The organism is Streptomyces sp. NPDC002536 (assembly GCF_053594995.1).
The window spans coordinates 1-50854 of sequence record NZ_JBSFWU010000055.1 but is presented as its reverse complement, the minus strand read 5'-3'; the positions used below and the strand labels follow the sequence as shown (position 1 = coordinate 50854).

Here is a 50854-nt window from a genome sequence, read left to right as displayed (position 1 = left end):
GCCCACGCGGCGGAGCCGCATGATGTAACAGCCCCGCGCCCCTGACGGGGCGCCCGGCGCGGGGCGCTCAGTCGATGATGCCCGCAGCCCGCGCCTCGACGAGCCAGTCGGGAAACTCGACCATGAGCTCCTTGTAGAGCTCGTCATGCGTCAGCGCCATCGGCTCACGCCCCGCATGGAAGAACCCCGCATTGTCGACGACACGTCGCCCCGGCACCGGCAGGTCGTCCAGCCGGCGCAGGAACTCGAAGCCCTTGCCCTCCGGGTCGCCGAAGCCGACGAACTGCCAGAAGATCGGCAGGTGCGCGGCCTCGCACAGCGCCTTCTCGGCGGCCGGCTTGCTGTACGGAGCGCCGTCGGTCTGGAAGATGACGAAGGCGGGATCGGTGGCGCCGGACGCCCGGTAGTGGTCGATCACGGCCTTCATGGCCCAGTGGTAGTTGGTGCGGCCCATGTGGCCGTAGGACGCGTGGAGTTCGTTGATCCGGCCCTCGTGGTTCCCGAGGTCGATCTCGGCCGTGCCGTCGACGTCGGTGGAGAAGAAGACGACGGGCACGACGCCGTCGTCGTCGAGGTTGGCCGCGAGTCCGAGTGCCTGCTCGGCGAGGTGCTGGACGCTGCCGTCCTTGTAGTACGGGCGCATCGAGCCGGAGCGGTCGAGGACGAGATAGACGGCCGCCCGCTGTCCCGCGAGGCCCTGCTTGCGCAGCGAGACCCCGGCCGACTTGTAGAGGCTGACCAGCGCGGGGGCCTGCTGCTGCACCTTCTCCAGGCTGACGGCCGCCCCGCCCATGGCCGGTGCGGGCTCCGGGTCCGGGCCGGGGGCCGGCTCGGGGACGGGGTTCGGCGGGGGCGTGGGGACGGGCTCCGGCTGCGGTACGGGCTTGGGCTCCGGCATCGGGGTCGGTGCGGGCTCGGGCTCGGGGACCGGCTCGGGGCGCGGCGGGCCGGGGGTGGGGACCGGGCCGAGCGGTCCGGGGTCCGGAATCGTCGGGTCGGCGGCGCGCTCGGCGGTGGTCTGTGCGGGGACGGTCACGGAACCGGCCGCGGCGCTGTCGGGCCCCGCACTCTGCTGGGGCACGGCCGGTTCGTCTTGGCCCGCCGGTTTGCCCAGGCCGAATGCGTTCCGCAGCAGACTCCGAATGCCCATGGGGAGATGTCCTCTTGGTGTGAAGTGTCTGGTGTGATGGGAAAAGTTCCCCGGTGGTGCGACGCAGTAAGGCTAGCCGTCAACACCCGTCCCGTAGGGCCACACCTGCCCCGCGCGCGTCGCTGTCACACAGACAGCAACAAGCGCCTCACGTGTCATCAGGAATCCAATTGCCGTGGAAACCCAGCGGCACTCGCACCGGAAGGTGCACCCGGGCCACCGGACCCGCCGCGACGTCCTGGGCCGCCAGCACCACCAGATCCGTGGCCGCACGGGCCGGGTCGTAGGCGAAGGACAGCACCCAGCCGTCGTCCTCGGCCGCATCCGCGGCGGCGGGGACGAACACGCCCTCGCCGATGTCACCGCCCGGCGGCATCCGGAACTCCTCGCTCGTTCCGCGCAGGAAGTCATATTTGACGAGTCCGGCGCCAAAGCCGCCCCGGTAGCCGTCCGTTCCCCGGCAGTCCTCCCGCTCGTGCACCGCGTAGGCGTAGCGGTACGGACCGGTCAGCCGCCGCGGGTCGGCCCGCGGGAACTCCACCGCCCGGTCGTCCAGCTGCTGTCGCCGCACGGTTCCGGCGGCCAGGTCGGCCGTCCAGCTCTCCAACTGCCCGCGGTGCTTGTCCGGAGCGCGCCGGCCGCCGTCGAAGAGCCGGTCGTAGCGCACGAGATGGACGGTCACGCACCGCCCGCCGTCGTGCTCGTAGGCGTTCACCGGGTGCAGCACGAAACACGGCTCGATCTCCAGCCAGCGGACGTCCGCGGCCCTGCCCTCCCGCGGCAGTACCCCGAGCCGCGCCGGGCGCCCCGGCTCCCAGGCGTACGGGAAGCCGTTGCGGCTGCGCTCCGGGGCGAGGACCACGGGGAGGTCGTAGAGCAGCACGTGGTGCTCGGTGAGCGAGAAGTCGTGCATCATCGGCCGCCCCGCGACGGGAACGTCGACACGGCGCCGCACACAGCCGTCCGTCCCCACGACCAGGTACTGCACGTACGGCCAGGCCCAGCAGTACGCGACCGCGTGCAGCTCCCCGGTCCGCGGGTCGACGACCGTGTGCGCCGCGAACCCGCCGGGCAGGGTGCCGTGGAAGTCGAACGGGCCGACCGTGAAGAGCTCGGAGTCGATCTCGTAGGGCAGCGCACCGCCCTCGACGAGCGCCAGGCAGTGGCCCGCGAAGAACTGCACGTGGCTGTTGGGCGCGAAGTCCGTCCCCAGATGGCGCGGCCCGTGCAGCAGCTTCTCGCCGAGCCGCCCGGCGACGGCGTCGGAGCGGATCCAGCGGTTGCGGTACCACTCGGCCCGGCCGTTGCGCAGCCGCACTCCGTGGATCATGCCCTCGCCGCTGAACCAGTGGTACGCGGCGGGCTCGTCGACCTGCAGCGGATTGGGCCCGTTGCGCAGGTAGCGCCCGCGCAGCGATTCGGGGAGGCGGCCGGTGACCGGCAGGTCGAAGGCGGTGATCTCGTCGTGCACGGGGGCGAAGAGGCCGCCGAGGCAGGGGTTGGCCGCTCGGTCCGCACCGGTCATGACCCACCGCCTCCCCCGGCCCGCCCCCGCGGCGCCCTCCCGACCACCATCCAGCGGAAGGGGACGTTCTGCCAGCGGCGGCCGCGCTTTCCGGGCTTTTCCGGCAGCGTCCCGCGGTCTTTCGGGGCGGGGAACACCCGGGGAAGCCCAGGACACGGGCAGGACAAGAGCAGGGCAATAAATGCGGGCCGGGCAACCCTCCCGTCCCGTTCCCGACTCTTTATCGGTGACTATTGCCGGACGAACACGAGTACCCACCACAGGGGCAGGGAGTTGAGTCGCACATGGGCCTGACCAGCAGGTCGCTCTTCTACACGGTGACGTTCGGCGCCGTGTTGTGCGTAGCCCTCATGGTGTGGGTGTGGCCGAGGCTGGCCGGGCGCGGAGTGCTGCCCGTCCTGGGACGGCTGGGCTCCATCCTGACCACCCAGTTGGCGATCATGGCGGCCCTGCTGCTCGCGGTGAACTCCTGGGGCCAGTTCTACGGCACCTGGGGCCAGCTCCTCGGCCGCGTCGACAAGGCGCCGGTGAACGTCAACGAGATGACCCAGGGCGCCCCGTACGCGACGGTCGGCGCCTCGAAGGACGGGCTCGTGCAGCCGGCCGGTCCGCAGGGCATCGACAAGGTGGGCGGAATTCCGCGCGGCCCGGCCGAGAAGGAGGGCAAGGTCCAGTCGGTCCGGATCATCGGGCAGAAGTCGCGCGCGATCAATCCCGCTTTCGTCTATCTGCCGCCGCAGTACTTCCAGAAGCAGTACGAGCGCCACCGCTTCCCCGTCATGGTGGTCATCAGCGGATATCCCGGCGGGATCATGAATCTCGCCCAGCACCTCCAGGTGCCGCAGACCGCGGGCACGCTGCTCGCGCAGAACAAGATGCAGCCGACGATCATCGTCATGGTCCGCCCGACCATCGCCCCGCCGCGCGACACCGAGTGCGTCGACGTGCCGGACGGCCCGCAGGCGGAGACCTTCTTCACCAAGGACCTGCCCGACGCGCTGAAGAGCACCTACCGCGTGGGCAACGACCCCAGCGCCTGGGGCGTCCTCGGCTACTCCTCGGGCGGCACCTGCGCCCTGGAGCTCGCGATGCGCCAGCCGGACGTCTACCCCGCGGCCGCCGCGCTCTCCGGCGACTACAAGGTCGGCAGCGACCCCACGACCGGCAAGCTCTTCGGCAGCGGCCCCGACGCCAAGCAGCGCCAGCGCGAACACGACCTGATCTGGCGCCTGGAGAACATGCCGGTGCCGCGGGTGTCGGTGCTCGTCACCAGCAGCAAGAAGGGCGAGAAGAACTTCGGGGAGACCGAGAAGTTCCTGAAGGCGGTCAAGCAGCCGATGACGGCCTCGTCGATCATCCTTCCCGAGGGCAGCCACAACTTCCAGACCTGGCGCCGGGAGATCGGCCCGGCCCTGGAGTGGATGAGCCAGCAGCTCACCTTCCCCCAGGACACCGCCGACAAGCCCAAGCAGTGATCACCGCGGCGGCCCGCCCGTCAGCTGCTCGCCCAGCCATCCGAAGGCCGCCGGGTACAGCGTGATCCACGTCCCGTAGTTGTGGCCGCCGGTCGGCAGCAGCATCGTCTTCAGCCGCACCGGCGACCCGGCCGCCGCCCGCTGGAAGTCCTCGATGTAGCTCGGCGGGCTCTCCCGGTCCTGCCGCGACGTCGCGAGGAACAGCCCCACATCGGCCCTGGTGTGCGCCACCAGCCAGGTGGGGCTGTTGCGCTCCCGCAGCGCCGGGTCGGTCACCGCCCCCCGGTCCCCGTTGAGCGGATCCGGATCCAGCCCGGCGCCGGCCCCGAAGACCTTCGGGTACTGCAGCGGCAGCTTCGCCGCGCACAGGCCCCCCGTCGAAATCCCCAGCAGGCCCCACGACTTCGGCTCGGGCGCCGTCCGGAAGTGGCTGTGCAGCAGCTCCGGCACGTCGGCGGCGAGCCATGTGGCCACCTTGCGCCCGTCCACGTCGGAGCAGTCGGTGTCCACGCCCCCGGGGTTGATGATCGGCGCGGCCAGGATGAACGGCCGCGTCTCCCCGTTCTGCAGCAGCCGCTCGTAGGCGCCCGGCATCCTGCCCTGCTCCATCCACGACTGCGGCGAACCCGGCACCCCGTGCAGCAGCACGACGACCGGGAACGCCGTGCGGCGGTACCGCGGGTCGTCGTACTGCGGCGGGGTCCACACCATGACCTGGCCGGAGAGCCCGGACCGGGAGCCGTGGAAGTACGTCTCCCGCATCCCGTTGTCCCCGCGGATGAACCGGGCCCGCTGCGCGGGCGGGCCCGGCATGGAGACCGGGCCCTTGTCCCCGGAGCGGCCCAGCAGGTCGTCCCAGGAGGCGTAGAGGCCGTAACTGGTGTTGATCCACACGGCGACCACACAGATCGCGGTCGCCTGGCACAGCCCGATCAGCACCACCCGCCCCAGCCAGCGCACCGGCCCGGGGCCGGGGATCCTCGCCCAGAGCAGCAGCGTGGCCAGCACCGTCAGCACGGTCACCGCGAGGAGCAGCGCGAGGAACGCGGTTCCGGTCAGACTCATCCCGCAGACGCTCCCTCGGCTCGGCGGCGGTCGGTTGCGGTGACTGCGCCCGACCATAATCGAGGGACTGTCCGGTTGCCCGGGGTATCGGCCAGCCGTACCCGGACGGGGCCGACGGCCCCGGTCGACAGGGCCTGGTCAGCCCGCGGAACCGCCGTCCGTGGAGTCCAGGATCTCCATGGCGACCTTGAGCAGCGCGGCCCGCCTCGCCTCCGGGTCGCCCGGCATCTCGTCCAGCGTGAAGGTGCCGAAGTGCACGGTCAACAGGGCGCTGGAGAACCGCACGAGGGTCTCCAGGGGCGCGTCGTCGCCGTCCTCCGCGGCGTGCACCAGCTGGGAGACGGCGCCGACCCGCTCCCGCAGCCGAGCGCCGATGTCGAGGTCGCGCAGCGTCGCCTGGTTCTCCTGCAGGATCCGGTACAGCGGTGCGGCGTCGCGCACCGCGACGCTGTAACGGCTCAGCAGCTCGCGCTTGTTCTCCAGCGTGGGCGGCCGCTCGCGGCCCCAGGCGATGAGTTCGTCGACGGGCTCGCCCAGCCGGTCGGAGAGCGCGGTGAGGATGTCCTCCTTGGTCTTGAAGTGGTAGTACAGCGCGGCCTTGGTGACCCCGAGCTCCTCGGCGATCTCCCGGAGCGAGGTCTTCTCGTAGCCGCGCGTCACAAAGAGGCCGAGGGCGGTCTGCTGAATGCGCTCGCGGGTGTCGCTCCTGCGCGCCCGGGGGGTTGTGCCCATGGCCTTCTCTCCTGCTCTCCGTCGCGTCGTCCCGTCGTCCGCTCCCCCCGGCCGGTGAGCCTACTTGACGACCGGTTAGCACCAGGACCGGTTACGTTATGAACGAAACTGGCCGGTCGGCAAGGAGGTTCAGCGGTCCATCGGGTGAGCCCCGCACCCACGCGGGTGCGGAGGACGATGATGACGCAGGAAGCGGCCACCGTGGAGCGGGCTCTGGCGCGATATCGCTGCGGAGAGGGCGGTCCGCGTCATCCGGACGCGCGACGCCGCCGGAATCCCCGCTGTCACCCTTCCGGAGGTACCCCCGCCGCCGGTCCGGCCGCGCCGGCCAGGACGTCCTCGTGGGCCGAGGTGAGCAGCTCGGTCGCGCCGGCCAGCAGGGCCAGCCGCTTCTCCTCCGGGTCGCCGTCCAGCTGTCTGATGGCGAAGGTGCCGAAGTGCAGCGTGAGCAGGGACGTCGCGAAGCGGACCCGGGCGTTCAGCGAGGAGTTCTCCTCCTGGAGGAGGTCCGACAGGGCGGCGACCCGGTCCTTGAAGTCCTGGCCGACGCTGAGTGCGTCGAGCGTCGCCTGGTTCGCTATGAGGATGTCGAACAGCGGCGCCGCATCATGGAAGATGACGCTGCACCGGGCCAGCAGCTCCTGTTTGACGGCCAGTTCGCGCGGTTGCCGTTTTCCCCAGGCGATGAGTTCGTCCATCTTCCTCCCGAGATCCAGGAAGAGGCTGACGAGGATGTCCTCCTTGGTCTTGAAGTGGTAGTAGAGGGCCGCCTTGGTGACACCGAGCTCGTCCGAGATCTCCCGGAGCGCGGTCTTCTCGTATCCCTGCTCGAGGAATAACTTCAGTGCGACGTCCTGGATGCGCTGCCGGGTGTTGCTACGGCGGGGTGTTGTCGTGCTCCCCATCGGCTGTTCCCTTCGCTCGGGAGGGCCGGGGACCGGCCGCTCTTGCCGCTCAGCAGGCAGGCAGCCTAGCCTACTTGACGCCCGGCAAGTCGGTTTCTAGTCTTTCGGGGAACGCTGGCCCGGCGGCAGGTAAGGAAGTTGAACTGCCGTCAGAAGCAGCCAGTGAACTGACCGGAATGCCTGGTTCCGTTTTTCTGGACACAGCACCGCACGACATCTGAGAACAACACTCCGGACCGAGGGGACGGTGCGCGTCACATGGCACGACACCTTGCTGCCGCAGCCGCACACGACATGTACGTGATGGGCCACTACGCGATGGACCCCGGCGTGGTGGCCCCGCAGGTACCGGACGACTCCCTTCCGGACGAGTCCTTCCGGGAGGACGCCCTCCCTGCCGTCTTCGAGGGGCTGAGCGTCCCCATCCGCACGGCCGCCTCGCTGCTGGGCCTCTCCCCCTGGACGGTGGCCCACCTGATAGAACGCGGCGAACTCGTCAGCGAGCGCGGCGGCCAGTACCGCTATGTCACCCTGACCAGCATTTTTTCTTATCGACGACGCACCCGATAAAAGCCGTCGAACGCCTTCGGTCGACAACTCCCCTATTTCCTGGGCCCGCTGGCTCGAATGAGTGAAAGCCCGGAACTTCTCAAATGGGCCGGAGTTAGGCAGAGCGCTTTCTCAATGGGGGCGCTACTCGATCGAAAGGCATAGACGTGCTCAAGAAGGTTCTCGCGACGGCCGCTCTGACGGCGACCGCGGTCGGTACCATGGCCGGCCCCGCCATGGCCGTCGGCAACGACACCGACGTCGCCAACGCGAACGGTGCCAAGACCGGCTACGGCAACACCTCGACGGGCGGCAAGGAAAGCCCGCAGATGAGCCTGATCCAGGGCACGCTGAACAAGCTGTGCATCGGTATCGGCAAGGCCGAGGTCCAGTCCCTCATCGGACTCCTCAACGTCGGTGTCCAGGACGTTCCGATCCTCACGTCGCAGCAGCAGCAGCAGTGCACCGACAACTCCACGATCAACGACGGCGACGACGCGCTGTCGCACCTGGTCGACGAGATCCCGGTTCTCTCGGGCAACGGCTCGGCGAACGGGCACTGACCTTCCGGTCACGGAACAATCCCCCTGTGGCGGGTGTGCGGGACCTGCCACGGGGGGATTTCCGTGTGCCCCGGTCCGGCCGGGCCGGGGAATTCCGTCGAATTGATGCTCATCGGGCCGCGGCGTGGGCCGAACGACTGATGCCGGATAACCTCCGCCGATGCCGTGAGTTAGGCAGAGAGCCACTGGAATTCGTCGACCGGAGCGAAGGAAATATCGTGATCAAGAAGGTTGTGGCCACGGCCGCTCTGGCGGCCTCCGCGGTCGGTGGAGGAGCGGCTCCCGCACTGGCGATCGGCAACGACAGCGATGTCGCCAACGCCAACGGTGCGTACCAGTCCTACGGGAACACCTACACGGGCGGTTACATGAGCCCGCAGATGGGTCTGATCAACGGCTCGTTCAACAAGCCCTGCATCGCCATCGGCAAGCTGGGCGCCCAGTCGCTCGTCGGCCTGGTGGGCATCGGTCTCCAGGACATTCCGATCCTGTCCTCGCAGCAGCAGCAGATGTGCACCGAGAACTCGACGATCAACGATGGCGACGACGCCCTGTCGCACATCCTGGACGACATTCCGATTCTGTCCGGCAACGGTTCGGCCAACGAGGAGGAGCACGAGTTCGGGCACGACTTCGGAATCGGCCGGCACCACCACCACGAAGGACGGCACGGCCACTAGCCGGCCGACACGCTGCCGCAGTGCAGCGCGGAAGCCGCCCCCGGCGACCCCGGGGGCGGCTTCGTCATGTCCCGTGCGGGCTCTCGTGGTAGACGGTGAGCACCGCGCCGCCCACCTCGATGCGCCGGTGGTCGCGGACCTCGCCCTTGCGCAGGGCGTCGAGGCACTTGCGGAACATCCCCATCTCCTCGCCGGTCAGCACCGCGGCCGCCAGGTCGAGCAGTTCGGCGACGCTGCGATCGGTGAGCACATCGGGCAGTTCGCCGGAGAGCAGCACCACGGATTCCCCTGAGCGGCCCCGGACGACGGCATTGGACGTCGAACCGCCACTGACAACGAGCACACGTTCCCCCATCCACCAGAGGGTTCGTGCCACTCACTCGCCTCGGGCAGGTGGAGACGATATCCGTGCGACCGCATGATCCTCGGGCGCTCCGGAATATTCACCGGATTCAGTCGTACCGGGAACCGGAACGGACGCCCCGGGCGTCCGGAACGTCAAGTGCCGCGCGGATATGCGCTGTTGCCCGAATTCTCTCGTACGGCTATTCGTCCTTGGGTTCGCGTTCGAGGAGGGATTCGACGAGTGCGGCCACGTGCCGGCGGTCGTCGGAGGAGAGCCGCTGGACACTGGCGATCAGCAGGTCCACCTCGGGGTCGGGCCGGGACGCGGGGGCCTGCTCCTCCGGGGCGGTGTACAGGTGGATGCCGCAGGCCTCGGCGGCCGCGCGGCGCAGGGTCTCCAGGGGGAGTTCGAGTCCGCGGGAGAGGCCTTCGAGGGTGGCCGGCTGCGGCATGCGCGCCAGGCGCTCGGCCGTGGCCAGGTGGTGCACCGTCGAGCGGGGGATCCCGCCCCGCCGTGCGACCTCCCCGTAGGACCAGCCCTGCCGGTCGAGTCGCTGTCGGATGATCTGCTGCAGTGCGTTGGCCACTGACGGTCGCTTCCTGCTCTCGGCTGGCTCTGGCCCGCTCGGGTGGAACCGATTCTACGGGCGGGGGCCGGCCGCGCCATGGGGGAGGTCTGCCGAACCGCTTGCGCGGAGCCGTGCCGCGCCACTAGTGTCCAATCTCGTTGGACAGCTCGTCCGATCACATCGGACGCAGGCTGGGGGGTCCTGCCTGCGTCCGGGTCGTAACGCCGTGCACCACCATCCCGGAGGGGGACAACCATGCTGGATGTCAACGAGCTCGAGGCCGAGTCCGCCGAACTGCTTCCCGGCCGCGAGGCCCTGGGCAAGCTGAAGTTCGACTTCTTCCGCCAGGACAACTTCACCACCCACATGGCCAACGTCGACGCGCACAACCAGTCGGACGCGGTCAACATCTGCTCGCCGGACGCGGTCGCGCAGTCCGAGGCGATGCAGGGCATCTCCGTCTCGCAGTAGCAACACCCCCAGCCGTACCGGCAGTTCGTTCCGCCACACCAGTTGTAGCACTTCGCACCGACAGAGAGAGGCAAGACCATGAGCATGAACCCGCAGGAGCTCGAGGCCGAGTCCGCCGAACTGCTTCCCGGCCGCGAGGCCCTGGGCAAGCTGAAGTTCAGCTTCCACCGCACCACGCACGTCACCAAGCACATCGCGAACGTCCACGCGCACAACGAGTCGCTCGCGCTCAACAGCGACTCCCCGTTCGCCACGGCCCAGTCCGAGGCGGCGCAGTCGATCTCCATCCACCAGTAGTCCCACCCGCACGACCCACGCATGCGGACCGCGTCCGGGGGAGGGCGCGGTCCGCGAGGGGGGACGCGGTTTCGCCGAGGGGGAGAACACAGATGACGGTGGTCGGAGACCACGACGCCGGCCGCAGCCGCCATCGCACGGGCGACATCGCGACCTTGGGGTTCGGTACCGGATGGCCGGACGTCCTGACAGGGGACGAATCCGGGGCCCCGGTGCCGGGGCCCGGCGGCTTTCCGTACTCCCGGTTGTGGGAGGACGGGGCGGGGGAGACCGCCACCGCGCCGCTGCCCGTACCGCAGCGGCCGCCGCAGACGCAGCCGGCCGGTCCGCTGCCCGGAACACGGGCCGTCGTCCCGCGGCTCAGCGCGGGGCTGCGTCTGCACGGCGAGTACCAGGGATCGGGCTTCACCGAGCCCAAGTACATCGCCCGCCGCGGCGACGGCCAGGTCGTGCAGCTGACCAGGCTGCTGCACCTGACCGCGTCCGCCGTCGACGGCGAGCGGGACACCCATGCCATCGCCCGCCTGGTCAGCGCGGAGTTCGGGCGGGAGGTCAGCGCCGAGAACATCGCCTACCTGGTGGAGAACAAGCTCGACCCGATGGGCATCACCGTGCCCGAGGGGCAGGAGGACGACCGGGCCGGCGGCCCGCGCTCGGACCTGCTGCTCAGTCTCAAGGGCCACACGGTCCTCTTCACCGAACGCCGGGTCGCCGGGATCTCCCGCGCACTGGCCTGGCTGCACCGGCCGCCCGTGGTGGTGCTGGTGCTGCTCGCCGCCGTCGCCATGGACACCTGGCTGTTCGGCTTCTACGGCGCCATGACACCCGTGCTGCACGTCCTGGACCAACCGCTGCTGCTGCTCGCCGTGTTCGGGCTGATCGTGGCGTCGCTCGTCTTCCACGAGTTCGGTCACGCGTCGGCATGCAGATACGGAGGCGCGGACCCCGGCTGCATCGGCTGCGGGCTCTTCCTGATCTGGCCGTCGATGTACACCGACGTCACCGACGTCTACCGGATCGGCCGCGCCGGGCGGATCCGTACCGACCTCGGCGGCGTCTACTTCAACGTCGTCTTCATGCTGGGCCTGACCGGCCTGTACTTCCTCACCGGACAGCCCTTCCTGCTGAGCGCCGTCTACCTCGGCCACTTCGAGGTGCTGGAGCAACTGATGCCCGCCGTCCGGCTGGACGGCTACTTCATCCTCGGCGACCTCGCCGGAGTGCCCGACCTCTACGGCAAGATCAAACCGATCCTGCTGAGCATGGTGCCGGGCCGTCCGGTCGATCCGGCCGTGGCCGACCTCAAGCGCAGCACCCGCGTGATCGTGACCGCCTGGGTCGTCACGATGGTGCCGCTGCTGCTGGGCGACCTCTGCTACGCGCTGTGGAACCTGCCCCGCCTCATCGACACCGGTATCCGGTCGCTCACACAGCAACTCACCGGAACCTTCGAGGCGTTCGCCGACGGGCAGGTGGCCAGCGGACTGGCCGGCGTGCTCGGCAGTCTCATGCTGATCTGCCCGCTCGCCGGCATGACGTACCTGTCCGTCCGGCTCACCGGGCGGCTGGCGCGCAACGCCCTGCGCGCCACGGCCGACCGGATGTGGCTGCGGTTCGTCCTCGCGGCGGCCGTCGCCGGGGTGGCCACGACGCTGGGCTTCGCGTGGTTCAGCGGCGTCACGCCCAAGCCGCTGCCGCCCGCGCCGCCCATTGCACCGATCCTCCAGCCCCACGTGCCCACCGCCCCGCCGGCGGCGGACCGGCCCACCCTGCCCGGCCGCACCCCCGCCGAGGGCCACACCGGCCCCGGCGCGTCCGGCGGCCAGGGCGGTACGGAACCGGTGGTCGTGCCGCTGCCGTGGCGCACGCCGCAGCCGAGCAACCCGGCCGTCGTGCTGCCGCCCCCGAGCCCGGGGACGACGCCCGCGCCGCCCGGACCGAAGCCGGCCCCGACCGGCGTGGCACCGCGGCCGCCCGCCCCCTCGCCCGCCGCCCCGTCGAAGCCGGCGCCCGCGGTCGGCCCGAGCGTGGTCCCGTCGGCCGTGCCGCCGCACCCCAGCGCTCCCGCCTCCGCCCCGGCCGGCGCGACTCCGTCGCCCGGGGGCCCGAAGCCCCCGGCGAGCCCGCCGGCGGTGTCGCCGCCCGCGTCACCCCGGCCCGCTCACTGAGCACCCGTCACCCAGCTCACTGCAACAGGTCATCGAAAAGGAACACGCCCATGTACCGGTCCACACCGCTGTCCCGTTCCGTCCTCCGCCTCGGCCTGATGGCGGCGGGCGTCGCGGCCGCCGCCACCGCCGTGCCCGCCCAGGCGGCCGAGATCACCATGGACAACGTCCGCACCACGGCGAACCACCATCACCACGTGCAGTTCCGCGACAGCTTCACGGTCCACCAGCTCGGCACGGTCGGCACCGCCGCCGTCCGCAACCAGGCCACCGCGACCGGCGCCGGCTGCACCGCCGACGACGCCTGCCGTTCGGTGGCGCTGTCCTTCCAGATCGTCACCCTCGCGGGACAGCACGTCCACCTCAACGCCGTCAACGACGGCACGGCGGTCAACGACCACTGCACCGGCTGCCAGACCCTGGCGGGCGCCTACCAGTTCGTCGTCTCCACCCCCTCGCCGCTCCACCTGAGCGCCGCCACCCGCGGCCGCCTGGCCGACGTCCACCGCAGGCTCGACGCCCTGGGCCGCTCGCAGCTGCCGGCCACCGAGCTGAAGCAGCAGACCGATGCCCTGGCCGCCGAGGTCACCTCGATCCTCAAGGACGCCGTCGCAGCGGCGAACCACCCGGCCGCCCGGGCCGTCACCGTGCACCGGCACCTCGAGGGCTGGCCCGGCCACTGAGCGGTTGCGGGCCCGGCCGGGGACCGTGCGCCATAATCCCGGCCATGGAAGCGGACCGCCGAGTGCAGCTCCCTCCCGAGCTGCACCGGCGGTTGCTCGCCGATGCGGTCGCCGTGGGGGCGTCCTTCCCGCTGGTGCTCACCGGCGGCTATGCGCTGCGGGCGCACGGCCTGGTGGAGCGGCCGGTCCGCGGCCCGGCCCTGGCCACGGGGTCCCCGGCGCCGATGCGGGAGATCGCCGCCGTGCTGCGGGGCGGGCTGCTGGAACGCGGCTGGCGGGTGCGGGACCTGGAGGCCGAACCGCTGTCGGCACGGTTCACGGCGGGCGACCCGGTGACGGACGCGGAGTGCCAGCTGCACGTCCTCAAGGAGACGATGTGGCGCCCGCCGGTCCCCACCGCCTGGGGCCTGGCCCTCGCCGTCGAGGACGTCGTCGGCACCAAGGTGCGCGCCCTCGCCGAGCGGGGCTTCGCGCGGGACCTCGTCGACGTGCACGCCGCCTCGGCCCGCTGGTCCCGGCCCGAGCTGGAGGAGTTCGGCCGACGGCACGCGCGGGACGCCCTCGACCTCGCCGACCTGCGGGACCGGCTCGACCGGGCCGACTGGTACGGCGACGCCGAGTTCGCCGCGTACGGACTGGACGCCGAGGAGAGCGCGGCACTGCGGCGCTGGGCGCAGGAGTGGTCCGACGACATCGGCGAACGCCTCGTCGAGGAGGCGCCCTACGAGGACGACGACACCTCGGAGGCCCCGGAAGGGTGACAATCCCGGCTTCCTCGGCAAATGCGTGGAAGATGGGCGGAACTGTGGTCACAGGCGTGGCAAGGACGGCCACACCAGGTTCCGGGAGCGCGGCGCATGTCCAATACGCAACAGACCCCTGCCCAGGCATCCAAGGGGGAGCGGCTCGCGGACTGGGTCGACGGCCGGGTCGGGCTGTACTCACTCGCCAAGGCCAATCTGCGGAAGATCTTTCCCGACCACTGGTCCTTCATGCTGGGCGAGGTCGCGCTCTACTCGTTCATCGTCATCATCGTGACCGGCGTCTATCTGACGCTGTTCTTCAAGCCCAGCATGAACGAGGTCGTCTACCACGGCCGGTACGTCCCGCTGAACGGCATCAGGATGTCCAGCGCGTACGAGTCGACGCTCGACATCAGCTTCGACGTCCGCGGCGGACTGCTGCTCCGTCAGCTGCACCACTGGGCCGCGCTGGTGTTCATCATGGCGATGCTCGTCCACATGATGCGCGTCTTCTTCACCGGCGCGTTCCGCAAGCCCCGCGAACTCAACTGGCTGTTCGGCGCAAGCCTGTTGATCCTCGGCATGTTCGACGGCTTCATGGGCTATTCGCTGCCCGACGACCTGCTCTCCGGCACGGGCGTCCGGTTCATGGAGGGCGCGATCCTGTCCCTGCCGATCATCGGCACCTATCTGGTGTTCTTCATCTTCGGCGGCGAATACCCGGGCCACATCTGGATCCCGCGGATGTTCACCGTCCACGTGCTGCTGATCCCCGGCATCATGGCGGCCGCCCTGGCGGCCCACCTGATCCTGGTCTTCTACCACAAGCACACGCAGGGAATTCACGCCGGACGGAAGAACGACAACGTCGTGGGCATGCCGCTGATGCCGGTCTACATGGCCAAGGCGGGCGGCTTCTTCTTCCTGGTCAGCGGCATCATCTCGGTCTTCGCGGGCTTCGCGCAGATCAACCCGATCTGGGCGTACGGCCCGTACCGGCCGGACATGGTGACCACCGACGCCCAGCCCGACTGGTACATGGGCTTCTCCGAGGGCCTGATCCGCATCATGCCCGGCTGGGAGATCAATTTCCTGGGCCACACACTCGTGCTCGGTGTCCTCATCCCGTTGCTCGTCTTCCCCACGATCTTCCTGGCGATCTGGTGCTATCCCTTCTTCGAGGCCTGGGTCACCGGGGACAAGCGCGAGCACCACATCGCCGAACGCCCCCGCAACAACCCGGTGCGCACCGGATTCGGCGCCGCCTGGATCTCCCTGTACGTCCTGCTGCTGGTGGGCGGCGGCAACGACATCTTCGCGGTGCACTTCCACCTGTCGATCAACGTGATCACCTGGGTGGTCCGCATCGGCTTCTTCGTGCTCCCCGCCCTGGTCTTCGCGATCACCCGGAGATGGTGTCTCGGCCTGCAGCGCCGCGACCGCGAAAAGGTGCTGCACGGACGGGAGTCGGGCGTCATCACGCGGTACCCGCACGGCGAATACGTCGAGATCCACGAGCCGTTGTCGCAGGAGGGGCTCTACACGCTCACCGCCCACGAGCAGTACGCGCCCTGGCAACTGCCGCCCGCGGTCGACGAGAACGGCAACCCGCGCAAGCTCTCCTGGGCCCAGCGCCTGCGCGCCCGCCTGTCCGATGCGTACTTCGGCGAGATGGGCCAGATCCCCAAGCCGACCGCGCAGGAGTACCAGGAGATCGCCGCGGCCCACGAGCACCACGCCGTCGCCAAGGTCGGCGAGGGCAGCCACTGACCCGGCCGCCCGTTTCCTTCCGGTGAGACGTCCGGTCCGCCGCGGCTCCTATCCGTACGGCCTGCTGGTCCCCGTGGTGCGCGTCGCCACGGGGACGGCGGCCGAGGAGGTCCGCGCCTTCCTCGACCTGTGCGGGATCCGTTCCACCACGGCCCCCTGCCCCCGCCGCCGGCGCTCGCCGTGGCGGCTGCAGGTGCTGGTGTTCGCGAAGGACGCGGGCCGGGCCCGGCAGTTGGTCAACGAGTGGACGCTGCCGGCCGGGCCGGGGTGAGCCGTCCGCATCCGTGGTAGCCGTCAACGCCCCTGTACTGCAGTCGCAGTAGCCCAAGTGTCTGCGGACGCGCGACGACACGCTCCGAGCGGAACGGCACGGTGGACGCCAAGGACGTCGCACCGTTTGGAAGGACCGCTTCGTGAGCGACATACAGCCCGTCACCGCACTGCAGCCTGTGACGCGGACGTGCCCGTTCGACCCGCCGCCGGAGTACCGGACGTTCCGGGAAGAGGCCCCGGTCGCACAGGTGACCTTTCCGGACGGGGCGACCGGCTGGCTGGTCACGCGGTACGCGGACATCCGCACGGTGCTCGCCGATCCGCGGTTCAGCTCCCGGCGGCGCGTACTGCGGGCGGGTGTCACCCCGGCCGAGGACGGTTCGGTGCCGCCGCACGCGCCGGGATGGTTCATCTTCATGGACGCGCCGGAGCACACCCGCTTCCGCCGGCTGCTCAGCGGCCGGTTCACCGTGCGCCGGATGCGGGAGCTGACGCCCGCCGTGGAGCGGATCGTCGCCGAGCACCTGGACGCGATGGCCGCCGCGGAGGGCCCGGTCGACCTCGTCCAGGCGTTTGCGCTGCCGATTCCCTCCCTGGTCATCTGCGAACTGCTCGGCGTGCCGTACGAGGACCGCGAGGAGTTCCAGCGGAACTCGGCCATGCTGCTCACGATCGACGCGAGCGCGGAGGAGGTGCAGCAGGCGCAGGCGGCGATGAACCGGTACTTCCACGAACTGGTCGCCGCCAAGCGCGCCGAACCCGGCGACGACATCCTCAGCTCTCTGGTGCACTCCGGCGACCTCACCGACGAGGAACTCGCCGGTGTCGGCACGCTGTTGCTGATCGCCGGGCACGAGACGACCGCCAACATGATCGCGCTCGCCACCCTCTGTCTGCTGCGCCACCCCGACCAGCTGGCCGCCCTGCGGGCGGACCCGTCGCTGATGGACGGCGCCGTCGAGGAGTTGCTGCGCTACCTCAGCGTCATCCAGTACGGCACGCGCCGCACGGCGCTGGAGGACGTGGAGCTGGACGGCCGCCTGATCCCGGCGGGCAGTCTCGTCGTCGCCGCGCTGCCGTCGGGCAACCGCGACGAGGACCGATTCCCGGAGTGCCCCGGGAAGTTGGACGTCGGCAGGGGGACCGGCCCGCACCTCGCCTTCGGCCACGGCATCCACCAGTGCCTCGGCCAGCAGCTGGCGCGGGTGGAGATGAAGGCGGCGCTGTCGGCCCTGTTCGAGCGGTTCCCGGCGCTGCGTCTCGCGGTGCCGCCGGAGGAGGTGCCGATGCGCGACGAAATGATCGTCTACGGCGTCCACGAGCTGCCCGTCACCTGGTAACCACGCAGGAACCACGCAGGGAGTTTCGCCATGAAGATCACCATCGACGAGGACAAGTGCTGCGGCGCCGGACAGTGCGTGCTGGCCGCCGGTGACGTCTTCGACCAGCGCGACGAGGACGGCGTGGTCGTCCTGCTCGACCCCGCCCCGCCGCAGGAACTGCTGGCCCGGGTCCAGGACGCCGCCGCCCTGTGTCCCGCGCTGGCGATATCGGTGGACGCATAGTGCCCGCCCTGGACCGCATCGTCGTGGTGGGCGCGTCGGCCGCCGGGCTCACCGCGGCCGACACCCTCCGCCGCGAGGGCTTCACCGGCACGCTGACCGTGGTCGGGGACGAGCCCCACCCCCCGTACGACCGGCCGCCGCTGTCCAAGCACGTGCTGGCGGGTGCCTGGGAGCCCGACAGAACCACATTGCGCACCGGGCTACAACCGCTGGGGCTGCGGCTGGAGTTGGGACGCCGGGCCACCGGAGCGGACCCGGTGGCCCGGACCGTCACCCTCGACGGCGGGGAGCGGCTGCCCTACGACGGACTGATCGTCGCCACCGGACTGCGCCCCCGCCGCCTGCCGTTCGGCCACGACCTGGCCGGGGTGCACGTGCTGCGCACCCTCGACGACGCCCTCACGCTGCGCGCCCGGCTGCCGGCCGGGCCGCGCGTGGTGGTGATCGGTGCCGGATTCCTCGGCAGCGAGATCGCCGCGACCGCGCGCGGCCTCGGGCTCGACGTCACGCTCGTCGACATCGCGCCCACCCCGCTGGCCGCCCAAGTCGGCCCGTACGTCGGGGAGATGGTGGCCGGGCTGCACCGCGACCACGGCGTCCGGCTCCGCATGGGGCGCGGCGTCTCCCGGCTCGTCGGTGAGGACGGGCGGGTCCGTGCGGTGGTGCTCGACGACGGCACCCGGCTCGACGCCGACGTCGTCGTGGTCGCGATCGGCTCGGTGCCCGCCGTCGACTGGCTGGCCGGCTCCGGGATCCCGGTCGGGGACGGGGTGCTGTGCGACGCCGCCTGCCGGGCGGCACCCGGCGTCTACGCGGCCGGGGACGTCGCCAACTGGCCGCACCCCGCTGTCGGCCGCCGCGTCCGGCTCGAACAGCGCACCAACGCGACCCAACAGGCCGTCGCCGCCGCCAGGAACCTCCTGGCCGGTCCGGACGGCGCGGAGCCCTACGCGCCGGTGCCGTTCGGGTGGACCGACCAGTACGACGCGAGGATCCAGATCCACGGGTGGTGTCCGGCCGGCGCCCGCGTCGACGTCGTCGAGGGCGATCCCCGGGACCGGAAGTTCGTCGCGCTCTACCGCGCGGGCGGGCGGGTGGTCGGTGCGCTCGGGTGGAACAGTGCGCGGGCGCTGCGCGCGTACCGCAAGCGGGTGGGCGTGCGCGTACACGTACCGTGAAGGAGTGCAGGTGATCGCGCAGTGCCGGACCTGGCCGGGAGACCTGGCCGTCGCGGCCGTCTGCTTCGCCCTGGCCACCCCGGTGGCGGTGGCCACCGCCTACTACCACGGGGCCTCGCCCACGGGGTACATCGGCGGGCTGGCGGCGGCCTGCCTGCCGCTGCTCGCCCGCAGGCTCCGGCCGGGTCCGGTGGTCGCGGCCACTTTGGCCGTCAACCTCGTCCAGATCGGCTGGCTCGCCTTCCCCGGACCGTCGCCCGCCGCCACCGGAGTCGCGCTCTACACCTTGGCGTTGCGCACCGGCCGCCGCACCGCGTGGGGTGTCGGCGCCTGGTCGACCGCGCTGCTCCTCGCCGCCTCCGTGATCCACAACCCGGGTCTGGACAGTCTCTGGCAGCACCTGGCCATCGTCGCGGGGCTGGCCCTGGCGGTGGCCGGCGGTGACGCCGCGCGCAGTCGCTCCCGGCTGCTCGCCTCCGCCGTGGAACGTGCCGAACGCGCCGAACGCACCCGGGAGGAGGAGGCCCGCCGCCGGGTCACCGAGGAGCGCCTGCGCATCGCCCGTGAACTGCACGACGTCGTCGCGCACCACATCACGCTGGTCAACGCCCAAGCGGGCGTGGCACATCACCTGATGGGATCCGACCCCGACCACGCCTACCAGGCTCTCGAACGCATCCGCGACACCAGCCGGACGGCCCTGGACGAGCTGCGCGCCACCGTGGGGGTGCTCCGGAACGGCGAGGCCGCCGAGGCGCCGCGCGAACCCGCACCCGCTCTCGACGACCTCGGCCGTCTGCTGGACTCCTTCCGCCACAGCGGCCTCGACATCGCCCTGGAACGCACCGGCCGGCCCGCGGAGCTCGCGTCCATCACCGACCTGGCGGCCTACCGGATCGTCCAGGAGGCGCTCACCAACACCCGCAAGCACGCCGGTCCCGTCGCGGCGCGGGTCCGCCTGGAGTACCGCACGGACGTCCTGCGCATCACGGTCGAGGACGACGGGCCCGCCGGTACGGGCGGAGGGGGCACCGGCACCGGCCACGGGATGATCGGGATGCACGAGCGGGCCAAGGCCGCGGGCGGCACCTTCACCGCCGGGCCACGTCCCGGCGGCGGCTTCCGCATCACCGCCGACCTGCCGCTGAACTCCGGCCGAAAGGGCTGACCATGACCATCCGCGTCCTGCTCGCCGACGACCAGGCCCTGTTGCGCGGCACGTTCCGGATGCTCATTGACTCCACCCCCGGCATGGAGGTCGTCGCCGAGGCCGCGACGGGACGCCGGGCCGTCGAACTCGCCCGCAGCCGGCGCGTCGACGTCGTGCTGATGGACATCCGGATGCCCGACCTCGACGGGCTCGCCGCGACCAGGCTCATCACCGAGGACGAGGACCTCGCGGGCGTCAAGATCCTCGTGCTCACCACCTTCGAGAACGACGAGTACGTCGCCGAGGCCCTCCGTGCCGGCGCGAGCGGCTTTCTGGGCAAGGGCATCAACCCCGGTGAACTGCTGGACGCCATCAGGGTCGTGGCGGCCGGCGACGCGCTGCTGTCACCGGCCGCCACCAAGGCCCTGATCGCCCGCTTCCTGTCCCAGCCCGCCGCCCCCGACCCCGGGAGCACGCCGCAACTGGCCGCCCTCACCCCGCGGGAGCGGGAGGTGGTCGCCCTCGTCGCCACGGGCCTGTCCAACGACGGGATCGCCGAGCGGCTCCATGTCACGCCGCTCACCGCCAAGACCCATGTGAACCGCGCGATGGCCAAACTCGGCGCCCGCGACCGCGCCCAACTCGTCGTCACCGCCTACCGGACGGGGCTGGTCCGGGTCTGACGAAACCGGTGTTCCGGGACGGCCCGGTGCCGCGATCATGGACCGGTCACGGACCCGACACCGACAAGGAGCCCCCTTGCCCATGCCTGCCGACCCGACGGTCCTCCATCCGATGCCCGGGCAGCCGCGGGTGGTGCTGCTCAAGCCGCTGGTGAAGTCCCCGCTGATCGAGGTCGGGGAGTACTCCTACTACGACGACCCGGACGATGCGACGGCGTTCGAGACGCGCAACGTGCTCTACCACTACGGTCCGGAGAAGCTGATCATCGGCAGGTTCTGCGCGCTGGGCACGGGCGTGCGCTTCATCATGAACGGCGCCAACCACCGCATGGACGGCCCCTCGACGTTCCCCTTCCCGACCATGGGCGGCTCCTGGTCCGAGCACTTCGACCTGCTCACCGGCCTGCCCAACCGGGGCGACACCGTCGTCGGCAACGACGTCTGGTTCGGCCACGGCACGACCGTCATGCCCGGCGTGCGCATCGGACACGGCGCGATCATCGCCACCGGCGCCGTGGTCACCGGTGACGTGCCCGACTACGGCATCGTCGGCGGCAACCCGGCCCGCCTCGTCCGCACCCGCTACAACGACCGGGACATCGCCCGGCTGTTGGCGGTGGCCTGGTGGGACTGGCCCGCGGAGCACATCACCGAGCACGTGCGGACGATCATGTCGGGCAGCATCGCCGACCTGGAGGCCGCCGCCCCGTGACAGGGCGGGGAAACGCGAAACCCCAGGTCATTCGACCTGGGGTTGCTGTAGAGAGCGGGCGACGAGAATCGAACTCGCGCTCTGAGCTTGGGAAGCTCATGTTCTACCATTAAACTACGCCCGCGTGAGGACGCCCTCAGGGCGTCGCATCGTCGCACACTCTACCCCATCGAAGGCCCCCGGTGCACTGGTCCGGGTGGCCTTCCTGTCGTGTGAGGGGCCTGTGCGGGGGGTGGGGACGCGGGCGTGGGGCGCGGGAGTTGGGGCGTACCGTGGGGTGCTCGAGCCGGTCGGGGGGCGCCGGGAGTGCCGCGTGCCGGTGCGTCGGAGAGATCCCTTAATGTGGCTTTTGTCTTCACAACATTGGGGAAAGGGAGCTCGATGGAGCGCACCGTGGTCCGTTGTGCCGAAGGGCACGTGTTCAGCACCGCTTCGTTCCCGATGCAGAACCTCGGAGCCGGCCGGATCGGCCCGGGACGGCTGCTGCGCTGCCCCCGCTGCGCCCGGCTGCGGCACTCCGTACCGGTGGCGTCCGAGAAGCGCTGAGTGCACGCGGGCCCGGTCCGATCGAGGACCGGGCCCGCTCGCATTCTCCGGTTGTCCGGCTTCTTGCGTATCCTCGACCCGTGCTTCTCTCAGACAAGGACATCCGGACCGAGATCGACGCCGGCCGCGTGCGGATCGATCCGTACGACGAATCGATGGTGCAGCCGTCGAGCATCGACGTGCGCCTCGACCGCTACTTCCGGGTGTTCGAGAACCACCGGTACCCCCACATCGACCCCGCCGTCGAGCAGGCGGACCTCACCCGTGAGGTCGTGCCGGACGGTGACGAGGCCTTCATCCTGCACCCCGGTGAGTTCGTGCTCGCCTCGACGTACGAGGTCATCACGCTCCCCAGCGACATCGCCTCCCGCCTGGAGGGCAAGTCCAGCCTCGGCCGCCTCGGCCTGCTGACGCACTCCACGGCCGGCTTCATCGACCCGGGCTTCTCGGGTCACGTGACGCTGGAGCTGTCGAACATGGCCACCCTGCCGATCAAGCTGTGGCCGGGGATGAAGATCGGGCAGCTGTGCATGTTCCGGCTGACCTCCCCCGTCGAGCACCCGTACGGGTCCGCGAAGCACGGCTCCCGCTACCAGGGCCAGCGCGGGCCGACGCCCTCGCGCTCCTTCCAGAATTTCCATCGCACGCAGGTCTGAGAGCAGCAACGACAGTGAGTGACAACCGCGAAAACCTGACCTACCCGATCTTCGGGCAGGCCATCCGTGAACTGGCCCAGACCATCGCGGACGACGGCTACGAGCCGGACATCATCCTGTCCATCGCGCGCGGCGGCGTCTTCGTCGCGGGCGGTCTGGCGTACGCCCTGGACTGCAAGAACATCCACCTGGTCAACGTGGAGTTCTACTCCGGCGTCGGCCAGACCCTGGAGATGCCGGTCATGCTGGCTCCGGTGCCCAACGCGATCGACTTCTCCAACAAGAAGGTCCTGATCGCGGACGACGTCGCCGACACCGGCAAGACGCTCAAGCTCGTGCACGACTTCTGCCTCGACCACGTCGCCGAGGTCCGCTCCGCGGTGATCTACGAGAAGTCCCACTCCCTCGTGAAGTGCGAGTACGTCTGGAAGCGCACGGAGGACTGGATCAACTTCCCGTGGTCCGTCGAGCCGCCGGTCGTGCGGCGCGAGGGCCAGGTCCTCGACGCGTGAGCGCGTAGCAGCGAACAGCCGGAAGCCCGGGTCCCCGCAGTGGCGGGGGCCCGGGCTTCTGCGTGGCCGGGTGCGGTTCCGGCGGGTTACAGCGTGCCCAGCTTGATCAGGGACAGCAGGGCCACCAGCTGGATCGCCGAGGCTCCGAGCGCCTTGGGCCAGGGCAGGTCGTGCGACTTGCTCACCATCGACGTCAGCAGCACGCCGCCGGCCAGCCAGGTCGCCCAGCCGAGGACCTGCACCAGGGGGCTGTCGCCGCCGAGGAACATCGCGAACAGCAGCCGCGGGGCGTCCGTCACCGACATGATCAGCATCGACAGGCCGACCGTCGGCTGCCACATGCCGTCGCCGCCGAGCTGGCGGGCGAGGGTGTGCGTGACGGCCCCGAGTATCAGCCCGGCCATCAGCACGATGACGCTGGTGGCCAGCACCCAGGGGATGCTGTCGGCGAGCGTGGCGTGCAGCACGTCCTGACGGGCCTTGTCGAAGCCGAAGACCGCCAGCAGGCCGTAGACGAAGGTCACGATCAGGGCCGGGCCCCACATCGCGTGGTCGCGCATCTGCCAGAAGGTGGCCGAGGGGCGCAGCACGATGCCGCTCAGCAGCTCCTTCCAGTGCAGCCGCGGCCCGGGGGGCGGCGCGGGGGCGGCGGGCTGCCCGGGGCCGTAGGTGCTGCCGGTGCCGTAGCCGGCGTACGGGTCCGGGCCGCCCTGGCCGGGGCCCTGGGAGCCGTAGGCGTCGGGGGCCTCGCCGAAGGCGAACTGCTGGGTGCGCCCGGGGTCGCCGGGCGGCGGGCCGCCGTAGTACGGGTCCTGGTACGGACCGCCCTGCGCGCCCTGCCCGCCCCGGGCATAGCCGTGCTGCACCGGGGGCTGCTGCTGCCCGTAGCCCGGCTGGGGCGCTGTCGCTCCGCCGAAGTACTCCGGCTCGTCGTACCCGCCGGGCTGCTGCCACTGCTGTTGTCCTTGCGGCGCGGGGTTCGGGTGCCGGTCGTCCCGTCCGCGTCCCATCCTGAATCCAGCCACGTTTCGAACGTACCCGCTCCGGAGAGCCCCCGGACCCGGGCAAAGGGGAACGGGCCCGGCTTTGCGGCCGAGCTGTGACATCCCCTAGGGGAAAGCTCCGGGAACCGGCCATCCCGGAAGAGGTTTTCGCGCCGGAAACCCGGAAACCCGGAAACGGCGACGGCCGGTGCCCCGCGACATTATCGCGGGGCACCGGCCGCAGGAGGCCGTTCCGAGCGGCTACTTCACCGGCTCGGGCTCGGGCCGGCCCGCCGTCTCGCCGTCGCCCTCCGGCGCGGCGGGCGTCCTGACGGACTCCAGCAGCAGCTGGGCCACGTCCACGACCTGGATGGACTCCTTCGCCTGGCCGTCGTTCTTCTTGCCGTTGACCGAGTCCGTCAGCATGACGAGGCAGAACGGGCAGGCCGTCGAGACGATGTCGGGGTTGAGCGACAGGGCCTCGTCCACGCGCTCGTTGTTGATGCGCTTGCCGATGCGCTCCTCCATCCACATGCGCGCGCCGCCGGCGCCGCAGCAGAAGCCGCGCTCCTTGTGACGGTGCATCTCCTCGTTGCGCAGGCCCGGCACCTTGGCGATGATCTCGCGCGGCGGCGTGTAGACCTTGTTGTGGCGGCCGAGGTAGCAGGGGTCGTGATAGGTGATCAGACCCTCGACGGGGGTGACCGGGACCAGCTTCCCCTCGTCGATCAGGTGCTGCAGCAACTGCGTGTGGTGGATGACCTCGTACTCGCCGCCGAGCTGCGGGTACTCGTTGGCGATGGTGTTGAAGCAGTGCGGGCAGGTCGCGACGATCTTCTTCTTCGCCTTCTCGACCTTGACGCCCTCCTCCTCATCCTCACCGAACGCCATGTTGAGCATCTCGACGTTCTGCTGGCCGAGCTGCTGGAAGAGGAACTCGTTGCCCAGACGGCGGGCCGAGTCGCCGGTGCAGTTCTCCTCGCCGCCCATGATGGCGAACTTGACGCCCGCGATGTGCAGCAGCTCCGCGAAGGCCTTGGTGGTCTTCTTGGCCCGGTCCTCCAACGCGCCTGCGCAGCCGACCCAGTAGAGGTACTCGACCTCGGTGAGGTCCTCGATGTCCTTGCCGACGACCGGGACCTCGAAGTCGACCTCCTTGGTCCACTGCAGGCGCTGCTTCTTGGCGAGGCCCCAGGGATTGCCCTTCTTCTCCAGGTTCTTGAGCATCGTGCCCGCCTCGGACGGGAAGGAGCTCTCGATCATCACCTGGTAGCGGCGCATGTCGACGATGTGGTCGACGTGCTCGATGTCGACCGGGCACTGCTCGACGCAGGCGCCGCAGGTGGTGCAGGACCAGAGGACGTCCGGGTCGATGACGCCGTTCTCCTCCAGGGTGCCGATCAGCGGGCGCTCGGCCTCGGCCAGGGCGGCCGCGGGAACGTCCTTCAGCTGCTCCTCGGTCGCCTTCTCCTCGCCCTCCGCCGTCTTGCCGCCGCCTGCGAGCAGGTACGGGGCCTTGGCGTGCGAGTGGTCGCGCAGCGCGAGGACGAGCATCTTCGGGGACAGCGGCTTGCCGGTGTTCCAGGCGGGGCACTGCGACTGGCAGCGGCCGCACTCGGTGCAGGTGGAGAAGTCGAGCAGGCCCTTCCAGGAGAAGTGCTCGATCTGCGAGACGCCGAACTGGGCGTCCTCGGCCGGGTCCTCGAAGTCGATCGGCTCGCCGCCGCTCGTCATCGGCTGCAGCGCGCCCAGCGCCACGTCACCGTCGGCCTGGCGCTTGAACCAGATGTTCGGGAAGGCGAGGAAGCGGTGCCAGGCGACGCTCATGTCGATGTTCAGGCTGACCGTGATCATCCAGATCATGGTGACGCCGAGCTTGATCATCGCGGCCAGGTAGACCAGGTTCTGCAGCGTGCCGACGCCCAGTCCCTTGAAGGCGGCGACCAGGGGGTACGAGACGAAGTAGGCGGCCTCGTAGTGGTCGACGCCGTGCAGCGCGCCCTCGAGCCCGCGCAGGACCATGATGGCCAGGCCGATCACCAGGATCACGTACTCGACGAAGTACGCCTGCCAGGCGGTCGAGCCCGCGAAGCGGGACTTGCGGCCGGCCCGGGAGGGCAGGTTCATCAGCCGGATCACGATGAGCGCGAGGATGCCCAGCGTGGTCGTGGTGCCGATGAACTCGATGTAGAGCTCGTACGGCAGCCAGCCGCCGATGACCGGCAGCGTCCAGTCGGCCTTGAACAGCTGGCCGTAGGCGTTGACGATCGTCAGCCCGAGCGTGAGGAAGCCGACGGCGACGAACCAGTGGGCGACGCCGATGACGCCCCACTTGTTCATGCGGGTGTGGCCGACGAACTCCTTGGCCAGGGTGACCGTGCGGCGTGCCGGGTCGTCGGTACGGGTGCCGGCCGGTACGGGTGCGCCGAGCCGGAAGAAGCGGACGAACTGCGCGACGGCTCGGCCGAGCAGCGCAACACCGACCGCGCTGAGGACCAGCACCACGATGATCGCGGCGAGTTGCATGGGGAGGCTCCTCGAACCTGCGAGAGCGGGATTACCAATCAGTAACTTATCCAGTCCGTACGAGACTACTCACTCTCGCGCGCGTGCCATACCCGCAGCGCCGGTGATCTGCGTCGCCCGGACGGCCCCGCCGCGGCGAATGATCGTAAGACTGACATAAAAGTTGAGCCCACCCGACTCAGCTCCGTTGACACCGGGGCTTCGGTGTTGCACTCTTGAGCCTGTTCCACTCAAGTCAGCTGGAGGAATCGACATGGCACGTGCGGTCGGCATCGACCTGGGTACGACGAACTCCGTCGTCAGTGTTCTCGAAGGCGGTGAGCCCACCGTCATCACCAACGCCGAGGGCGCCAGGACCACGCCGTCCGTCGTCGCCTTCGCGAAGAACGGTGAGGTGCTGGTCGGCGAGGTCGCCAAGCGCCAGGCCGTCACCAACGTCGACAGGACCATCCGGTCGGTCAAGCGCCACATGGGCACCGACTGGAAGATCAACCTGGACGGCAAGGACTTCAACCCCCAGCAGATCAGCGCCTTCATCCTGCAGAAGCTGAAGCGGGATGCCGAGGCCTACCTGGGCGAGAAGGTCACCGACGCGGTCATCACCGTGCCGGCGTACTTCAACGACTCCGAGCGTCAGGCGACCAAGGAGGCCGGCGAGATCGCGGGTCTGAACGTCCTGCGCATCGTCAACGAGCCCACCGCGGCCGCCCTGGCCTACGGTCTCGACAAGGACGACCAGACCATTCTGGTCTTCGACCTCGGTGGCGGCACCTTCGACGTCTCGCTGCTCGAGATCGGCGACGGCGTCGTCGAGGTCAAGGCCACGAACGGCGACAACCACCTCGGTGGTGACGACTGGGACCAGCGCGTCGTCGACTTCCTGGTCAAGCAGTTCGCCAACGGCCACGGCGTCGACCTGTCCAAGGACAAGATGGCGCTGCAGCGCCTGCGCGAGGCCGCCGAGAAGGCGAAGATCGAGCTCTCCTCGTCCACCGAGACCACGATCAACCTGCCCTACATCACGGCGTCCGCCGAGGGCCCGCTGCACCTGGACGAGAAGCTCACCCGCGCCCAGTTCCAGCAGCTGACCGCGGACCTGCTGGAGCGCTGCAAGACCCCGTTCCACAACGTCATCAAGGACGCGGGCATCGCCCTGTCCGAGATCGACCACGTGGTCCTGGTCGGCGGCTCCACCCGTATGCCCGCCGTCGCCGAGCTCGTCAAGGAGCTGACCGGCGGCCAGGAGGCCAACAAGGGCGTCAACCCGGACGAGGTCGTCGCCATCGGCGCCGCCCTGCAGGCCGGTGTGCTCAAGGGTGAGGTCAAGGACGTCCTGCTCCTCGACGTGACCCCGCTGTCCCTCGGTATCGAGACCAAGGGCGGCATCATGACCAAGCTGATCGAGCGCAACACCACGATCCCGACCAAGCGCTCCGAGATCTTCACGACGGCCGAGGACAACCAGCCGTCCGTGCAGATCCAGGTCTACCAGGGCGAGCGCGAGATCGCGGCGTACAACAAGAAGCTCGGTATGTTCGAGCTGACGGGCCTGCCGCCGGCCCCGCGCGGCGTTCCGCAGATCGAGGTCGCCTTCGACATCGACGCCAACGGCATCATGCACGTGACCGCCAAGGACCTGGGCACGGGCAAGGAGCAGAAGATGACCGTCACCGGCGGCTCCTCGCTGCCGAAGGACGAGGTCGACCGCATGCGCGAGGAGGCCGAGAAGTACGCGGAGGACGACCACCGTCGCCGCGAGGCCGCCGAGTCCCGCAACCAGGGCGAGCAGCTCGTCTACCAGACGGAGAAGTTCCTCAAGGACAACGAGGACAAGGTTCCCGCCGAGGTGAAGACCGAGGTCGAGACCGCCGTCGCCGAGCTGAAGGAGAAGCTCAAGGGCGAGGACACGGCCGAGATCCGCACCGCGACCGAGAAGGTCGCCGCGGTCAGCCAGAAGCTCGGCCAGGCCATGTACGCCGACGCCCAGGCCGCGCAGGGCGCTGCCGGCGCCGGTGCCGCCGGTGCGGGCCAGCAGGCCAAGGCCGAGGACGACGTGGTCGACGCCGAGATCGTGGACGACGAGAAGCCGAAGGGCGGTGCGTCGGCGTGACGGAGGAGACCCCGGGCTTCGACAACGAGAAGCCTGAAGGCACCTCCGACGCCACCGCACCCGACGACGCGGCGAAGGCCGCCGGGTCCGCCGACAAGGCGGGCCCGGCCGGCCCGGCCCCCACGGGCGAGGAACTCGTCGAGGCAGGCCTCCAGGCACAGCTGGACCAGTCCCAGGCCGCGCTCGGCGAGCGCACCGCGGACCTCCAGCGGCTCCAGGCCGAGTACCAGAACTACCGTCGCCGGGTGGAGCGGGACCGGGTCGCGGTCAAGGAGGTCGCCGTGGCGAACCTCCTGTCCGAGCTGCTCCCCACGCTCGACGACATCGGCCGCGCCCGTGAACACGGCGAGCTGGTCGGCGGCTTCAAGTCCGTCGCCGAGTCGCTGGAGACGGTCGTCGCCAAGATGGGCCTGCAGCAGTTCGGCAAGGAGGGCGAGCCCTTCGACCCGCTGGTGCACGAGGCCCTGATGCACAGCTACGCGCCGGACGTCACCGAGACCACGTGCGTGCAGATCCTGCAGCCGGGGTACCGGATCGGCGAGCGGACGATCCGCCCCGCGCGGGTCGCCGTGGCCGAGCCGCAGCCGGGCGCACAGCCGTCCGGCAAGGACGGCGAGGCACCGAACGCAGCGGACGCACCGGACGAGGCGAGCGGTGGCCCGGACGAGGGCTGAGGCTGACGCACGGCCGCACATGCAGCACGTGCAGCACATGAGGAAGGAGGGACGTCGGGGATGAGCCTGAGCAGGGATCTGCTGGAAAAGGATCTGTACAAGGTTCTCGGCGTCCCCAAGGACGCCACCGAGGCGGAGATCAAGAAGGCGTACCGGAAGCTCGCCCGCGAGTTCCATCCGGACGCCAACAAGGGCGACGCCTCGGCCGAGGAGCGCTTCAAGGAGATCTCCGAGGCGAACGACGTCCTGGCCGACCCCAAGCGCCGCAAGGAGTACGACGAGGCGCGCGCCCTGTTCGGGAACGGTGGATTCCGTCCCGGGCCGGGCGGCGCCGGCGGCTCCTTCAACTTCGACCTGGGCGACCTCTTCGGGGGCGCCCAGGGCGGGGGCGGCGGTTTCGGGGGCGGTCTGGGCGACGTCTTCGGCGGCCTCTTCAACCGCGGTGGCGGCGGTGCCGGTACGCGCACCCAGCCGCGCCGCGGCCAGGACATCGAGTCCGAGGTGACGCTCAGCTTCACCGAGGCGGTGGAGGGGGCCACGGTCCCGCTGCGGATGTCCTCCGCGGCGGCCTGCAAGGCCTGCTCCGGCACGGGCGACAAAAACGGTACGCCCAGGGTCTGCCCGACCTGTGTGGGCACCGGCCAGGTCTCGCGCGGCTCGGGCGGCGGCTTCTCGCTGACCGACCCCTGCCCCGACTGCAAGGGCCGCGGGCTGATCCCCGAGAACCCCTGCGACGTCTGCCACGGCAGCGGGCGCGCGAAGTCCTCCCGCACCATGCAGGTGCGGATCCCGGCGGGCGTCTCCGACGGCCAGCGGATCCGGCTGCGCGGCAAGGGTGCTCCGGGCGAGCGCGGCGGCCCCAACGGCGATCTCTACGTCGTGGTGCACGTCGGCGACCACCCGGTCTTCGGGCGCAAGGACGACAACCTGACCGTCACCGTGCCGGTCTCCTTCGTGGAGGCGGCGCTCGGCGGCGAGGTGAAGGTGCCGACGCTGGGCGGCCCGCCGGTCACCCTCAAGCTGCCCCCCGGCACGCCCAACGGCCGCACGATGCGCGCCCGCGGCAAGGGCGCGGTGCGCGCGGACGGCACCCGCGGCGACCTCCTGGTCACCGTCGAGGTGACCGTGCCGACCGCACTCGACGACAAGGCCCGCGCGGCACTGGAGCAGTACCGCCAGGCCACCGCGGGCGAGGACCCCCGGGCCGAGCTCTTCCAGGCAGCGAAGGGAGCTTGAGATGGAAGGCCGCCGACGACGCTTTGGAGAAACACAGCCTTACGAGCTGACCGACGAGTCGCCGGTCTACGTCATCTCGGTCGCGGCTCAGCTGTCGGGTCTGCATCCGCAGACCCTGCGCCAGTACGACCGCCTCGGTCTGGTCTCGCCGGACCGCACGGCCGGGCGCGGCCGCCGCTACTCGGCGCGCGACATCGAGTTGCTCCGCCAGGTGCAGCAGCTGAGCCAGGACGAGGGCATCAACCTGGCCGGCATCAAGCGCATCATCGAGCTGGAGAACCAGGTCGCCGCGCTGAGCGCGCGGGTGGCGGAGCTGCAGGCCGTCGCCGACGGGGCCGCTGCCGCCATGCAGCAGCGGGAGGCGCAGGTCCATGCGTCGTACCGGCGGGATCTGGTGCCGTATGCGGAGGCGCAGCAGACCGCGTTGGTCGTGTGGCGGCCGAAGCGGAAGGACTGAGCCGGCTCGTTTGTCGGCTGCGGGTCCGTTGTGGCTGGTCGCGCAGTTCCCCGCGCCCCTTCGGGGCGCGGGGATTTCTGATTTCAGCCTCGGCCCAGGGCCCTTGTCACCGCGATCTCGATCACCACGCGGTCCGGGTTGGGGCGGGGGACGCGGCCGTAGCGCACCGCGTAGCGGGCGACCGCGTCGGCCACGGCGTCGGTCTCGGCGCGGACGACGGCCCGGCCCTCCAGGGTGGCCCAGCGCCGGCCCTCCATCTGGCAGACGGCGACCCGGGCGCCGTCGGGGCCCGCGGCCTGGACGTTGGCGACCTTGCGGCTGTTCTTGTCGCAGATGACGCGGGCGGTCAGGGTCTCCGGGTCGAAGGTCACGCCGACGGGGACGACGTGCGGGGAGCCGTCCGGTCGGGGCGTGGTGAGGGTGCACACGTGCCGCTCGCGCCAGAAGTCGAGGTAGGCGGGGTCGGGGTTCCGGAGGTCCTGGGCCATGTGGGCAGCGTAGTCGGCGGGCGCGGGGTCAGAGGAAGTCGGCGGTGGCGAGGTCGAAGGCGAAGGGGGCGGGGAGGGGGAGGGAAGTGCCGAAGGCGACGGTGTGGATCTCGGTGTAGTCGTCCTTCCTGGGCTCACTGAAGAGGGTCACCGTGCTCTCTTTGCGGTCCACGAGGAGATAGAAGGGGATGCTCGCGCGGGCGTAGCAGTGCCGCTTGGCAGCGCGGTCGCGATCGGGGTTCGTACTGGTTACCTCGGCAACCAGGGTCACGCCGTCAGGAGGCATCCAAGGCGGTGCTCCGCGGAAGAGACGCCGCTCGCGAGGGGCGAAAGTGGCGTCCGGGATGGCGTAATTCTTGGAGCACAGTCCGCCCCGCGGCAGCTTCAACCCCTTGTTGCCCGAGCACTGCATGCGAGTTCTCGAGTGGTCGTACATCTGCGCAACGATCAGCTCGATGGCGTCCTCGTGATCGCCGTCCGGAGCCGGTGACACAACGATCTCCCCCTCGATGAGCTCGGCCCGGAAACCTTCAGGAGTCTCGGTCTCCAGGACGAGGAAGTAATCCTCGAGGGCCTCTCCCTGCGTGCGCGGCTGCTCGATCGCCATAGCCGTCATGCTGCACCCCCTTGTGGTCGAACGCCAGCATGACCGCCCGCCCCAAGTGGCGGGCGTTTCTTCGTACCGCTTCACTCTCAAGAGGGACCAAACGGACCATGGTCCACACAAGGCCGCCCCTCCCGAATCCAGGTTGAGTCGACTACACTCAACTTACTGCACGCAGGTATGAGCAAGGAGGGTTCCGACACCGTGGATGCCGAGCTGACCAACAAGAGCCGTGAGGCGCTGAGCGCCGCCCAGGAGCGGGCGGTGTCGGCCGGGCACGCCGACCTGACGGCTGCGCACCTGCTGCTGGCCCTGCTCTCCGGCCGGGACAACGAGAATCTGCTCGACCTGCTGGCCGCCGTGGACGCGGACGCGGCCGCCCTGCGCGGCGGCGCCGAGCGGCTGCTCGCCGGGCTGCCCAGCGTGCAGGGGTCCACCGTCTCGCCGCCGCAGCCGAACCGGGAGCTGCTGGCCGTCCTCGCGGATGCCGCCGAGCGCGCGCGGGACCTGGGGGACGAGTTCATCTCGACCGAGCACCTGCTGATCGGCCTCGCCGCCAAGGGCGGCCGCACCGGCGAGCTGCTCGCCGAGCAGGGCGCCTCCGCGAAGAAGCTGCTGGACGCCTTCGGGAAGGCGCGCGGCGGGCAGCGCGTGACGTCGGCGGACCCGGAGGGCACGTACAAGGCGCTGGAGAAGTTCGGCACGGACTTCACGGCCGCGGCGCGGGAGGGCAAGCTCGACCCCGTCATCGGGCGGGATCACGAGATCCGGCGCGTGGTGCAGGTGCTGTCGCGGCGCACGAAGAACAACCCGGTGCTGATCGGCGAGCCCGGCGTCGGCAAGACGGCCGTCGTCGAGGGGCTCGCGCAGCGGATAGTGAAGGGCGACGTCCCGGAGTCGCTGAAGAACAAGCGCCTGGTCGCGCTCGACCTGGGGGCGATGGTCGCGGGTGCGAAGTACCGCGGTGAGTTCGAGGAGCGGCTGAAGACCGTCCTGGCGGAGATCAAGTCCAGCGAGGGCCAGATCATCACCTTCATCGACGAGCTGCACACCGTCGTGGGCGCCGGCGCCGGCGGGGACTCGGCGATGGACGCCGGGAACATGCTCAAGCCGATGCTGGCGCGCGGCGAGCTGCGCATGGTCGGTGCGACGACGCTGGACGAGTACCGCGAGCGCATCGAGAAGGACCCGGCGCTGGAGCGCCGCTTCCAGCAGGTGCTGGTGGCCGAGCCGTCGGTGGAGGACTCGATCGCGATCCTGCGCGGGCTCAAGGGGCGTTACGAGGCGCACCACAAGGTACAGATCGCCGACTCGGCGCTGGTCGCCGCCGCGACCCTGTCCGACCGCTACATCACCTCCCGCTTCCTGCCCGACAAGGCCATCGACCTGGTCGACGAGGCCGCCTCCCGGCTGCGCATGGAGATCGACTCCTCGCCCGTCGAGATCGACGAGCTCCAGCGCGCCGTCGACCGGCTGAAGATGGAGGAGCTGGCCCTCAAGAACGAGACGGACGAGGCCAGCAAGGAGCGGCTGGCGAAGCTCCGCCGCGATCTGGCCGACAAGGAAGAGGAGTTGCGCGGGCTCACCGCCCGCTGGGAGAAGGAGAAGCAGTCCCTCAACCGGGTCGGCGAGCTGAAGGAGAAGCTCGACGAGCTGCGCGTGCAGGCCGAACGGGCCCAGCGCGACGGCGACTTCGACGCCGCGTCCAAGCTGCTGTACGGCGAGATCCCCGCCGTGGAGCGGGAGCTGGAGGAGGCCGCGCAGGCCGAGGCGGAGGCCGAGCAGGAGGCCGCCGCCAAGGACCTCATGGTCAAGGAGGAGGTCGGCCCGGACGACATCGCCGACGTCGTCGCCTCCTGGACCGGCATCCCCGCCGGCCGCCTCCTGGAGGGCGAGACGCAGAAGCTGCTGCGCATGGAGGAGGAGCTCGGCAAGCGCCTGATCGGGCAGACCGAGGCCGTGCGCTCCGTCTCCGACGCCGTCCGCCGCTCCCGCGCCGGCATCGCCGACCCCGACCGCCCCACCGGCTCCTTCCTCTTCCTCGGCCCGACCGGTGTCGGCAAGACCGAACTGGCCAAGGCCCTGGCCGACTTCCTCTTCGACGACGAGCGGGCCATGGTCCGCATCGACATGTCGGAGTACAGCGAGAAGCACTCGGTCGCCCGCCTCGTCGGCGCGCCCCCCGGCTACGTCGGCTACGAGGAGGGCGGCCAGCTCACCGAGGCGGTGCGCCGGCGCCCGTACACCGTGGTGCTGCTGGACGAGGTGGAGAAGGCCCACCACGAGGTCTTCGACATCCTGCTCCAGGTCCTGGACGACGGGCGGCTCACCGACGGCCAGGGACGGACGGTGGACTTCCGCAACACCATCCTCATCCTGACCTCCAACCTCGGCTCCGCCTTCCTCGTCGACCCCCTGCTGAAGGAGGAGCAGAAGAAGGAGAAGGTCCTGGAGACGGTCCGCGCCTCCTTCCGGCCCGAGTTCCTCAACCGGCTCGACGACATCGTCGTCTTCCACCCGCTGGGCACCGACCAGCTGGAGAGCATCGCCCGGATCCAGATCGCGCACCTGCAGCGCCGCCTCGCCGACCGCCGGCTCACCCTCGACGTCACGGACGCGGCCCTGCACTGGCTGGCGACCCTGGGCAAGGGGGACGGGGCCGAGGGCGCCGGGGCGCCCGACCTCGGCTACGGCGCCCGGCCGCTGCGCCGTCTGGTCCAGACCGCCATCGGCGACCAGCTCGCGCGCGCGATCCTGGGAGGTGAGGTCCGCGACGGCGACACCGTCGTCGTCGACCGGGTGCCCGGATGGTCCGAGGGCCTGTCGGTGACGGCCGCCGAGCGGGTGCCCCAGGAGGCGTGAGCCCCCCGGCGGCGCCCGCAGGGGTTGCCAGCGACCGCCGGGCATGGGGGAGGATGACTCTTATCCGCATGAAGGGAAAATCACGGTGAGCATCGACCCGTCCTCGATTCCGAATTTCGGGGGCCAGCCCGAACCGCACGAGGGCCCGGCCGGCCCCGTCGTCCCCGACCAGGACCTGGTCAAGCAGCTCCTGGAGCAGATGGAGCTGAAGTACGTCGTCGACGACGAGGGTGACCTCGCCGCGCCGTGGGAGCTCTTCCGCACGTACTTCATGTTCCGCGGCGAGGAGGAGCAGCAGGTCTTCTCCGTGCGGACGTTCTACGACCGGCCGCACGCCATCGAGGAGAAGGGCCGTCTCCTCGAGGCCATCGACGACTGGAACCGCCGCACCCTGTGGCCGAAGGTCTACACCCACACCAATGACGACGGCACCGTCCGCCTCATCGGCGAGGCGCAGATGCTGATCGGCGTCGGCGTCTCGCTGGAGCACTTCGTCTCCAGCACGGTCAGCTGGGTGCGGGCCTCCATCGAGTTCGACCGCTGGCTCGTCGAGCAGCTCGGCCTGGAGGCCGACGCCGAGTCCGACGACGGCGAGAAGCCCGACGACGAGGCCTGACACCCGTCCCGCGGCCCGTCCCCGCTCACATGGGGATGCGGGCCACGGTCAGCAGGTAGGTCCCGTAGAAGAACGAGAGCCCGGCCAGCGCACTCGCCGTCACGACGACGGTGCGCCGCCGGGCTCTCGTCATGGCCAGGGCCGCCGGGAGCAGCAGCGGGAAGGCCGGCAGCAGGAAGCGCGGCTTGGAGGCGAAGTAGCTGGAGCCGCCGACCGCGATCACGGCGAGTACGAGGACGTAGACCAGCAGGGCGGCCGGCGGGCGGTCGACGAGCAGGTAGACCAGCGCCGCCAGTGCGATCACCAGGGTGGCCAGGGCCATGTAGTAGGCCAGGCAGTCGCGGCCGACGATCAGGTGGCGGACGAACCCCAGCGCGTTGCGCCCGAAGTCGAAGCGCGACCCCCACAGCCGCTGCACCTCGAAGTAGCCGAGCGGCCCGCGCCCAGAGTGCACCCCGACCCACAGCACGTAGCCGCCCCAGCCCAGCGGTGCCAGCGCGGCGCCCGTCCAGACGCGCCAGTCGGTGCGGGCGCGGCGGTCCCGGCACAGGGCGACGGCCGCGGAGCAGCAGACGGCGGCGGCGACCGCGACGGCGTTGGGCCGGGACAGCCCGGCGAGCAGGGCCAGCGCCCCGGCCCACACCCGGCGTCCGGTGATCAGGGCGTAGAGGGCCCAGGCGCACAGCGCGGTCATCAGCGACTCGGTGTAGGCCATGGTCTGCACGATCGCGTGCGGCTGCAGGCCCCACAGGAGCACCAGCAGGGTGGCCGTGCGGCGCCCGTGCAGCCGCTCGCCGACCGCGTAGACGCCCCAGGCCGCGGCGCCCGCGGAGGCCCAGGCGACCAGCAGCCCGGCGGTGACGACGGTGAGCGGCAGGACCGTGGTGAGGGCCTTGACCAGGCCGGGGAAGAGCGGGAAGAACGCCAGGTCGTTGAAGATCACGCCGGGGGAGGTGGGGGACGGCACGACCGTCCCGTAGCCGTGGCGGGCGATGCCCGCGTACCAGATGCCGTCCCACAGGTACCCGAGCAGCGTGCGCGGGTGCTTGCCGATCCACCAGGCCCAGGCGGCCATCACCGTCATCCCGGTCAGCCGGGCGGCCGCGTAGAGCCCGAGCGCGGGCAGGGCCCTGCGCAGCGCCTCGCGCACCCGCTCCACCCGCCGGTCCGGCCCGGCGCCGGGGGCGCGGCGCGGCTCGGGGGCGCGTACGGGCACGGCGGCGGTGTCGGCGGACACGGGGCACACCTCCGGTGCGGGTGAAAGGCATACGGGCGTACCGACCATCCCCGGCCCTGCGGGGTGCGCTTCGCGCGGGCGGGCAGGAACGCCCGTGCAGCCGTGCTGCTTCCACCCGCTCGGGCGCATGGCGGGTGCGGGTCGGATGTGGTTGCTCGCGCCCACGCGGCGGAGCCGCATGACGAGCACAGCCCCGCGCCCCTGGCGGGGCGCCTCCCCCCTAAGGTGGGCTGATCACGTCGAGGGAGGGCGCATGGACAACTGGAATCCGGCGGCGCGGGTGCGGGGGCTCGGGACCTCCGTCTTCACGGAGATGACGGAGCTGGCGCGCAGCACGGGAGCGGTCAACCTGGGCCAGGGGGTGCCCGAGCTGGCCGGGCCGCAGGGGCTGCTGGACGAGGTGGCGGCGGCGGTGCTCGCGGGCCGCAACCAGTACCCGCCCGCGCACGGCTTCCCCGTCCTGCGCGAGGCGGTGGCCGCGCACCGGCTGCGGCGCCACGGGGTCGCGTACGACCCGCAGGACGAGGTGCTGGTGACCACCGGGGCCACCGAGGCGATCGCCGCGGCGCTGCTGGGCCTGTGCGACCCCGGCGACGAGGTGCTGGCCTTCGACCCGTGCTACGACGCCTACCCGGCGGTCGTCCGGTTCGCGGGGGCGACGCTGGTGGGCGTGCCCCTCGCCGAGGACGGCAAGTCCTTTGCCCTGGACGTGGATGCGCTGCGCGCCGCCGTCACCCCGCGCACCCGGGTGCTGATCCTCAACACCCCGCACAACCCCACGGGCAAGGTGTTCACCGGCGAGGAGCTGGCGGCCGTCGCCGAGGTGTGCCGGGAGCACGATCTGACGGTGGTGACGGACGAGGTCTACGAACACCTGGTGTACGACGAGGCGCTCGGGCACCGGACGATCGCCGCGCTGCCGGACATGCGCGAGCGGACGCTGGTCATCTCCTCGGCCGGCAAGACCTTCAACGTCACGGGCTGGAAGGTCGGCTGGGTCTGCGGACCGGCCCATCTGGTGGCGGCGGTCGCCGCGGCGAAGCAGTTCCTGACCTATGCCTCCGGAACGCCCTACCAGGAGGCGCTCGCGCGGGCGCTGGGGGGCGTGGAGGCGTGGGCGGCCGGACTGCGGCTCACGCTGCGGCGCAACCGGGACCTGCTGAGCGAAGGACTCGAACGCGCCGGGCTGCGCCCCTATCGCGCGGACGCCGGATATTTCGTGCAGGCGGACATCCGCGCATGGGGGCACTCGGACGGCGTGCGTTTCTGCCGTGAACTCCCTTCGCGCGCCGGGGTGGTGGCCATTCCCACCTCCGCCTTCCATGTGCGCCCCGACGCCCCGTCCTATCTGGTGCGTTTCTCCTTCTGCAAGCTGGAGAACTCGGTGCGGGATGCGGTGGAGAAGCTGGTCCGCGCCGTCTGATTCGTGGATGTGCAGTGGATGTGCAAGCGGCCCATGGCTGCCCGCATATGCGCCCGGCGGAACTCGAACATCCGCCGGGCGCCGTGCTGTTGAACAAGTGAACTATCCGGCCCTCACGGGTATGGAAAGATGCAGATGATGGGTAAAAAGGCTGTGGGCGCCGGTCATTCATGATTGCCTCTCCCTCCCGGGCTGGATTCACGGTTCCACCGGAATCGAAGGCCCGGGCCAAGGAACCCCTGTGGGCATGAGCCGGTGCACCGAAAAGGAATCTGGTCCTCCTCGGGGCGGGCCGGCCCACCCTCACTGCTCGCTCGCGGAGCCGACCCCATGCTCACGACGCTCAAGACCACCTATACCGACACCCGAGCCGCCGATCTCGCCTGGTGCCTGGGGAAGGATCCCCTCCCGGCGCTGGCGGTGCTCGACCTCCGACTCGAAGCGTCCTTCGTGCAGTTGCGGCTGCTCGGCGCGTCCCATCAGGTCCTGCTGGAGGAGGAGGGCGGCGTCTGCTCGGAGACGGTGGCCTGCATAGCCGGCAGCAGCACCCCATTGCCGCTCGGCGTCGCCAAACGGGTGGGGGCATGGGAGTACGAATTCGCGGCACGCGTCGAGACGCTCTCGCGCTGTTCCTTCGCAGGACGCGCACAAGAGCTGCTGGCGCTGGTCGCCGAGCATCCCCAGGGGCTGGCGGGAACGTTTCCCGGCAGCCCCCACGCCTTCACGGCACTGCTCGCCCAGCGCCGCGACGGCCAGGTCAGCTGGCGCACCTGGCACGCCTATCCGCAGGAGGGGCGGCTGGTGGCCACCCGCACCCGGGTGGGCGTGCGGCTGCCCGCCCCGCTGTGACGGCGGCGCACTCCGCTGCCGGTGCTTTGCCCCTCATTGCCCCCTGGGTGTGGCGCCGTTGCCCCCTGGGTGTGGTTCCCGGGGAAACCCGGCATCCCACGATTGAACCCGTGTGGGTGACAGGGAGGCGCCCGCCCGTGACGTAGCGTTCCCGCATGATCTACCGCCCGGTACCAGCGCGGCTGCCCGTACCGGCCGGGCTCGGCCGTTTCCTCGTCCTGTCCACGGTCTTCGTCTGCGCGGCCTGCGGGCTGGTGTACGAGCTGGAACTGGTCGCCCTGGCCTCGTACTTGACCGGCGACTCCGTCACCCAGGCCTCCGTCGTGCTGTCGGTGATGGTCTTCGCCATGGGGATCGGCTCCCTGCTCGCCAAACGGCTGCGCTGCCGCGCGGCCTTCGGCTTCGGTGCCGTGGAGGCGGGGCTCGCCCTGACGGGCGGCCTCTCGGCGATGGCCCTGCACGCGTGCTTCGCCTGGTACGGGCAGGCGAAACCCGCCCTGGTGGGTTTCTCGCTGGCCATCGGGGTGCTGATCGGCGCCGAGGTGCCGCTGCTGATGACGCTCATCCAGCGGATCCGCCGCCAGGACGCGGGCGGTGCGGTCGCCGACCTGTTCGCCGCGGACTACGTGGGCGCGCTGGTCGGCGGGCTCGCCTTCCCCTTCCTGCTGCTGCCGGTCCTGGGCCAGTTGTCGGGCGCGCTGCTGACCGGTGCCGTCAATGCGGTGGCCGGCGGGGCGCTGGTGCTGTGGCTCTTCCGCGGCGATCTCACCGCGCGGGCGCGCTGGTCGCTCATCGCCGCCAACGTCCTGGTCCTGCTGCTGCTCGCGGCCGGCTCGGTGCTCACCGGCCCGTTCGAGAAGGCCGCCCTGCAGGCCGTGTACGGCGCGGACGTCCGGGTCGCCGTGCACACCGGCGTCCAGGACGTGGTGCTCACCGGCGGCGGCCCCGGCGGGCAGCCGGCCGCGCTCTTCCTGGACGGGCGGCTGCGGGCCGGCGGCGGCGACGCCTCCCGCTACCAGGAGGCTCTCGTCCACCCCGCCATGGAGGGGCCGCACCGCAACGTCCTGGTCCTCGGCGGCGGCGACGGGCTCGCCCTGCGCGAGGTGCTGCGCTACGCGGACGTGGAGGACGTGACCGTCGTCGAGCCCGACACGGCCGAACTCCGGCTGGCCCGCACCGATCCCGGCCTCGTCGCCCTCAACCAGGGCGCCTACCGCGACCCGCGGGTCCGGGTCGAGGCCGCCGACGCCTTCGACTGGCTGCGCGCCCGGCGCGACACCGACGTGCCGTACGACGTCGTCGTCTCCGACCTGCCGGATCCCGACGTCACGCCCAACGCCAAGCTGTACTCCCAGGAGTTCTACGGACTCGTGGCGCGCGCCCTCGCACCCGACGGGCGCCTCGTGGTCCACGGGGGCGCCCCCGAGGCGCGCCCGCACACCTTCTGGACCGTGGACGCCACGGTCCGGTCCGTGGGCCTGCGGACCGTGCCCTACCGGGTCGCCGCCGGGCTCCCGCACGGCGGCCGCAGCGAGGACTGGGGCTTCGCGCTCGCCTCCCGCCTCCCGGTCCGACTGCGGCTGCCGGACGTGCGGCCGTACCTGCGCTCGCTGACGCCGGAGCTGCTCAGCGCGGACGGGACCGCCGAGGTGCGCAGGAAGGAGGCGGGGCTGCTGCCGTCGACCCTGATGCACCCGCGCTACGGGGAATGACGGGCCCGGGCCCGCGCAGGGCCGCACGGAAGGCGCCCGGGGCGAGGCCTTCGCGGTGCTGGAAGAACTTGGCGAAGTTGGCGGCGTCGTCGAAGCCCAGCCGCCCGGCGATCCGCACCGCGGGCAGCCCGCTGTGCGCGAGCAGCCGCTTGGCCTCCAGCATCACGCGCCGGTCGACGAACTCCTTGGCCCCCACCCCGGCCGCGGCCAGCGTCGCCCGGGCGAGGGTGCGGGGGGAGTAGCCGAGGGCCTGCGCATAGTCGGCGACGCGGTGGTTGCGCGCGAAGTCGCGCTCCACCGCCGCCCGGAAGCGCACGAAGGCGTCGGCGGGCGCGGGCGCGGCACCGCCCTCCGGGGCGGCGATCCCGTCCAGCCGCAGCACCAGGGCGGACAGCAGGTGCCGCAGGATCTCGCCGTGCACGCAGGCGGGCAGCCCGGCTCCGGTCCGGTAGTCGGCGGCCAGGTGCCGCACCGCGCAGAAGACCGCCTCGCGGTCGTCGCCCTCCGGGTGGAGCAGCACAGGGCGGAAGGGGTCGTCGGCGACCGCCGCGACCGCCGTGCCGGGCGGCAGGAAGCCCGGCTGGACGAGGATCACCGTGCCCTCGATGGCCGATACGTCGCCGTGCTGCTGCACCTGACCCGGACGTACCCACAGCACCGAACCCGCCCGCAGGCGGTGGCCGGTGAAGTCCACGGTGTGCACGGTGGACCCGGACTCGACGGCGATGATCTGGTGGAAGTCCAGCCGCTGGGGTGCGAGCAGCATGCCCTCCGGCGCCTGGGCGCGGAGTGCGGCGAGCGTGAGGACCTCGACGCCGGCCGGGGTGCCCGGCGGGGCCCGGTAGACGAGGTCCAGGATCTCCGGTGCGTCGTGTCGCTTTTTCACCATGACGGGACGCGAGCCTACCTGGCCGGGGCCGGACCCCACTCGTAGCGTGGTTCTCACATACAACTCCCGTCCCCCTGGAGGAGACTCCCCATGGCCAAGATCGCACTCTTCGGCGCCACCGGCACCATCGGCAGCCGTGTGCTGCGCGAGGCCCTGGACCGTGGCCACCACGTCACGGCCGTGGTCCGTGACCCCAGGAAGCTCACCGAGCAGCACCCGAACCTCACGGTCGCCACCGGTGACGTCCTCGACCCCGCCTCGGTGACGGCCGTCGCCGAGGGCCAGGACGTCGTCGTCAGCGCCGTCGGCGGCGGTGACGGCCCCGGTCACGTCGCCACCATCGCGCCGGCCGCCAAGTCCCTGGTGGCGGGCCTGCGTCCGCTCGGCGGGCAGGCCCCGCGGCTGATCGCCGTCGGCGGCGCCGGGTCGCTGCGCACGCCCGACGGCAAGCAGGTGTGGGACGCCGAGGGGCTGCCCGAGTTCCTGCTGCAGATCATGCACGCGCACGGCGACGCGCTGGACTTCTACCGGTCCGTCGACGACGTCCGCTGGACCAACCTCAGCCCCGCCGCCCAGATCGCGCCCGGCGAGCGCACCGGCACCTACCGCACCGCCCTCGACGACCTGATCGTGGACGCCGACGGCACCAGCCGGATCTCCGCCGAGGACTACGCGGTGGCCCTCGTCGACGAGATCGAGGAGGCGAACCACATCGGTGAGCGTTTCACGGTCGGAGCGTGAGACTCCGGGCCGGTGGTTGGTCGGTTTCTGACGGAAAGTTCGACAGGATTCGACCGGGAAGGCACCACTGACGGGTCCGGTGGGTAGGCTCGCTGGTTATGGAGCACGAGGTGTTCGTTCCGTTTCCCGTCGGTGCGGTCCGCCGGGCCCTCTCCGACCCCGCGCGCGTGGCCCGCTGCATCCCGGGCCTGCAACAGGACGCGGCGGACGCCTCCGGAACGCCTCTCGCCGGGCGGCTGCGGCTGCGCATCGGCGGCTCCACCATCACCTACCGGGGCGCGCTGCGGCTCACCGAGCACGACGGCGCCTACGAACTGTCGGGCGAGGGCACGGAGGCGCGGGGCTCCGGAACGGTGACGCTCGCGCTGAGCGCGGTGCCCGAGGAGACGCCGGGCGGCACCCGGCTGACGTGCACCGGAACCGTCGGCGGTGCCGGGCGGCTGGCCGACTTCGACCCGAGGACCGCGGAGTCCGCGGGGCGCCGGCTGCTGGACCGCTTCGCCGCCGCACTGGCGGAGGAACTGCGGGAGGACGCCGGCACCGTGTTCGACGCGGAGGTCCCGCCGTCCTCGCTGGACCCGGCGGCGGACGCGGACGAGGAGCTCGACGCCGAGGAGCTGGAGGGCGCGGCTCTGGAGGCGGTCATCGAGGAGGCTCTGGAGGGCGACGAGCCGGCGGCCGAGGCGGCGCACGCGCGCCGCACGATGATCGGCCGCAGCGCGGAGGAGGTCGACCACGCGCCGCCGCGGGGCCGCTATGCGCCGGTCCCCGCACCCGAGACCACCACGGGCACGGCAGCCCTCCGCTGGGCCGTCCCCGCCGCCGCCGTCGCCCTCGCATCGGCGGTGGCGGTGGGACGGGTACTGCGGCGCCGGCGGTAGGGCCCCGTAAGGGGCGCGAAGATCCGCCGGACACGGGTGGTGCCGAACTCGCCGCAACTGACGCAAGATCAGCCGTATCGTCGGGGTTGTGACAAGCAACGAGCAGACCGTGCGACTCGCACACGGCAACGCCGCGGTGACCGTGGACTCCGGCAACGGATGCCGGATCAGCAGCATCACCGTCGACGGCATCGAACTGCTCCGCCAAGGAGCAAAGTACGGCGCCTTCCCGATGGTGCCCTGGTGCGGCCGCATCGCCGAAGGCCGCTTCCGCAACGGCGGCGACCTCCACCAGATGCCGGTCAACTCCCCGCCGCACGCCATCCACGGCACCGGGCGGGACACCGCCTGGACCACCGCCCGCGCCGACGGGACGTCCGCGGCGTTCACCTTCGACCTGACGGACCCCTGGCCGTACCCCGGCCGCGTCACCCAGTTGGTGGAGCTCGGTGCGGATTCCCTGACCCTCACCATGGGCGTCGAGGCCGCCGCCGACTCGTTCCCGGCGCAGGCCGGCTGGCACCCCTGGTTCCTGCGCAACCTGGGCACCGGCAAGGACGTGGAGATCGGCTTCCGGCCCTCCTGGCAGGAGGAGCGCGGCGCGGACCACCTGCCCACCGGCGAGCGCATCGACCCGCTCCCGGGCCCCTGGGACGACTGCTTCGGGATGCCGGACGGCGTCGACGTCACCCTCACCTGGCCCGGCGCGCTGGAGCTGAAGGTCACCAGCCGTGCCGAGTGGGTCGTGGTCTACGACGAGCAGTCGGAGGCCGTCTGCGTGGAGCCGCAGAGCGGGCCGCCGAACGGGCTCAACACCCTGCCGCGCCTGGTCACGCCGATCGACCCCCTCGAAGTCTCCACCACGTGGACCTGGCGGAGCCTGGCCTAAGCTCATGGCCATGACCAACGCGCGTGACGCCCTGCTGCAGCAGATCAAGGACAAGGCCGTCGTCCACGGCAAGGTGACCCTCTCCTCCGGCAAGGAGGCCGACTACTACATCGACCTGCGCCGGATCACCCTGGACGCCGAGGCCGCGCCCCTGGTCGGCCAGGTGATGCTGGATGCCACCGCCGAGCTGGAGTTCGACGCGGTCGGCGGGCTCACGCTCGGCGCGGACCCGGTCGCCTCCGCGATGCTGCACGCCGCCGCCGCCCGCGGCCGCACGCTGGACGCCTTCGTCGTGCGCAAGGCGCAGAAGACGCACGGCATGCAGCGCCGCATCGAGGGCCCGGACATCAAGGGCCGCCGCGTCCTGGTGGTCGAGGACACCTCGACCACCGGCGGCTCCCCGCTGACCGCCGTCGAGGCGGCCCGCGAGGCCGGTGCCGAGGTCGTGGCCGTGGCGACGATCGTCGACCGCGGGGCCGAGTCCGCGATCGAGGGTGCCGGGCTGCGCTACATCACCGGTTACACGCTGGGCGATCTGGACCTCTCCTGACATTCCGCCTCGATGTTTCACGTGAAACCCCACCCCGCTCACATGAGCGGGGTGGGGTTCATGTGGAGTAATTCGAGGAGTCTGGGAAGATGGGGGCGACGATGACCGTCGCCCCCTTACCCGTAACACCCCCAAGGAGCGGACAGATGCCCATCGCAACCCCCGAGGTCTACAACGAGATGCTCGACCGGGCGAAGGCAGGCAAGTTCGCCTACCCGGCCATCAACGTGACCTCGACGCAGACTCTGCACGCCGCCCTGCGCGGTTTCGCCGAGGCGGAGAGCGACGGCATCATCCAGATGTCCACCGGCGGTGCCGAGTTCCTGGGCGGCCAGTACAGCAAGGACATGGTCTCGGGCTCCGTGGCGCTCGCCGAGTTCGCGCACGTCGTCGCCAAGAAGTACCCGGTGAACATCGCGCTGCACACCGACCACTGCCCCAAGGACAAGCTGGACGGCTACGTCCGCCCGCTGATTGACATCTCCGCGGAGCGCGTCGCCAAGGGCGAGAACCCGCTCTTCCAGTCCCACATGTGGGACGGCTCGGCCGAGACCCTCGCCGACAACCTGGCCATCGGCCAGGAGCTGCTCGCCAAGGCCGCCGCCGCCAAGATCATCCTTGAGGTCGAGATCACCCCGACCGGCGGCGAGGAGGACGGCGTCAGCCACGAGATCAACGACGAGCTCTACACCTCCGTCGACGACGCGCTCCGCACCGCCGAGGCCCTGGGCCTGGGCGAGAAGGGCCGCTACCTGCTGGCCGCCTCCTTCGGCAACGTCCACGGCGTCTACAAGCCGGGCAACGTCGTCCTCCGCCCCGAGCTGCTCAAGGACCTGCAGCAGGGTGTCGCCGAGCGCTTCGGCAAGCAGGACCCGTTCGACTTCGTCTTCCACGGCGGCTCCGGCTCCACGGCGGAGGAGATCGCCACCGCGCTGGAGAACGGCGTCGTGAAGATGAACCTCGACACCGACACCCAGTACGCCTTCACCCGCCCGGTCGCGGCCCACATGTTCGCCAACTACGACGGCGTCCTGAAGGTCGACGGCGAGGTCGGCAACAAGAAGGCCTACGACCCGCGCACCTGGGGCAAGCTGGCCGAGGCGAGCATGGCCGAGCGCGTCACCCGGGCGTGCGCCGACCTGCGCTCCACCGGCACCAAGCTGAAGTAGCCCACAGCGGCTTCGGAAGGGGCCCGGTACGCCGACGGCGTACCGGGCCCCTTCGCGTGGCCGTACGGGTCCGGGCGCGGGATGATCCGGGCATGAGCGATCCGCTCCCCGCCGTCCGGCTCGGCACCCGCGTGGGGCGTGCCGTCGTGCTGACCACCGTGCTCGGTTCCGGCATGGCCATGCTCGACAGCACCGTGGTCAACGTGGCGCTGCCGCACATCGGGCGGGACCTGCACGCGAGCCTTGCCGTGCTGCAGTGGACCGTCAACGCCTACATGCTCACCCTCGCCGGGCTGATCCTGCTGGGCGGGGCGCTGGGGGACCGGTTCGGGCGGCGGCGGGTGTTCGTCGTCGGCGTGGTGTGGTTCGCGCTCGCCTCGCTGCTGTGCGGGATCGCCCCGGACGCCGGGGTGCTGATCGCGGCGCGGGCGCTGCAGGGCATCGGCGGGGCGCTGCTCACGCCGGGGTCGCTGGCGCTGATCCAGGCGGTCTTCCACGAGGACGACCGGGCCGCGGCCGTGGGCGCCTGGTCCGGGCTGGGCGGGGTGGCCGCGGCGGTCGGGCCGTTCGTCGGCGGCTGGCTGGTGGACGGGCCGGGCTGGCGCTGGGTGTTCCTGATCAACCTGCCGGTGGCGGCCGTGTGCGTGCCGGTCGCGCTGCGGTACGTGCCCGAGACGCGGGCCCCCGGGGCCCGCGGGCGGTTCGACGTGCTCGGTGCGGTGCTGGGGGCGCTCGCGCTGGGCGCGGTCACGTACGCGCTGATCGCGGCGCCGGAGAAGGGCGCATCGCCGCAGGTCGTCGTCCCCGCGGTGGGCGGGCTGCTGCTGGCCGCCGCGTTCGTGTACGTGGAGTCGCGGCGGGCCGATCCGATGCTGCCGCCCGGGATCTTCTCGGTCCGGATGTTCTCGGCCGTCAACGGCGTCACCGTGTTCGTCTACGCGGCCTTCAGCGGCTTCTTCTTCCTCGCCGTGCTCCAGCTCCAGGTGGTCGCCGGCTGGTCCGCCCTCGCGGCGGGCACGGCGCTGCTGCCCACGACCGTACTGATGCTGCTGCTGTCCGCCCGGTCCGGGAAGGTCGCGCAGGACATCGGCCCGCGCATCCCGCTGACGGTGGGGCCGCTGCTCTGCGCGGCGGGGATGCTGCTGATGACGCGGGCCGGGGCGGGGGCCGTGTACTGGCGGGACGTGCTCCCGGCGCTCGTCGTGCTCGGGCTGGGCATGGTGGTGCTGGTCGCGCCGCTGACGTCCACCGTGCTGGCCTCGGTGGACGTGGCGCGGGCCGGGCTGGCCAGCGGCATCAACAACGCGGCGGCGCGGGCCGCGGGGCTGATCGCGGTGGCGGCCCTTCCGCTTGCCGCGGGGATGGGGGCGGACACGTATCGGGACCCCGTGGCGTTCTCGGGGGCGTTCGACACCGCCATGGTTCTTTGCGCGGGGTCGTTGGTGCTGGCCGCCGTGCTGGCCTGGGCCACGGTTCGGCCTGCGGCCGAGCCGGCGGTGGGGCCGGGGGCGCCGTGCCATCCGGAGTGCACGTATCACTGCGGCGTTTCCTCGCCGCCGTTGGATCCTGGGGACGTGTGAACCTGCGGGTCGTGGGTGGTTGCTCGCGCAGTTCCCCGCGCCCCTTCGGGGCGCGTTGTCGACTGCGGGCCGGTTGTGGCTGATCGCGCAGTTCCTCGCGCCCCTGATGGGGCTCGGTCTGCGGCAGACTGGAGGTCATGGCCATTCACGAGAACCTGCTCGGGGGACCGCCCCCGACCCATCTGCCCGACGATCCCGAGCCGCGTGAGCTGCTCGCCTCCGGGGCCGCGCCCGCCGAGGTCGCCGCCAAGTACCCGGCGTCCTCGCTCGCCTGGGCGCAGCTCGCGGACGACGCGTTCGAGGCCGGCCGCACCGTCGAGTCGTACGCGTACGCCCGCACCGGCTACCACCGCGGCCTCGACGCGCTGCGCCGCAGCGGCTGGAAGGGCCACGGCCCGGTGCCGTTCGAGCACGAGCCCAACCGCGGCTTCCTGCGTGCCCTGCACGCCCTCGCGCGCGCCGCGCAGGCGATCGGCGAGCAGGAGGAGTACGAGCGCTGCTCGACGTTCCTGCGGGACAGCTCCCCGACGGCCGCCAACACCCTCGGCTGAGCCGCCCTCCCTCGGCAAGGGGCCGCGTACGGCCCCTTGCCGCAGGGCTTCACCGGCACGGATGATCCCGGCGTGACCACCCGGTGAACCCCCGCCAGTGGAGGGCGTCGTGACCCAGAACCGCACCCCCAACCTCGACTTCGCCGGCACCACCCCGTACGAGGACTACGTACGGGCCTCCGTGCTCAGCCGGCTCCAGGAACCCCTCTCCGACGACCCCGGGGAAATGGTCTTCCTCGTGACCACCCAGGTCATGGAGCTGTGGTTCACCGTCCTCGTCCACGAGTGGGAGACCGCCTCGCGCGCGCTGCGCCGCGACGAGCTCCCCGTGGCGATGGCGGCGCTCAAGCGCTCCACCTACGAACTCGCCTCCCTCAACGCGTCCTGGGAGCCGGTGGCGCACCTGACGCCGGCCCAGTTCAACTCCTACCGTTCCGCGCTGGGCGAGGCCTCCGGGTTCCAGTCGGCGATGCACCGGCGCATGGAGTTCCTGCTCGGCGACAAGTCGGCCTCCCTGCTCCTCCCGCACCGCGGCGCCCCGCACGTCCACGCCGAGCTGGAGCGGGCGTTGCACGCGCCGAGCCTCTACGACGAGGTGCTGCGGTACCTCGCCCGCCAGGGGTACGCGATACCCGTGTCCGTGCTCGGCCGGGACGTCGCCGAGCGGTACACGGGCGATCCCGCGGTGGAGCGGGTCTGGCAGCGCATCTACGCCGGTGACCAGAACAGCGACGAGTGCCGCCTGGGCGAGGCGCTGACGGAGGTCGCGGAACTGGTATGGCGCTGGCGCAACGACCATCTCGTCGCCACGAGAAGAGCGATGGGGGCGAAGACGGGCACCGGCGGTTCGCCGGGGGTGGCCTGGCTGGAGAAGCGGGCCGCGAAGAGCGTCTTCCCCGAGCTGTGGACGGCGCGCAGCCGTGTCTGACGCATCCGGTCTTTCGGACGAGGCGGCCGCCCTCGACGCCGCCGACGAACTGCGCGCCAAGCGTGCCGAGTTCGTGCTGGACGACGCCGTCTACCTCGACGGCAACTCGCTGGGCGCCCTGCCCCGGGCCGTCCCCGCGCGCCTGTCGGACGTCGTCGAGCGGGAGTGGGGGCGGCTGCGCATCCGCTCCTGGGACGAGTCCGCCTGGTGGACTGCGCCCGAACGGGTCGGCGACCGGATCGGCCGGCTGATCGGGGCCGCGCCCGGGCAGGTGGTGGCCGGCGACTCGACAAGCGTCAACGTCTTCAAGGCGGTTGTGGCGGCGGTGCGGTCCGTTCCCGGTGGCGGCCGAGGCCGTGACGAGGTGCTCGTCGACGCGGCGACGTTCCCGACGGACGGCTACATCGCGGAGTCCGCGGCCCGGATGACGGGCTGCCGGATCCGCGCCGTGCCCGCCGCGGAACTCGCGGGCGCCGCCGGGCCGCACACGGCCGTCGCACTGGTCAACCATGTCGACTACCGCACCGGGCGGTTGCACGACCTGCCCGGCACGACGGCCGCGGTCCGGGCGGCCGGCGCCCGCGTGGTGTGGGACCTGTGCCACAGTGCGGGCGCACTGCCCGTCGAACTCGACGCGCACGACGTGGACTTCGCGGTCGGCTGCACGTACAAGTACCTCAACGGCGGCCCCGGCGCGCCCGCCTTCCTCCACGTGCGCCGGGACCTCCAGCCCCGCTTCGACTCGCCGCTGCCCGGCTGGAACTCCCACGCCGACCCCTTCGGCATGTCTCCCGCCTACCGCCCCGCGGACGGCGCGGTCCGGGGCCGGGTCGGGACGCCGGAGATCCTCTCGCTGCTGGCGCTCGACGCGGCGCTCGACGTCTGGGACGGCGTGGACCTCGCCGCGGTCCGGGCGAAGAGCCTGGCCCTGACGGACTTCTTCCTGCGCTGCGTGGCGGCGTATGCGCCGGGCGCGGTGACGCCGGTGACGCCGGCGGCGCACGGGGAGCGGGGCAGCCAGGTGTCGTTGCGGACGGCTTCGGGGGACGGGCGGGAGACCGTGGCGGAGCTCGTCCGGCGGGGCGTGGTGGGCGACTTCCGCCCGCCCGACGTCCTGCGCTTCGGCTTCGCGCCGCTCTACGTCGGCTTCGCCGACACGGAACGCGCGGCGCGGCTGCTGGCCGGGGTGGTGGGCGCGTGATCGCGTACGGCCCGCACCCCAGCCAGGTGGTGGACCTCCTCGGGCCCGCGGACGCGCCGGTCCGGGTGACGCTGCTGCACGGCGGCTACTGGCGCGAGCGCTACGACCGCACGTACCTGCTGCCGCTGGCCCGGGCGCTCGCAGGGCTCGGCGCGCGGGTGGCGCTCGCGGAGTACCGCCGGGTGGGCGGGGGCGGGGGCTGGCCGGAGACGTTCGACGACGTCGCGCAGATCGTGGGCCCCGCTTCCGGGACCCGGCACGTCCTGGTCGGGCACTCCGCGGGCGGCCACCTCGCGCTGTGGGCGGCGGCACGGATGCCGGGGGTGGACCACGTGGTCGCCGTCGCACCGGTGGCGGACCTGGCCCGGGCGCGGGCGCTCGCGCTGAGCGACGGGGCCGTGGACGAACTCCTGGGCGGCCGCTACCGCCCGGAGGCCGACCCGGTACGGCTGCCGGCGCCGCGGGCGGCCGTGACGCTGGTGCACGGCACGGCCGATGAGGACGTTCCGGTGGAACTGTCGCGGAGGTACGCACGCGCCGTACCGGGCGCGGTGCTGCGGGAGTTGGCCGGGGTCGGTCATTTCGACCCCGTGACGCCGGGGACGGAGGCGTGCGGGGTGGTGCTGAAGGCGGTGACGGGCGCCCCGTAAGGGGGGCGCCCCGTCAGGGGCGCGGGGAACTGATGCGCCCGCGCAGGAGGTTGGCCTGCTGCAGTGCGGTGAGGGTGGCCGTG

At 71.3% G+C, this 50854-nt stretch carries 51 protein-coding genes, 1 tRNA gene and 1 pseudogene; 39 read left to right on the top strand and 14 right to left on the bottom strand.

Annotated elements, in window-relative coordinates; translation table 11 throughout:
* Positions 1–67: 67 nt before the first annotated feature.
* Both ACWD4B_RS20840 and ACWD4B_RS20835 read right to left on the bottom strand, forming a co-directional pair.
* On the bottom strand, positions 68–1081 hold the full coding sequence (locus ACWD4B_RS20840) for a vWA domain-containing protein (RefSeq protein ID WP_451422129.1): 1014 nt from the start codon (positions 1079–1081) through the stop codon (positions 68–70).
* Between the two features lie 217 nt (positions 1082–1298).
* The gene (locus ACWD4B_RS20835; protein WP_451422128.1) at positions 1299–2675 is read right to left on the bottom strand and encodes a carotenoid oxygenase family protein; all 1377 of its coding nucleotides are present in this window, start codon (positions 2673–2675) and stop codon (positions 1299–1301) included.
* Positions 2676–2959: 284 nt separating this feature from the next.
* Here ACWD4B_RS20835 and ACWD4B_RS20830 point away from each other — a divergent pair, with 284 nt between their 5' ends.
* Complete coding sequence (locus tag ACWD4B_RS20830) at positions 2960–4150, top strand: alpha/beta hydrolase (protein ID WP_451422127.1); 1191 nt, start codon at positions 2960–2962, stop codon at positions 4148–4150.
* On the opposite strand, the gene ACWD4B_RS20825 is transcribed toward ACWD4B_RS20830, so the two are convergent.
* The 3 genes from ACWD4B_RS20825 to ACWD4B_RS20815 all read right to left on the bottom strand — a co-directional run bounded on the left by ACWD4B_RS20825 (position 4151) and on the right by ACWD4B_RS20815 (position 6852).
* The gene (locus tag ACWD4B_RS20825) at positions 4151–5215 is read right to left on the bottom strand and encodes an alpha/beta hydrolase (protein ID WP_451422126.1); all 1065 of its coding nucleotides are present in this window, start codon (positions 5213–5215) and stop codon (positions 4151–4153) included.
* Positions 5216–5353: 138 nt separating this feature from the next.
* Positions 5354–5947, bottom strand: coding sequence for a TetR/AcrR family transcriptional regulator (locus tag ACWD4B_RS20820; protein WP_451422125.1), 594 nt, complete (start codon positions 5945–5947; stop codon positions 5354–5356).
* Between the two features lie 284 nt (positions 5948–6231).
* Complete coding sequence (locus ACWD4B_RS20815) at positions 6232–6852, bottom strand: TetR/AcrR family transcriptional regulator (RefSeq protein ID WP_451422124.1); 621 nt, start codon at positions 6850–6852, stop codon at positions 6232–6234.
* Between the two features lie 258 nt (positions 6853–7110).
* On the opposite strand from ACWD4B_RS20815, the gene ACWD4B_RS20810 reads away from it, so the two are divergent.
* The 3 genes and pseudogenes from ACWD4B_RS20810 to ACWD4B_RS20800 all read left to right on the top strand — a co-directional run.
* Entirely contained in the window at positions 7111–7422 is a 312-nt protein-coding gene (locus tag ACWD4B_RS20810; RefSeq protein WP_336410208.1) for a hypothetical protein, read from the top strand.
* A gap of 146 nt (positions 7423–7568) precedes the next feature.
* Positions 7569–7964 carry a rodlin gene (locus tag ACWD4B_RS20805; RefSeq protein ID WP_451422123.1) on the top strand — a complete coding sequence of 132 codons (396 nt, stop codon included), beginning with the start codon at positions 7569–7571 and terminating at the stop codon, positions 7962–7964.
* A 218-nt stretch (positions 7965–8182) separates the two neighbouring features.
* Positions 8183–8569, top strand: a pseudogene (locus ACWD4B_RS20800) (rodlin); the annotation flags it as partial.
* Positions 8570–8708: 139 nt separating this feature from the next.
* Here ACWD4B_RS20800 and ACWD4B_RS20795 read toward each other — a convergent pair.
* Both ACWD4B_RS20795 and ACWD4B_RS20790 read right to left on the bottom strand, forming a co-directional pair.
* Complete coding sequence (locus tag ACWD4B_RS20795; protein WP_451422122.1) at positions 8709–8999, bottom strand: hypothetical protein; 291 nt, start codon at positions 8997–8999, stop codon at positions 8709–8711.
* 190 nt (positions 9000–9189) lie between these two features.
* Positions 9190–9576: a helix-turn-helix domain-containing protein gene (locus ACWD4B_RS20790; protein WP_451422121.1), complete on the bottom strand. Its 387-nt coding sequence runs from the start codon at positions 9574–9576 to the stop codon at positions 9190–9192.
* Positions 9577–9813: 237 nt separating this feature from the next.
* On the opposite strand from ACWD4B_RS20790, the gene ACWD4B_RS20785 reads away from it, so the two are divergent.
* The 13 genes from ACWD4B_RS20785 to ACWD4B_RS20725 all read left to right on the top strand — a co-directional run bounded on the left by ACWD4B_RS20785 (position 9814) and on the right by ACWD4B_RS20725 (position 21251).
* Positions 9814–10029 carry a hypothetical protein gene (locus tag ACWD4B_RS20785; protein ID WP_451422120.1) on the top strand — a complete coding sequence of 72 codons (216 nt, stop codon included), beginning with the start codon at positions 9814–9816 and terminating at the stop codon, positions 10027–10029.
* A 78-nt stretch (positions 10030–10107) separates the two neighbouring features.
* Positions 10108–10326, top strand: coding sequence for a hypothetical protein (locus ACWD4B_RS20780; RefSeq protein WP_451422119.1), 219 nt, complete (start codon positions 10108–10110; stop codon positions 10324–10326).
* A 92-nt stretch (positions 10327–10418) separates the two neighbouring features.
* Positions 10419–12494 (top strand): hypothetical protein, encoded by a 2076-nt coding sequence (locus ACWD4B_RS20775; RefSeq protein WP_451422118.1) that lies wholly within the window; start codon positions 10419–10421, stop codon positions 12492–12494.
* A gap of 50 nt (positions 12495–12544) precedes the next feature.
* On the top strand, positions 12545–13177 hold the full coding sequence (locus tag ACWD4B_RS20770) for a hypothetical protein (protein WP_451422117.1): 633 nt from the start codon (positions 12545–12547) through the stop codon (positions 13175–13177).
* Positions 13178–13221: 44 nt separating this feature from the next.
* A complete protein-coding gene (locus ACWD4B_RS20765) occupies positions 13222–13938 on the top strand; it encodes a nucleotidyl transferase AbiEii/AbiGii toxin family protein (RefSeq protein WP_451422116.1) in 717 nt (238 codons plus the stop codon).
* 96 nt (positions 13939–14034) lie between these two features.
* On the top strand, positions 14035–15690 hold the full coding sequence (gene qcrB, locus ACWD4B_RS20760) for a cytochrome bc1 complex cytochrome b subunit (protein ID WP_451422115.1): 1656 nt from the start codon (positions 14035–14037) through the stop codon (positions 15688–15690).
* 22 nt (positions 15691–15712) lie between these two features.
* On the top strand, positions 15713–15961 hold the full coding sequence (locus ACWD4B_RS20755) for a hypothetical protein (RefSeq protein ID WP_336410198.1): 249 nt from the start codon (positions 15713–15715) through the stop codon (positions 15959–15961).
* 142 nt (positions 15962–16103) lie between these two features.
* Positions 16104–17303: a cytochrome P450 gene (locus tag ACWD4B_RS20750; RefSeq protein WP_451422114.1), complete on the top strand. Its 1200-nt coding sequence runs from the start codon at positions 16104–16106 to the stop codon at positions 17301–17303.
* A 30-nt stretch (positions 17304–17333) separates the two neighbouring features.
* Positions 17334–17528 (top strand): ferredoxin, encoded by a 195-nt coding sequence (locus ACWD4B_RS20745; protein WP_451422113.1) that lies wholly within the window; start codon positions 17334–17336, stop codon positions 17526–17528.
* Positions 17529–17536: 8 nt separating this feature from the next.
* Positions 17537–18706 carry an NAD(P)/FAD-dependent oxidoreductase gene (locus ACWD4B_RS20740; RefSeq protein WP_451422131.1) on the top strand — a complete coding sequence of 390 codons (1170 nt, stop codon included), beginning with the start codon at positions 17537–17539 and terminating at the stop codon, positions 18704–18706.
* A 10-nt stretch (positions 18707–18716) separates the two neighbouring features.
* Positions 18717–19874, top strand: a complete 1158-nt coding sequence (locus ACWD4B_RS20735) for a sensor histidine kinase (protein WP_451422112.1) — start codon at positions 18717–18719, stop codon at positions 19872–19874.
* 2 nt (positions 19875–19876) lie between these two features.
* Positions 19877–20539: a response regulator gene (locus ACWD4B_RS20730; RefSeq protein WP_451422111.1), complete on the top strand. Its 663-nt coding sequence runs from the start codon at positions 19877–19879 to the stop codon at positions 20537–20539.
* An 82-nt stretch (positions 20540–20621) separates the two neighbouring features.
* Positions 20622–21251: a CatB-related O-acetyltransferase gene (locus ACWD4B_RS20725; RefSeq protein WP_451422110.1), complete on the top strand. Its 630-nt coding sequence runs from the start codon at positions 20622–20624 to the stop codon at positions 21249–21251.
* A gap of 53 nt (positions 21252–21304) precedes the next feature.
* On the opposite strand, the gene ACWD4B_RS20720 is transcribed toward ACWD4B_RS20725, so the two are convergent.
* Positions 21305–21375, bottom strand: a tRNA-Gly gene (locus ACWD4B_RS20720).
* 257 nt (positions 21376–21632) lie between these two features.
* Between ACWD4B_RS20720 and ACWD4B_RS20715 the strand changes: the two genes are divergently transcribed.
* From ACWD4B_RS20715 to ACWD4B_RS20705, 3 genes are all read left to right on the top strand, one after another.
* Complete coding sequence (locus tag ACWD4B_RS20715) at positions 21633–21797, top strand: hypothetical protein (protein ID WP_336410187.1); 165 nt, start codon at positions 21633–21635, stop codon at positions 21795–21797.
* Between the two features lie 80 nt (positions 21798–21877).
* On the top strand, positions 21878–22453 hold the full coding sequence (gene dcd / locus ACWD4B_RS20710) for a dCTP deaminase (RefSeq protein WP_336410186.1): 576 nt from the start codon (positions 21878–21880) through the stop codon (positions 22451–22453).
* A 14-nt stretch (positions 22454–22467) separates the two neighbouring features.
* Positions 22468–22965: a phosphoribosyltransferase gene (locus ACWD4B_RS20705; protein ID WP_336410185.1), complete on the top strand. Its 498-nt coding sequence runs from the start codon at positions 22468–22470 to the stop codon at positions 22963–22965.
* A gap of 86 nt (positions 22966–23051) precedes the next feature.
* Here the strand turns inward: ACWD4B_RS20705 and ACWD4B_RS20700 are convergent, their stop codons facing one another.
* Positions 23052–24071, bottom strand: a complete 1020-nt coding sequence (locus tag ACWD4B_RS20700) for a Yip1 family protein (RefSeq protein WP_451422109.1) — start codon at positions 24069–24071, stop codon at positions 23052–23054.
* Between the two features lie 138 nt (positions 24072–24209).
* Complete coding sequence (locus ACWD4B_RS20695) at positions 24210–26474, bottom strand: heterodisulfide reductase-related iron-sulfur binding cluster (protein WP_451422108.1); 2265 nt, start codon at positions 26472–26474, stop codon at positions 24210–24212.
* Between the two features lie 253 nt (positions 26475–26727).
* Between ACWD4B_RS20695 and dnaK the strand changes: the two genes are divergently transcribed.
* From dnaK to ACWD4B_RS20675, 4 genes are read left to right on the top strand one after another with little or no spacing between them, the layout of a single operon-like run.
* Entirely contained in the window at positions 26728–28584 is a 1857-nt protein-coding gene (gene dnaK, locus ACWD4B_RS20690; RefSeq protein ID WP_336410183.1) for a molecular chaperone DnaK, read from the top strand.
* Entirely contained in the window at positions 28581–29258 is a 678-nt protein-coding gene (grpE, locus tag ACWD4B_RS20685) for a nucleotide exchange factor GrpE (protein ID WP_451422107.1), read from the top strand. Before dnaK ends, grpE begins: the two co-directional genes overlap by 4 nt.
* 60 nt (positions 29259–29318) lie before the next feature.
* On the top strand, positions 29319–30494 hold the full coding sequence (gene dnaJ / locus ACWD4B_RS20680) for a molecular chaperone DnaJ (protein ID WP_451422106.1): 1176 nt from the start codon (positions 29319–29321) through the stop codon (positions 30492–30494).
* A gap of 1 nt (position 30495) precedes the next feature.
* Positions 30496–30951 carry a heat shock protein transcriptional repressor HspR gene (locus tag ACWD4B_RS20675; protein ID WP_451422105.1) on the top strand — a complete coding sequence of 152 codons (456 nt, stop codon included), beginning with the start codon at positions 30496–30498 and terminating at the stop codon, positions 30949–30951.
* Between the two features lie 83 nt (positions 30952–31034).
* Here the strand turns inward: ACWD4B_RS20675 and ACWD4B_RS20670 are convergent, their stop codons facing one another.
* Together ACWD4B_RS20670 and ACWD4B_RS20665 are read right to left on the bottom strand one after the other, a co-directional pair.
* Complete coding sequence (locus ACWD4B_RS20670; protein ID WP_451422104.1) at positions 31035–31439, bottom strand: pyridoxamine 5'-phosphate oxidase family protein; 405 nt, start codon at positions 31437–31439, stop codon at positions 31035–31037.
* A 28-nt stretch (positions 31440–31467) separates the two neighbouring features.
* On the bottom strand, positions 31468–32055 hold the full coding sequence (locus tag ACWD4B_RS20665; protein WP_451422103.1) for a Uma2 family endonuclease: 588 nt from the start codon (positions 32053–32055) through the stop codon (positions 31468–31470).
* Between the two features lie 192 nt (positions 32056–32247).
* On the opposite strand from ACWD4B_RS20665, the gene clpB reads away from it, so the two are divergent.
* Positions 32248–34905 carry an ATP-dependent chaperone ClpB gene (gene clpB, locus ACWD4B_RS20660; protein ID WP_451422130.1) on the top strand — a complete coding sequence of 886 codons (2658 nt, stop codon included), beginning with the start codon at positions 32248–32250 and terminating at the stop codon, positions 34903–34905.
* 85 nt (positions 34906–34990) lie between these two features.
* Positions 34991–35521 (top strand): YbjN domain-containing protein, encoded by a 531-nt coding sequence (locus ACWD4B_RS20655; RefSeq protein WP_451422102.1) that lies wholly within the window; start codon positions 34991–34993, stop codon positions 35519–35521.
* Positions 35522–35546: 25 nt separating this feature from the next.
* Here the strand turns inward: ACWD4B_RS20655 and ACWD4B_RS20650 are convergent, their stop codons facing one another.
* Positions 35547–36758: a hypothetical protein gene (locus tag ACWD4B_RS20650; RefSeq protein WP_451422101.1), complete on the bottom strand. Its 1212-nt coding sequence runs from the start codon at positions 36756–36758 to the stop codon at positions 35547–35549.
* A gap of 253 nt (positions 36759–37011) precedes the next feature.
* Between ACWD4B_RS20650 and ACWD4B_RS20645 the strand changes: the two genes are divergently transcribed.
* From ACWD4B_RS20645 to ACWD4B_RS20635, 3 genes are all read left to right on the top strand, one after another.
* Complete coding sequence (locus ACWD4B_RS20645; protein WP_451422100.1) at positions 37012–38181, top strand: aminotransferase class I/II-fold pyridoxal phosphate-dependent enzyme; 1170 nt, start codon at positions 37012–37014, stop codon at positions 38179–38181.
* A 330-nt stretch (positions 38182–38511) separates the two neighbouring features.
* The gene (locus tag ACWD4B_RS20640; RefSeq protein ID WP_336410174.1) at positions 38512–39030 is read left to right on the top strand and encodes a DUF2617 family protein; all 519 of its coding nucleotides are present in this window, start codon (positions 38512–38514) and stop codon (positions 39028–39030) included.
* Between the two features lie 155 nt (positions 39031–39185).
* On the top strand, positions 39186–40742 hold the full coding sequence (locus tag ACWD4B_RS20635) for a polyamine aminopropyltransferase (protein WP_451422099.1): 1557 nt from the start codon (positions 39186–39188) through the stop codon (positions 40740–40742).
* On the opposite strand, the gene ACWD4B_RS20630 is transcribed toward ACWD4B_RS20635, so the two are convergent.
* Complete coding sequence (locus ACWD4B_RS20630; RefSeq protein ID WP_451422098.1) at positions 40657–41631, bottom strand: helix-turn-helix domain-containing protein; 975 nt, start codon at positions 41629–41631, stop codon at positions 40657–40659. The genes ACWD4B_RS20635 and ACWD4B_RS20630 overlap by 86 nt on opposite strands.
* 90 nt (positions 41632–41721) lie before the next feature.
* On the opposite strand from ACWD4B_RS20630, the gene ACWD4B_RS20625 reads away from it, so the two are divergent.
* From ACWD4B_RS20625 to ACWD4B_RS20580, 10 genes are all read left to right on the top strand, one after another.
* Positions 41722–42372, top strand: coding sequence for an NAD(P)-dependent oxidoreductase (locus ACWD4B_RS20625; RefSeq protein ID WP_451422097.1), 651 nt, complete (start codon positions 41722–41724; stop codon positions 42370–42372).
* Between the two features lie 98 nt (positions 42373–42470).
* Positions 42471–43253 carry an SRPBCC domain-containing protein gene (locus tag ACWD4B_RS20620; protein WP_451422096.1) on the top strand — a complete coding sequence of 261 codons (783 nt, stop codon included), beginning with the start codon at positions 42471–42473 and terminating at the stop codon, positions 43251–43253.
* A gap of 88 nt (positions 43254–43341) precedes the next feature.
* On the top strand, positions 43342–44142 hold the full coding sequence (locus ACWD4B_RS20615; RefSeq protein WP_451422095.1) for an aldose epimerase family protein: 801 nt from the start codon (positions 43342–43344) through the stop codon (positions 44140–44142).
* Positions 44143–44146: 4 nt separating this feature from the next.
* A complete protein-coding gene (pyrE, locus tag ACWD4B_RS20610; protein ID WP_451422094.1) occupies positions 44147–44692 on the top strand; it encodes an orotate phosphoribosyltransferase in 546 nt (181 codons plus the stop codon).
* Between the two features lie 146 nt (positions 44693–44838).
* A complete protein-coding gene (gene fbaA, locus ACWD4B_RS20605; RefSeq protein WP_451422093.1) occupies positions 44839–45861 on the top strand; it encodes a class II fructose-bisphosphate aldolase in 1023 nt (340 codons plus the stop codon).
* A 92-nt stretch (positions 45862–45953) separates the two neighbouring features.
* Positions 45954–47441, top strand: coding sequence for a DHA2 family efflux MFS transporter permease subunit (locus tag ACWD4B_RS20600; protein WP_451422092.1), 1488 nt, complete (start codon positions 45954–45956; stop codon positions 47439–47441).
* A gap of 137 nt (positions 47442–47578) precedes the next feature.
* Positions 47579–47992 (top strand): DUF3151 domain-containing protein, encoded by a 414-nt coding sequence (locus ACWD4B_RS20595; protein WP_336410165.1) that lies wholly within the window; start codon positions 47579–47581, stop codon positions 47990–47992.
* A 109-nt stretch (positions 47993–48101) separates the two neighbouring features.
* A complete protein-coding gene (locus tag ACWD4B_RS20590) occupies positions 48102–48920 on the top strand; it encodes a tryptophan 2,3-dioxygenase family protein (protein ID WP_451422091.1) in 819 nt (272 codons plus the stop codon).
* The gene (gene kynU, locus ACWD4B_RS20585; protein WP_451422090.1) at positions 48913–50121 is read left to right on the top strand and encodes a kynureninase; all 1209 of its coding nucleotides are present in this window, start codon (positions 48913–48915) and stop codon (positions 50119–50121) included. The genes ACWD4B_RS20590 and kynU overlap by 8 nt, the downstream gene beginning before the upstream one ends.
* A complete protein-coding gene (locus ACWD4B_RS20580) occupies positions 50118–50771 on the top strand; it encodes an alpha/beta hydrolase (protein WP_451422089.1) in 654 nt (217 codons plus the stop codon). Before kynU ends, ACWD4B_RS20580 begins: the two co-directional genes overlap by 4 nt.
* Positions 50772–50854 lie beyond the last annotated feature (83 nt).

Excerpts from the sequence above, each read along its gene's own strand:
- ACWD4B_RS20770 (WP_451422117.1), top strand. The coding sequence starts at position 12,545 with ATGTACCGGTCCACACCGCTGTCCCGTTCCGTCCTCCGCCTCGGCCTG.
- ACWD4B_RS20830 (WP_451422127.1), top strand. The coding sequence starts at position 2,960 with ATGGGCCTGACCAGCAGGTCGCTCTTCTACACGGTGACGTTCGGCGCC.
- ACWD4B_RS20815 (WP_451422124.1), bottom strand. The coding sequence starts at position 6,852 with ATGGGGAGCACGACAACACCCCGCCGTAGCAACACCCGGCAGCGCATC.
- ACWD4B_RS20630 (WP_451422098.1), bottom strand. The coding sequence starts at position 41,631 with ATGGTGAAAAAGCGACACGACGCACCGGAGATCCTGGACCTCGTCTAC.
- dnaK (WP_336410183.1), top strand. The coding sequence starts at position 26,728 with ATGGCACGTGCGGTCGGCATCGACCTGGGTACGACGAACTCCGTCGTC.
- ACWD4B_RS20620 (WP_451422096.1), top strand. The coding sequence starts at position 42,471 with ATGGAGCACGAGGTGTTCGTTCCGTTTCCCGTCGGTGCGGTCCGCCGG.
- pyrE (WP_451422094.1), top strand. The coding sequence starts at position 44,147 with ATGGCCATGACCAACGCGCGTGACGCCCTGCTGCAGCAGATCAAGGAC.
- ACWD4B_RS20775 (WP_451422118.1), top strand. The coding sequence starts at position 10,419 with ATGACGGTGGTCGGAGACCACGACGCCGGCCGCAGCCGCCATCGCACG.
- ACWD4B_RS20765 (WP_451422116.1), top strand. The coding sequence starts at position 13,222 with ATGGAAGCGGACCGCCGAGTGCAGCTCCCTCCCGAGCTGCACCGGCGG.
- ACWD4B_RS20595 (WP_336410165.1), top strand. The coding sequence starts at position 47,579 with ATGGCCATTCACGAGAACCTGCTCGGGGGACCGCCCCCGACCCATCTG.
- ACWD4B_RS20795 (WP_451422122.1), bottom strand. The coding sequence starts at position 8,999 with ATGGGGGAACGTGTGCTCGTTGTCAGTGGCGGTTCGACGTCCAATGCC.
- ACWD4B_RS20665 (WP_451422103.1), bottom strand. The coding sequence starts at position 32,055 with ATGACGGCTATGGCGATCGAGCAGCCGCGCACGCAGGGAGAGGCCCTC.
- ACWD4B_RS20820 (WP_451422125.1), bottom strand. The coding sequence starts at position 5,947 with ATGGGCACAACCCCCCGGGCGCGCAGGAGCGACACCCGCGAGCGCATT.
- ACWD4B_RS20640 (WP_336410174.1), top strand. The coding sequence starts at position 38,512 with ATGCTCACGACGCTCAAGACCACCTATACCGACACCCGAGCCGCCGAT.
- ACWD4B_RS20700 (WP_451422109.1), bottom strand. The coding sequence starts at position 24,071 with ATGTCACAGCTCGGCCGCAAAGCCGGGCCCGTTCCCCTTTGCCCGGGT.
- ACWD4B_RS20675 (WP_451422105.1), top strand. The coding sequence starts at position 30,496 with ATGGAAGGCCGCCGACGACGCTTTGGAGAAACACAGCCTTACGAGCTG.
- ACWD4B_RS20625 (WP_451422097.1), top strand. The coding sequence starts at position 41,722 with ATGGCCAAGATCGCACTCTTCGGCGCCACCGGCACCATCGGCAGCCGT.
- ACWD4B_RS20715 (WP_336410187.1), top strand. The coding sequence starts at position 21,633 with ATGGAGCGCACCGTGGTCCGTTGTGCCGAAGGGCACGTGTTCAGCACC.
- ACWD4B_RS20835 (WP_451422128.1), bottom strand. The coding sequence starts at position 2,675 with ATGACCGGTGCGGACCGAGCGGCCAACCCCTGCCTCGGCGGCCTCTTC.
- dnaJ (WP_451422106.1), top strand. The coding sequence starts at position 29,319 with ATGAGCCTGAGCAGGGATCTGCTGGAAAAGGATCTGTACAAGGTTCTC.
- ACWD4B_RS20745 (WP_451422113.1), top strand. The coding sequence starts at position 17,334 with ATGAAGATCACCATCGACGAGGACAAGTGCTGCGGCGCCGGACAGTGC.
- qcrB (WP_451422115.1), top strand. The coding sequence starts at position 14,035 with ATGTCCAATACGCAACAGACCCCTGCCCAGGCATCCAAGGGGGAGCGG.
- ACWD4B_RS20810 (WP_336410208.1), top strand. The coding sequence starts at position 7,111 with ATGGCACGACACCTTGCTGCCGCAGCCGCACACGACATGTACGTGATG.
- fbaA (WP_451422093.1), top strand. The coding sequence starts at position 44,839 with ATGCCCATCGCAACCCCCGAGGTCTACAACGAGATGCTCGACCGGGCG.
- ACWD4B_RS20695 (WP_451422108.1), bottom strand. The coding sequence starts at position 26,474 with ATGCAACTCGCCGCGATCATCGTGGTGCTGGTCCTCAGCGCGGTCGGT.
- ACWD4B_RS20645 (WP_451422100.1), top strand. The coding sequence starts at position 37,012 with ATGGACAACTGGAATCCGGCGGCGCGGGTGCGGGGGCTCGGGACCTCC.
- ACWD4B_RS20600 (WP_451422092.1), top strand. The coding sequence starts at position 45,954 with ATGAGCGATCCGCTCCCCGCCGTCCGGCTCGGCACCCGCGTGGGGCGT.
- ACWD4B_RS20785 (WP_451422120.1), top strand. The coding sequence starts at position 9,814 with ATGCTGGATGTCAACGAGCTCGAGGCCGAGTCCGCCGAACTGCTTCCC.
- ACWD4B_RS20730 (WP_451422111.1), top strand. The coding sequence starts at position 19,877 with ATGACCATCCGCGTCCTGCTCGCCGACGACCAGGCCCTGTTGCGCGGC.
- ACWD4B_RS20780 (WP_451422119.1), top strand. The coding sequence starts at position 10,108 with ATGAGCATGAACCCGCAGGAGCTCGAGGCCGAGTCCGCCGAACTGCTT.
- ACWD4B_RS20635 (WP_451422099.1), top strand. The coding sequence starts at position 39,186 with ATGATCTACCGCCCGGTACCAGCGCGGCTGCCCGTACCGGCCGGGCTC.
- ACWD4B_RS20670 (WP_451422104.1), bottom strand. The coding sequence starts at position 31,439 with ATGGCCCAGGACCTCCGGAACCCCGACCCCGCCTACCTCGACTTCTGG.
- ACWD4B_RS20825 (WP_451422126.1), bottom strand. The coding sequence starts at position 5,215 with ATGAGTCTGACCGGAACCGCGTTCCTCGCGCTGCTCCTCGCGGTGACC.
- ACWD4B_RS20725 (WP_451422110.1), top strand. The coding sequence starts at position 20,622 with ATGCCTGCCGACCCGACGGTCCTCCATCCGATGCCCGGGCAGCCGCGG.